The sequence below is a fragment of the Pseudarthrobacter sp. MOO13 genome (assembly GCF_058267655.1).
The window spans coordinates 3,136,543-3,192,431 of the sequence record NZ_CM177848.1; the positions used below are offsets into that span (position 1 = coordinate 3,136,543).

Sequence of the window (55,889 nt, forward strand, 5' to 3'; positions counted from 1 at the left end):
CGGCCAGGACCAGCAGGTACGGCAGCCACACCTGCAGGGCCTGGCCGGCATTCATCCGGTAGCCGCGGATGAAGTCCTGGTACACCTGTCCCTCATGCCCCGTGAGCATCCGGTTGAACGCATAGATGCACGCCACCAGCGCCGGACCGGCCGGAATGAGCGCCGGCAGGACCAGCCAGGCCCCTGCGAACGGGGCCGCCACCAGTGCCGCCGGCAGCAGTACGTTGGCCAGCACCAGCAGGGCCGAGCCCGTCATCACGCCCGCCACGGTGCCGGCCGCCCTGAAGAGGGGGCCGGCACCGTACTCCGCTTTCTTCTGAACCACCAACTGCCTTTCGGTTGCCGCGGCAGGCAGGCTGCCGCCGTCGTCCGCCTACTTCTTGTCCGCGTAGGCCTTGTACGCCTTGTTGGCCAAATCTACATACTTGCCCATGCCCTTGCTGTCCAGCTCCTTGACGTAGGCGTCGAACTCGGAGAGGGGCCGCTGGCCGGTAATGAACTTCAAGGTGTTCTGCTTGACGTGGTCCTTGAGCGGCGTGAGCACCAGCGTGGCCTGTTCGCGGTCCGTGTCGCTGAACGGCACGGGCGGCGCCACTGGCTTGGGCGTCTTGCTCTTCATGGCCTTTTGGAACGCCAGCTCCTCGTCGTTGAAGGTGGACTGCAGCAAGTCCGTGGTGCCGCCATAGGAGAAATTGCCACCGGAGAAGCCGTAGTCCACGCGCAGGTCCTTGGTACCTGCCGGGTTCAGGCCCTGGAAGTTGATGTCCTTGGCCAGGACGCGCTTGCTGCCTTCCTTGGTGTAGGTGGTACCCTGGACGCCCCACTTGGAGAATTCCTGGCCGGCGTCGCTGTAGAACAGCCAGTCGATGTACTGCATCAGCGCCACGAAGCTGTCTTTGTCCTTCACCGAAGAGTTAAGCATGATGCCGTTCTCCAGCCGCGAACCACCGATCAGGTCACCGGCCGGGCCGCCGGGGACGGTGATCTTGCGGACCGCGAAGTTGCCCTTGCCCAGTGACTGCTCCATGGACGTGCGGTAGGTGATGATGTTCTGCGAGTTGGCGCTGATCACGAACGACTTGCCGGACGTGAACTTCTGGATGGCGGAATCGTCGGTCTGGGTGAAGCTTTCCGGGTCCATCAGGCCCTCGGACACCAGCGAGTTGAAGTAGGTGACCAGGTCCTTGAACTGGCTGCTGGCCGAGCCGAAGGCGAATTGCTTCTTGCCGTCGTCGAACGTCAAGCCGTCCACCAGGCCCCAGCCTGCCACCGTGCCGAACGCGGTGCCGGCAATGTTCAGCACGCTGTTGCCATTGAACCGGTCGGAGAAGGGCACGACGTCGGGATGGGACTTCTTGAGCTTGCGGAGCACCTCGCGGAACTCGTCCCAGCTCTTGGGCTCGGCAATGCCTTCCTTTTCCAGCACGTCGGTGCGGAACGCCAGCGTGTAGTCCGGCCAGAGCTCCTCGTGCAGGCCAGGCAGGACGTAGTACTTCCCGTCCTCCTGGGTGAGTCCAGCGATTTCAGGTTCCAGCTTCCATTTCTTGATTTTGTCCTGGTAGTGGGGCATGAGATCCACGTAGTCGCTGACCGGGAGAACCGCACCGGAGGACACATACGCGCTCTCCTGGCCCGGGTAGGTCTTGGCGATGATCTCGGGTGCGCTGCCGGAGCTGATCAGGAGGCTCCGCTTTTGCTCGTAGTCGCTGCTGGGGACGATGGTGGGCTGCAGCGTGACGTTGTTGTCGCTGGCCATCTTGGTGAAGAGCAGCCAGTCCTTCTTGTACGGGTAGGTGGGTTGGTCGCTGAAGAGGAACGTGAAGCTCAGCGGCGTCGTCGCCTTGAACGTGTCCCCCACCCCGAAGCTGTCCATCGCACCGTTGCGGGCCTTGGAGGTGTCCACCTTGCTGCCGGAATCCGAGTCGCACCCGGCCATCACCAGGCCGAAGGCTGCGAGCGCGGACAGGCCGAGGAAATCTCGTCTGCGGATCATGGGTTTTCCTTTCATAACGGGTTATTCCTTGACGGAGCCGAGCATGACGCCCGAAAAGAAGTACTTCTGGACGAACGGGTAGACGCACAGGATGGGGATGATGGTGAGCACGATGGTCACCGACTGGATGTTGGCGGCGATCTGGCCCACGTTCTCTGCCGTGCCGCCGGCCGAACCCGCGGTGGTGACGCCGGCAATCATGTTGCGGAGGTAGATGGTTACCGGGAACAGGTCCGGGTTGTCCAGGTAAAGGAACGCCTGGAACCAGGAGTTCCAGTTGGCCACGGCGTAGAAGAGCACCATGGTGGCCACGATGGCCTTACTCAGCGGCAGCACCACCTTGAACAGGACGCCGTACTGGGTGAGGCCGTCGATGGCGGCCGCCTCCTCCAGTTCCCGGGGCATGTTTTCGAAGAACGACTTCATGATCAGCAGGTTGAAGACACTGATGGCGTTGGGCAGCACCACGGCCCACAGGGTGTCCCGCATGCCCAGCGACGTGATGAGCACGTAGTTGGGGATCAGGCCGCCGTTGAAGAACATGGTGAACACGGCGATGCCGATGAACACGCTGCGTCCCTTGAGGTCCTTCTTGGCGATCGCGTACGCGAAGCTGGTGGTCAGGACCATCGAGATCGCGGTGGCCACCACCGTGTACAGGACGGTGTTGCCGTAATTCCGCCAGAACACCGAGTCCGCCAGGATAAGCTGGTAGGTCTGGGTGTTGAACCCCAGCGGGAAAAGGTTGACCTGCCCGGCGTTGATGAACCCTTCGCTGGAGAAGCTCTGCGCCAGGATGTTCAGGAACGGGTACATGGTCAGGAAGACCACCACCAGCAGGAACACCAGGTTGGCCACGCGGAACACCCGCATGCTGCGGGAGACCTTCATGTCCTTGACCAGCACACCGGTGTCCGCCGTGGGCTTTTGCACTGCGGTTTCCTTCACGGTTGTCCCTTTCACGATGGCCCCTTTCACCACAGGCTCGTTCCGGCGAGCCGTTTGGAGATGGCGTTCGCGGATAGGATCAGCGTGAGGCCGATGACGGATTCGAACATGCCGATCGCGGCCGCGTAGCTGAAGTTGGACGATTCCAGGCCCACCCGGTACAGGTAGGTGGAGATGACGTCCGAGGTCTGGTAGTTGAGCGGGTTGTAAATCAGCAGGATCTTCTCGAAGCCCACGGCCATGAACGTGCCGATGTTCAGGATCAGCAGCGTGATGATGGTGGGCCGGATGGCCGGGAGGGTCACATGCCAGGTCTGTTGCCACCGGTTGGCGCCGTCGATCCGGGCGGCCTCATACAGCGACTCGTCGACCCTGGTGAGGGCGGCCAGGTACAGGATGGCGCCCCAGCCCATGGTCTGCCACACCTCGGAGCTGATGTACATGGGCCGGAACCAGGCGGCGTCCTGGGTGAAGTTCACCGTGCTTCCGAAGACCGCACTGGCGATCTGGTTCACCGTACCGGTCATGGAGAAGTTCTGCAGGATCATGCCGGCGATGATCACCACTGACATGAAGTGCGGCAGGTACGCCACCGTCTGGACGAATTTCTTGAACTTCTGCGAGCGCAGCTCGTTCAGCATCAGCGCGAAGATGATGGGCATGGGGAAGCAGAACAGGAGGGTCAGCACGCCCAGGATGATGGTGTTCTGGAAGGCCTGCCAGAAACTGGGATCGTTGATGAACAGGGTGACGTACTTCAGTCCCACCCATTTCTCGCCGAAGATGCTGCCGCCGGGCTGGAATTGCCGGAACGCGATGACGTTGCCGGCCATGGGCAGGTAGCGGAAGATGGCGAAGTAGGCCAGCGGCAGCAGCACCAGCGTGTAGAGCCGCCAGTCGCGCTTGATGGCAAGCTTCCAGCCGCCGGGCTTGTTCCGTGGTTTGTCCTTGCGGCCGGGCGGCTGTGTGGTGACCGCTCCGGGAGGTACTTCCAATTGCGTGGCCATGTTGCCTCCTACCGGCCGGCTTCTGCGTATGTGCGGGCGTGTTCGCCAGTTGCCTCTTCCAGGACCAGGACCCCGTTGGCGGCCAGTTCCACTGCACCCGTGATTCGGGTGCCGGTGAGCACGTCCGTGCCGCCCGCCCCAACATCCACCCGGGCCGGTGCGTCGTTGTGGTTGAGGACCAGCAGGTAGCTGCGTCCGTTGCCGGCACGACGGCGGACCTGCACTCCCAGCGGTGCGTCCAGTTCGGGGCGGATCCCCGCAGCGGTCCGTTCGGCGTCGAGCAGTTCCTCCAGGTAGGTGCCGTCCACCCTCGCCGAGAGGTAGACGGCGGTGCCGCGGCCGAAACTGTTGCGGGTGACGGCCGGCGACCCGGCCAGCCTGCCCGAGGCGTAGCTGGCCAGCACCTCCGCCGAGGTGGCGTGCAGGTGTTCGGTCCAGTAATCCGCTGAGGCCGTGCCGCCGTCGGCCGTTGAAAGCTTGACGGCCTCGCCCTCCCCGGCCAGCGGGTGCATCTCCTCGCTCCACGCGCCCAGGACGTTGCGGAGGGCGCCAGGGTAGCCGCCGAGCCGGATCGTGTTGTCCTGGTCCACAATGCCGGAGAGGTAGCTGGCCACCAGCCGGCCGCCGCCGGCGACGTAGTCCTCGTAGCGCTGTGCGGCGTCGTCGGTAAGCAGGTAGGTGGCGGGAAGGACCACCAAGCTGTACTGGTGAAGGTCGCTGGTGGTGTCCACGAAGTCCACGGTGATGTTGGCGTCAAAGAAGGGCCGGTAAAGGCGGAGGACTTCCTGCGCGTAGCTCAGGTCCGAGCGGGGCGAGTTGCCCAGTTCCAGGGCCCACCAGCAGTCCCAGTCAAAGACCAGCGCCACCTTGGCGGTGGAGCGGGTGCCGGTGATTCCGGAGAGGTTCTTGAGCTCCCGGCCCAGTTCGCAGACCTCCCGGAACACCCGCGTGTTGGGGCCGGCATGGTTGACCATGCCGGAGTGGAAGCGTTCGGTGCCTCCCCTGGCCTGGCGCCACTGGAAAAAGAGGATGGAATCGGCTCCCTGGGCAATCGCCTGGTAGGAGCCTAAACGCATCTTGCCGGGCAGTTTGGAGACGTTGACGGACCATTGGCTGACGGCTGCGGTGGCTTGTTCCATGACCAGCCAGGGCTGGCCCTTCCGCAGTGAGCGCATGAGGTCGAAGTTGAGGGCGGCGGCAACGTGCGCGTCGGATTCGCGAGGGTCCGGATAGATGTCCAGTGCGGCGGCATCTTCCTCGGCGGCCCAGGCCCAGTAGTCGTTGTTCTTGTAGAAGCGCATGAAGTTGGTGACAACGGGCAGTTCCGGCGTGTGGCGGCGCAGGATGTCCCGTTCGGCCTTGTAGTGCGCCAGCATGCTGTCCGAGGTGAACCGGTGGTAATCGAGCCGGCGGGACGGGTTGGACCAGGTGCGGGGCTGGGCAGGTGCATTGACCTGGGCCCAGTCGGAGTAGACCTGGCCCCACACGTCGGTGCTCCAGGCCCGGTTCAGTTCCTCCAGGCTGCCGTACTTGTCCTGGAGCCATTCCCGGAAGGCGCGGTCGGCGTGCGGGCCGTAGGAGACGGGGCCGTACTCGTTGTTGACGTGCCACATGCACAGGGCGGGGTGGGCGGCGTACCGCTCCCCCATCTTTTCCGCCATCGCCAGGGACTTTTCCCGGTAGGCGGGGTGGGAGACGTCGAAGTGCTGGCGGGAGCCGAAGCCGAAGGTGCTGCCGTCAGCCAGGACCGGAAGGATGTCCGGGTGCCGGGCGATCAGCCAGGCCGGCGGGACAGCGTCCGGAGTGGCCAGGTCCACGCCGATGCCGTTGGCGTGCAGCAGGTCCATGATCTCGTCCAGCCAGCTGAAGTCGTAGATGCCGTCCGCCGTTTCGAGTCTGCTCCAGGAGAAAACGGCCAGGGTAACCAGGTTGACCCCTGCTTCCTTCATGAGGCGGACGTCCTCGTCCCACACCTCGCGCGGCCACTGCTCGGGGTTGTAATCCCCTCCGTAGGCGATGCCGCCAAGCCGGTCATGCAGGCGCTTAAGCCGGTGTTCGGGTGTATGGGTGCGTTGCTCGCTGGTCATCATTGTCCTTTGGTTGGCATGTTGGCCGCGGGTTCCCCACCAGTGCGACCTGCATCACACAGAGAAACTATCGTAAACTTTCAGCAATAACAACAGGTACGTGAAAGTAGGAGCGCACTCCATTCTCCGCATTGCCGCGGATGCGAACGCTAACATGGATGCATACAGAAGGCCCCCGTCCGGAAAAAGTCGGTCCAGGCGCAGGCCAAGTTCCGTATTTTCCAGGGTTGGAAGAAACTATCGGAGCTGCTTGTACGACCGGCGTGGCAGGTTTCGCAGCGCCAACGCCAGTATCAACAGCCAGCCTGGGACCGCACGATCCAGGCCGGCCACCCCCCGGTGGGCGCGAACGCCCTCCTCCGCCAGCGGCAGGCAGTGGTCCGGCGCCCGCTATCCTGGCTCTTTGATGTCCTGCAGCACTTCATTGCGTCGCAGGAACCAGGGCTTGAAGGGCGGGTCGAAGCGCGCGTATCGCGGAGCGCCGACCGGCGTCAGCCCGGCAACTTTCAGTGCCGCTTGGAGCCCCGCGGTATGCCGCTCGAAGGAAGAAGCGGAGCCGCCGCCCGTGAAGCTGAGGGCAGCGGAAAGGGAGGCCGGAACGGCGCGCACCGTCACCCTGGGGTCGGCGGGAGCCGGGGCCGTGTCGGCCGTGACGCCGGCCGGGAGCACGAATCCCACCACGAACTCCGCCGGCCCACGGGCTCCCGGCAACGGCCCCTGCTGCAGCACGGGAGCCGTCATGGCCAGCTTCTGCGGGGAACCAGGCTCCTGGATGACGGGCGCAGTCATGGCCAGCTTGCGGCGGGCGGAGTTGTTGCCGCTGATGTAATTGAACAGGTAGCGGAACGCCGCGTTTCCGGCCCGGTCAAAGTCCGCCCTGACCTTGACCTCAGCCACGACGTAAGCCGGATACCAACGGAGCTCGAAATGTGGATACCGGCGGATCAGTTCATAGGGCTGATGTTCAGTCATGGTGCGTCAGAGCCTACGCCCGTGGCGCCTGGGCGGCCAGACCTGCGCCCCGGCTCACACCACGCGCCGTGTGGCGCGCCTCCGAAGGAAGCCGCGCAGGGCCCCCACTCCCATCAGGACGACGGCCAGGGTTCCAATTCCACCGAAGAGCGCTGTCAGGACCACGCCGGCACCACGGAACCACTCTCCGCCACTTTCATAGCCCGGAACGATCGCCCGGCCAGGATCATCTTCGGCATAGATCACAGGAACATCGGTTCCCACCACAGGGTGCTGGTCGTGGTCCACGGCCGCGAACGTCCGGTGGGCCGATCCGTCCGGCGTCGTGAAGTCAACCCGGATCCTGCGCTGGGATGCCTTGGTGACATCGTCAAAGTGGAGGACGTTCCGGTTGCCCGCGCTCCAGTGCGCGCGAGTTCTTCGTCCGCGTTGATCATGAAGCTGCCCGCACCGATCATGATGGGCCCCAGGCAAAGGACCAGGACGGTGACCGCCAGGTTCAGCCTTATCTTCCACGGCCGCGCGGGTTTGCGGTTCTTGTCGGTTCTGCGCCCAGTCACGGCTCCCATTCTGCCCGAGCCTGTCAGCAAAACCACACACTGGACCGTTGCCATGGGCAACCATGAGCGGCATACTAGTTAGCAGAACTAATTAGCAGTGCTAAATAACCGCAGCAGGAGGCGCACCCGCTTACATGTCACCCGCCCACACCAAACCCCAGGCCACAGCAGACCCCACCGCCCCGGACACCCTCGCCATCGACCTGCGCACCGCCGTGATGCGCACGTCCCGCCGGCTCCGCGTCGAAGCAACCGGCGACATCATCACCCCTGGCCAGTACACCGTCCTGGCCCTGCTCAACGGCAGCGGTCCCAGCACGCTGCGCGCACTGGCAGAGAGCGAACACGTCCAGGCCCCGTCCATGACCAGGATCGTCAACGCCCTCGCCGACCAAGGATTCGTCACCAGGTCCGCCCATCCCGACGACGGCCGCCAGGTTCGCGTGGACATCACCGACGCCGGCAGGACGGTCCTCGAGGAAGCACGCCGGCAGCGGACCGCTTGGCTGGCCCGGCGCGTGGCAGGACTCAGCGAGGATGACCGGCTCACACTGAGCCGCGCGGCCCGCATCATGCAGGAAATGAGCGCCAAATGAGTGCCATGTTCCGGGCCCTCGAAAACCCCAACTACCGCATCTGGGCCGGCGGCGCGATCGTGTCCAACATCGGCACCTGGATGCAGCGGGTGGCACAGGACTGGCTGGTCCTGACCGTCCTTACGGACCACTCCGGTGCCGCGGTGGGCCTCACCACCGGCCTGCAGTTCCTGCCCATGCTGCTGTTCGGCCCGTACGGCGGAGTGCTGGCGGACCGGTACCGCAAGCGCATCATCCTGATGTGGACGCAGCTGGCCATGGGCTTCACCGGCTTGGCCATCGGCCTGCTCGTGGTCACCGGCACCGCCCAGTTGTGGCACGCCTACGTGGCTGCGTTCTGCCTGGGAGTTGCCAGCGCCGTGGATGCCCCCGCCCGCCAGGCCTTCGTGTCCGAACTGGTTGGCCAGGACAACATCTCCAATGCAGTGGCCTTGAACTCGGCGTCCTTCAATACCGCCCGGCTTACCGGCCCCGCAATCGCCGGCGTCCTCATCGCGTGGGTGGGCACCGGCCCGGTGTTCCTGCTCAACGCTGCCAGCTTCGCCGCCGTCCTGGTCTCGCTGTTCCGGATCCGCATCACCCAGCCGGCCCCCGTGGCAGGCCAACGCAACAAGCACCAGGTGGTGGAGGGCATCCGGTATGTGCGCCGCCGTCCGGATCTGATGTTGATCATGGTCCTGGTGGGTATCCTGGGCGCGTTCGGCATGAACTTCCCGGTCATCAACTCGCTGATGGCCACCACCGAGTTCAGCATGGGGCCCAGTGAATTCGGGCTCCTCGGCTCGATCATGGCGGTAGGTACGCTCGCCGGCGCCCTCCTGGCCGCGCGCCGGTCCGGCCCCCGGCTGCGCTTCCTCCTGGGCGGCGCGTTGGGGCTGGGCTTCTTCACGATCCTCGGCAGCCTGGCGCCATCGTTCTGGACGTACGCAGCCATCCTGGTTCCGGTGGGCCTGGCGTCCATCACTTTCCTGAACAGCTGCAACACCAGCATCCAGCTCTCCGTGGAAGCCCCGTTCCGTGGCCGCGTCCTGGCGCTGTACCTGGCAGTGCTGCAAGGCGGCACCGCGCTGGGTTCGCCCCTGGTGGGGTGGATAGGCAGCCAGTACGGTGCACGCTGGTCGGTCGCCTCCGGCGGCATCGTGGTGCTCCTGGCCGGAATCGCGGCGGTGGTGGCGGTGAGCAGGCGGAACCGGATTACTTTCCGCGGCGCGCTCCGGATGGCGCTGGGCAGGCGGGAACCGGCCGTCTGAGAGTCGGGTGGGCGGGTACGGCCGATCCCGGCACCTGCGGCAAAGCCCGGACAAGCTTTACGGCATGGGCGCGCCGATGATATCCACCGAGATTTCGACCGCCGGCACCACTCCCCGGTTCTCCAGCCAGTGCAGGGTGTTCCGGTCCTCCGGCCAGCCCACGCCCGGCCCGTACTCCGTGGCAACCCCGTCCCGGTGGTCGGTGATGATCCCCGAGAGGACATAGACAGTGCCAGGCCGGCCTGCATGGTCATGGAGGGGGCCGAACACTCCACCGGGCTCGATGGTCACCATCCGCATCCGCAACTGGCGCCCTTCCATCCCGTCGATCTCGCCGGCAAGGTCGACCGCAGCCAGCAACTCCACCGAGACGCCAGCGGTCTTCGGTGCCACCTCCTCGACGCTCATCGCGCCCCTTCCCACAACCTCAATCTGCGGCGGCGCCGGCCCTGCCCCTGCCGGGGCACCCGGGTGCAGGTGCTTCCGGCGGCGGGTGCCGGCGTCGTCCTTAATGTGCCGGGCCTGCGACAGCGGGCCGCGGCGTTCAACGGGGCAGCGATGAAATGTTCAGGATGTTGCCCTCACTGTCCAGGAACCAGGCGGCGTCGCCCATTCCCTCCATCGAGGCGATGCCGTTCTCTGTCTTCAGTCCGGGCATGTCGTACTCCTCGAAAACGACGCCCCGGCCGCGCAACTCCTCGACGTCGCGCCGTACGTCATCGGTTCCCCACCCTATCTGCGTGTTCTTGGCCGAGCCGGCGTTGTCCGTTTGGTAAATCAGGAACGCGGTACCCTTCCCGCACCGGTACACGAGCCCGCCGTCACTCATGGTCCGCTCGGGCTCCAAACCCAGCTTGTCCCGGTAGAACTCCCGTGCCCGGTCAATGTCCTTTGCCGGCAATACAGCCATGACTTCCAGATCTTTGAGCATGACAACAACTCTCCTTGCCACTTTTCCTGATGGCGATGCTCTCCCCCGAATCGGTCCGGCCGTCCCCCGCCGGGCCTCGTGGCCGTCCTTCCCGCCGAATGCCGGGGCGGCCACCTGGAGCTCCCTGATCCGCGGCGGCAGAAGCCATCGGTACGGGGTTCCCGAAGTCTACGAGGCCATTATGGAACTGTTCGTCCCCGCATGGAATAGGGGTTTTTATTGCGGGTGGGGCAGCGGCAGTGCAGCTATTTCCGGGCCGCCGAGATGGCCCTGCGGGCCGCCCTGCCTGCCACGGCCACCAGGGGAACCAGGCATGCCAGGACGGCGATGGTGTTGGGGCGGAACGCCGCCCTGCCATTGACTGTCCGGTACACCCCCAAGGGCAGGACGAACCCGCCGCCGCCTCCACCTGACGCACCTTTCTCCGATTCCATGCCGCCACCGAAGCCGAAGGAGACCAGCGCCACGGGCACGATCTCCTCCCCGCCGAGAGTGACCGTCGTGCCGTAGGCGCGGGCCACGCCCATGTTCTTGAAGGTGTCCACCAGGGATGCGAAGGTGTCAGGCATGGGTTCAGGATAGGCGCCGCCGTGGACGGGCCGGCAGGTCCTTTGGTCCTGCCACAGCGTTCCTCACCGCTTCGCAGGCGTTCCTGCCCGCCGAAGCTTGGAGAAGGCTCCGAGGCTGTAGGCAAGCAGGACCAGCGCCATGGCCACTCCGGCGGTCGCCGCCGCCGACGCCGCGCCCGGTTCCGTCCCGCTCAGCAGCCCAATACCGCCAATCGCTGCGAGCAGTCCGCCCAGAAGGTAGAACATGGGCTCCTTGAAGGCCCACGCGAACGGCACGAAATGGAGGCCGACCACCAGTGCGATCAGCGCCGGACGCAGCACCAGCGCACCTCGGGCGTCAAGCAATGAACTACCGGCCGCTATCAGCGCGAATTCAGCCACCACGCACAGGACATAGACCGCAATGTGTCTGCCGCGGGGTGGCACGAAGGGTCCCAGGAAACGTGGCCTGGCGAAGAGGAACCACAGGCTGGCGCCCACCGCCCCGAGGACCAGGACGCGCGCGGCGCCGGACAATAGGTCCGCAAACCCTGACGTGTAGGAGAACACGAAGAGGCATGCACCCCCAAGGCCAAGCAGGGCTCCCGTACGGCGGGGGTCAGCAAACCGCGGAGGTCCATCAGCCGGCAAAGAGGTTGTCCGCTTAAGTAAAGTCACTGGATAATTTTCGCAGAGACCCTCCCGTTGCGGAACCAACCGACGTCCTCAACTGCAGGGTTTCACTTCCGGATTTCCGCCAGCCGCAGCCTGACGATGTCCGCTACGACGTCGTCCGGCACCGGCCTGGCTGCGCTGAAGCGGATGGTTCCCTTGGACAGCGAGTAGCCCTCCAGGCGTCCGGCCACCGCCTCCACCACGGCCGAGGAGAATGGAAAGATCGAAAGGTGCTCGGCCGCGGCCACGGCAGCCACCAGCGGCTTGCCGTCGACCTTGAGGGCCGGCATCCCGTAGCTCATGCCCTCGGTGGCGTCCGGGGCCACGGACCGGGCAATCTCCACCACATGCCGGAGGCAGCAGCGGCCCGGTTCATCCGTCGCGGCCAGGGCATCATCCACGACGCCCATGGAGCGATCAGCTCTTCCGGGCGGCGACCGTGGCTGCGAGCGCCGCGAGGCCGCGCTCAAAGTCGCCGCCCACCAGCTTGTCCATGTTCATGAACAGGGCAAAGACCTTACCGAGCCCTTTGTTCTCCCCGGTCATCAGCCACGTCACCTCGGTGCCGCCAGGAGCCGGGCTGAACGTGAACGTCGTGGGGTTCAGGGCCTTGAACGGCTTGGTGAATTGCAGCCGGATCCCTAGGCGGCTCGGAGGCACCGACTCCACGATCTCCATGGTTCCGCTGCCGGCCTTGCGGTTCCCGTTCCACTCATAGCCTGCGCCGGCCCCTGATTCGCTGCCGAAGTAGCGGCGGCTCATGCCCGGATCGACCGCCTCCCAGGGGGACCAGGCGGTCCATTCGTGGAAGTTGTTCACCAGCGGAAAGATCTCCTCGGCGGAGGCAGGGATGACCGCGCTGCGGCGGACTTCGAAAGTAGACATGGGCCAAGCATAGGGCCGCAGGCCGCCGGCGTTAAGGGAGGACCACGTTGACGGGTTCGCGGCCCTCGAGCAGCAGTCCGATCTGCTTCCTGACCAGGCGAACCATGCGGGGGAACATGGCCGAGCTGGCGCCGCCCACGTGCGGAGTGATGAGCACTCCGGGGGTGGTCCACAGCGGGTGGCCGGCGGGCAGCGGTTCCGGATCCGTGACGTCCAGGGCGGCGCGGAGCCTGCCGGTTGCAGTCTCGGCCAGCAGCGCGTCGGTGTTGGCCACGGGGCCGCGGGCCACGTTCACCAGCAGGGCGCCGTCCGGCATGGCGGCGAGGAACTTGGCGTCCACAAGGTGCTCTGTTTGCCCGTTGAGGGGAACACTGACCACTACGATCTCGTGCAGCGGCAGCTGTTCGTAGAGAGAGTCGATCCCGTGGATGGTTCCGCCACCGTCCTCGCGTGAACGGCTGGCCATCCGGGTGACCTCGGCTTCGAACGGGAGGAGCCGGGCCTCGATGGCCTTGCCGACTCCCCCGTAACCCACCAGCAGGACGCGCCGGTCCGCCAGGCTGGGGCGCTGGCTGTTGTCCCATGTGCCGTTGTCCTGGTTCCGGACAAAGTCCGGGATGCCTCGCTGGGACGCGATCATCATGCCCACGGCGAGCTCCGCCGTCGAGGTCTCATGGACTCCGGCCGCGTTGGCAAAGGTGACACCGCCGGGCAGGATGCCCGCTACGCCGTCGTACCCGATGGACTGGCTCTGCACCAGGCCTACGTCCACGCCTTCCAGCGCGGCGAGCGCGGACGGCTTGCCCATGTAGGGCGGCACCAGGAGGTCCAGCCGGCCCTCGGGGGCCGGGCCCGCGAGGTCCCAGAGCACAAACTCGACGCCGTCCACCGGGGCGAGTGCGTCCAGCAGGTCTTGGGCGGGCAGGCAGACGCGCAGGCGGGCGCTCATGCGGCGACCATCAGCTTGACGTTGGCGGCGCCCAGGGCATCCTCGATTTCCTGCGGCGGTGGGGCATCCGTCACCAGGATGTCCACCGCATCAAATGCTGCCAGCCGCGCCAGCGCATACCTGAGCATCTTCTGGTGCGTTGCCACCACCACTACCTGTTCCGCCGAATTCATAAGGGCGATCTTAGTGGCGCGCTCCACGTCGCGTTCGATGTAGAAGGCCTCATCGTGGATGCCGGTCACCCCGATGAACGCCGTTTTGGCGCGCAAACCGGCAGCCGCGCTCACGGTCATGGGACCGTTGAACGCCTGGCTGTCCAGCAGCAGCTCCCCGCCGAGGCAGATGGTGCGCGCCTCGGTCAACTGCAGGCAGCGCTGGATGGCCGGGGCCGAGTGCGTGATGATGGTCCCCCTGAAGGACGTGGGCAGTTCCTGGGCGATCTGGTACGTGGTGGTACCGGCGTCAAGGATGATGGCGTCCCGTTCGCTGATCATCGACACACAGGCCCGTGCGACCCGGAGCTTGGCGTCTGCGTCCTCCCGGACCCGGGCGGCGAAGTCGGCGTTCTGGCCGTGCCCGTCCACGGCACTGACCCCGCCGTGGACCACCCGGGCCAGGCCCCGCTTGGCCAGCACCCGGGTGTCCCGCCGTACGGTCATGTCGGAGACTGCGAACGTCCCCGCGAGGTCGTTCGTGGAAATGAAGCCTTTCCGTCCCAACTCATCGAGGATGGTGCGCTGGCGCGGCGTCAGCGGCGCCTCTCCATGTGCTGTGCTCATAAGCTGCTTATCCCTCCCCAATGCGCCGGGCAGAGCCTGGCGGCGTGTTGGACTTCCAACACAAATCTTCTTATGAACGTACCCCGGAAGCCGCATTCGCGAGCTCCACGGGGCGTCCTTCCGTAATAGAACGTTCCGCTGCCAGGCCCATCCGCACGGACTGCAGGCCGTCGGCAACAGTCACCTCTACGGGGCCTTCGCCCAGGATTGCCTTCCGGTATCCAAGGTGCTCGTAGTACGTGGAGCCGTGGTGGGCGCCGGCGGCGAGGACCGCCTCATCCACCGGCACGTCATGCTTCAGGGGGCCCAGCGGGGACCGGGGGCTGAATTCCACGGTCGCCTCGGCTTCGTCGCCGGGGATCCAGTGGTTGGCCGCCACCGGGATGAGGGTTTCGATCTTGGCGGCGTCGCCCACGATGGAGATCCGCTCCTGGAACTTGGACCCTTCGGCGAACATGGACAGCTCCAGCATGGCCCGCCGGCCTCCCTTGAAATCGACGATGACGTAGGCGTTGTCCACCATGTCCGGGACCTTGCCGTCGTACACCTCGTCCATATGGTTGACGTCGTGGCCGCCGCTGGCGTAAATCCGGACGGGCTCGTCCTGGAGGATCAGGCGCATCAGGTCGAAGAAGTGGCAGCACTTCTCCACCAGGGTGCCGCCCGTCCGCTCGGCGAAGCGGTTCCAGGAATCCACCTTGTGCAGGAACGGGAAGCGGTGTTCCACGATGGAAAGCATGTAGATGTTCCCAAGCTTTCCGGTGTGTGCCGCCTGGATAACCTCCTGGACCGGCGGCATGTACCGGTACTCCATGGCAACCCACACCGGTGCCGGGTAGCCCGCGGCGAGGACTTCGAGCTCGTCCGCCTGTTCTGCGCTGGTGCATACGGGCTTTTCGACCAGGACCGGGAGGTTGGTGCCGCTGGCGAAGATGTCCTTCAGGATGCCCAAGTGGGTGTCGTTGGGGCTGGCAATCACCAGCGCGTCAACCGTTCCCGAGGCCAGCAGTTCCTGGTGCGAGGTGAAGAGTTGCACGTCGTAGCCGATTTCCTTGGCAGTCTCGTCGAGGGATGACGGCGTGGGGTCTGACACTGCGGTGATCCGGCTCCCGGGGATCAAGGCGAGGTTCCTGACATGTTCGCGGGCCATGTGGCCTGCCCCGATGAGTCCGTACCGGATGGTCCGGACAGATTCCGCAGTAGGCAATGACATGAGCTGCTCCGTTTCTCTACGTTGAGTGGGGGGTGCGGCGTTGCATCCCAAACACAACTATACAGAAAGTGTTGTTTTTCCAACATAGCATGTGTATATTTCTTCAATACCAGCCGGAACTACAACGAGGTGGAACGTGCCCCAACCGTCAACTGGACCCCTGCTCTTCGTAGGCTGCGCCACTCTTGACTCCATTGCCCTGGTGCAGGATTACCCCGCTGCGGACAGCCGGACCGTGGCCACGGATTTCGCGACGGCGGGCGGCGGCCCTGCAGCCACGGCAGCCGTCGCAGCAGCACGGGCGGGGGCGGATACCGCCTTCGCCGGCGTCCTCGGCACCGACGAAGAAGGCGACCGCATCATTTCCGGGCTGCAAGCCGAAGGCGTGGACACCTCCGCCGTGATCCGCGATCGCGGCGTCAAGACCGGCGCCAGCGTGATCATCGTCAGCAAGGCAACCGAGAGCCGGGCCATCGTCACCAGGCCCGTGCCGCCGGTCAGGTTCCCTGCGGGCAGCCGCTTCTTCGACCTGCTGGCATCCGCCGCCTGGGTCCATGCCGACCACTTGGGATGGAATGCCGTCGCAGGTGCCCGCTCCGGATCGCTGAACATCAGCGTGGACGCCGGCAATCCCATCGCCTCCTTCAGCCCCGGCGGCATCGCACTCTACGTACCTACCGTGGAAAGGCTCCAGGCAGAGTACGGCGCCGGGCACTCCCCCGGAGCCCTCCTGCGCAAAGCGCTCGACGACGGCGCCGCGGCCGTCGTGGCCACCGCCGGCTCAGACGGCGCCTGGGTCCTGGAACGCGGCGGCGATCCCGTCCACGTACCGGCCACGCCGGCGGACATCGTTTCCACCCTCGGCGCCGGCGATGTCTACCACGGCGCGCTCCTCGCAGCCGTTGCCGCAGGCCTGCCGCTGGTGGACGCCGCCGCATTCGCCGGCCGCACCGCCGCAGCATCCTGTGCCGGGCTGGACGGCCGCTCTGCCATCCCCCGCCAGGCCATCACCACCGAATTCGCCTCCAACCACCATTCCTGACCCAACCCGCCCAGCTGAAAGTAGCCAGCCCATGAACCATGCAGACCTCTCCCCGCTCCAACGGCCCTCAGGCGCCTTTGCGATGCTCGCCGTTGACCAGCGCGAAGCCATGCGCAACATGTTCGCAGAGCACACCGACCAGCCCGTCACGGACCAGGACCTCCGGGACTTCAAGCTCGAGGCGGCCCGGATCCTGACCCCTTATGCCTCCGGCGTCCTCATCGACCGCCAGTTCGCCCTGGACCACGCAATCGAGGAAGGCGTGGTGGACCCCGGCTGCGGGCTGATCGCCTCCGCCGATCACTTTGAACCCGCCCACGGCGAACTGGTGGGCGAAGTGACCATCGACCGCCTGGTGGATCCGCACAAATACGCCGCCCTCGGCGTCAAGGCCCTGAAGCTGCTGGTGCTCTACCGCCCGGACGAACCCGCCGAGGGCCGCGTGGCCATGGTCCGCGAGTTCGTGGACAGCTGCCGGTCCGCGGGGCTGATAAGCATCATCGAACCCGTCTCCCGCAAGCCCCTGGCCGGCGGCGACTTTGACTGGAACGCGGGCATCCTGGCCGCCGCCAAGGAACTGGGCAGCCTGGGTGCCGACCTGTACAAGGCCGAGGTCCCGTTCCACGGCCAGGCTTCGGAAGCTGACGTCCGCGACGCCTGCGCCGAGCTCACCAAAGCCATCGACGGCCCGTGGGTGGTCCTCTCCTCCGGTGTTCCCGAAGACGTCTTCCCGGACGCCGTCCGGTGGGCCTGCCTCGAAGGTGCCAGCGGCTTCCTCTCCGGACGCGCAGTCTGGGCTTCCTGCATCGGCGCTCCCGACGTCGTCGAATCCCTCTCCACCGACGCCGTCCGCAGGCTGCAGCGCCTTTGCGCCGTGGTGGACGACGTCGTGTCCGCCCAGAGGACCAACGCCTAGGCAGTTCTCCCGCACCACAAGCACCGTCACGGGGCCCGGCCCCTCTCAGCAGCAAGCAAACAAGGCACAGCAAACACTCAACGAGGAGATTATTGTGAGTCAGATTTCACGCCGGCAGGCAGTCGCCCTTCTCGGGGCCCTGGGCTTCGGCGCCGCTGCGGCAGCGTGCGCCGGGCCCGGCGGTTCCACCAAGCCGGGAGGGGCAACCGGTCCGTCGGCACCCGCCACCGGAGCCGTCACCGGCAAGGTGTCCTTCGCCCACTGGCGCGGCGAGGACAAGGCCGTATTCGACGAACTCATCAAGCGCTTCGTGGCACAACACGACGGCGTGGAAATTGCCCAGGACATCTCGACCTCCAACGACTACAACGCCCAGGCACTGCAGAAGCTTCGCGGCGGCTCCATCGGCGACGCGTTCGCCACCTTCCGCGGCTCCCAGTTTAAGAACTTCACCGAGGCCGGGGTGTACACCGACCTCAAGGGCAGCAAAGCCGTAGGCAACTACCAAAAGGGACTCCTGTCCGCCGGGCAGAGCGGCGACAACCAGCTCGGCCTGCCCTACCAGGTGGTCTTCCCCATGCCCATGGCCAACCTGGACCTCTTCGACAAGGCCGGTGCAGAAACCTCGCCCAAGAACTGGGACGCCTTCCTGGGCATGTGCGAAAAACTCGCCGCCTCCGGGGTCATTCCCATTTCCTGGCCGGGCGGCGACGTCGGAAACGGCGGCCAGCTGTTCAACTGCATGATCGCCAACAACGCCCCCGTGGACGACATGTGCGCCCAGATCGAGCAGGGCAAGCTCAAGTGCACGGACGACTGGTTCCTCAAGATGCTGGGCCAGTACAAGGACCTGAAGCCCTTCGTGCAGCCCAACGCCACCGGCACCGCCGTTGAACCGGCCCAGAACCTGTTCTCCCAGGGCAAGGCCGCCATGCTCGCCACCGGCTCCTACCACCTCGCCGCGGTCCGCGGACTCGGTGCCAAGTTCCCGATCGACCTGGTGTTCCCCAACACCACCTCCGACGGCAACGGCAAATACGAGGGCGCCTACAACGCCACCTTCATCCTGGGCGTCAACTCCGCCAGCAAGAACCAGGCGGCCGCGGCGGCATGGATCGATTTCCTCTCCGAGCCCGAGAACGCCGGCTACTACGCCAACCAGACTGCCCAGCACGTCTCCGTGGACAAGGTGGAGTACACCAACCCGGACCTGAAGCGCCTCAGTCCCTGGCTGCAGAAGAAGACGGCACTCGCCGCCCGCTTCCAGTTCAATAACCTCGATGTCCGCAACGCGGTGGAGGCCAGCGCCACGGCCGTCATTTCCGGCACCAGCCCGGAGCAGGCAGCCGCTGCCGCCCAGAAGATTGTTGACGAACGGCTATGAGCATCCATCCGGGAACGGCTGCCCGGCGGAAGGCCCCGGACAGCCACACCCCCGACAACCCTGCCAAGGTGCGCCGCCGCTCTCCCACACGGGTGAATCCGGCCCTGTACCTTTTCCCGCTGCCCGCAGTCGCCGTCGTCGCCTTCTTCCTGGTGATGCCGACGCTGCAGGCGTTCCAGTACGCCATCACGGACTGGAACGGATTCTCCGCGGCGTTCAATTATGTGGGCGTGGACAACTTCGTCCGGGCGTTCACCAAGGACTCGCTGTTTACGAACGCGCTGACGAACAACCTGAAGTTCGTGCTGCTGGTGGTGATCGCCCAGACAGCGTTCTCGCTGGTCCTGGCCCTGCTGCTGACCAAGAACTCGCGGGGCAGCATCCTGCTGCGGGCACTGTTCTTCTTCCCCACCATCCTGTCCTCCGTCTCGGTGGCCTTCATCTGGAAGTTCATCTACGACCCCAACTTCGGCCTGGCCAACTCCGTCCTCCGAACCGTCGGGGTGGACGGTGGAGCCTACCTCGGCAACGACGCCCAAGCTTTGTACTGGGTGGCCGTCACCCAGGTCTGGTTCCATTCGGGCCAGATGATGGTGGTCTACATCGCCGGGCTGCAGGCCATCCCCAAGGAACTCTACGAAGCGGCGGAGATGGACGGCGCCAGCAAATGGCAGCAGTTCAAATCCATCACCTGGCCGTTCGTGGCCCCGGCCACCTCCATCGTGGTGGCTTACACCACCGTGCAGTCCTTCAAGGCCTTCGACCTGATCCTTGGCATCGCCGGCAACCCGCCCAAGGCAGCCCTGGATATCCTTTCCACCCGCATATACAGCACCTTTGCCAACTCGGAGTTCGGCTACGCCGCCGCCCAGTCGATTATCTTCATGGCGATGATCGCCCTGGTCACCTGGCTGCAGCGCCGGTTGCTCCGGCTCACCCCGAAGGGGGACTAGCAGCATGCTCGCAACACTAAGCCGCCGCGCCATCCTGGCCATCTACGCGGTCATCATCATCATTCCGCTGACAGTGGTGGCGTTCGGCAGTTTCAAGTCCACCCAGGAACTGTTCGCCGGCCCGTTCAGCCTTCCGCATTCACTCGCCCCGGATAACTTCGTCGAGGTGGTGGGCGGCCAGAACCTGGGTTCGTCCTTCATGAACAGCGTGATCGTTACCGGCGTTTCGGTGCCGTTGACCTTGTTCGTGGCCAGCCTGGCCGGCTACGCAGTGTCCCGGTTGAAGGGGTTCATGTCCTGGGCAATCTTCGGATTCCTGGTCCTGGGCATGGCCATCCCGGCACAGGCCAACATGGTGCCGCTCTACGTCCTCTTTGGCAGGCTGGGCTTGCTGGACAACCTGGCCGGCCTGATCCTGGCCAACGTCGTGTCCACGTTGCCCATTGCCGTCTTCATCCTGGGCGGGTTTATGCGGACCTTGCCCAAGGAACTCTATGAAGCTTCCTCCATCGACGGCAGCGGGCCGTGGAAGACCTACGCATCCATCGCCCTGCCGCTCTCCGCACCGTCGATCGCCGCGGCCGCCATCTTCCTGTTCGTCATCCACTGGAACGAGCTCCTCTACCCGCTGTTGTTCATCCAGTCCCCCGGCAACCGGACACTGCCGCTGGCATTGCTCAGCTTCCAAGGTGAGTTCCAGACCAATTACCCGCTGCTGTTCGCCGGCGTGATCCTGGCTTCCCTGCCGGTGGTGGTGGCCTACGTCTTCCTGCAGCGCTACTTCGTTGCCGGCATCACGGCAGGGGCAAGCAAGGGATGAGTACAACGACGACGCGCGGCTCCGGCGGTGCCCTCACGGCCCAACGAAAGGCTCCTTCCATGAACCTCACATCAGCCCGGCACCTTGTCAACGGCACCTGGCACACTGCCGGAACCGCAAGGGACGTTACTGATCCGGGCAACGGCAGCACCGTGGGCGAGGTCGCCTGGGGCTCGGCCGGGGACGCCACCAAGGCCGCCGACGCCGCCGCCGAAGCCTTCGGCAGCTGGTCCCGCACCACCGCCCGCCACCGGGCAGACCTGCTCCGCAACGCGGCGGAGCTGTTGGCGGAACGCCGCGACGAAATCGCGCACACGCTGGCACTCGAGGCAGGCAAGAGGCTTCCCGAAGCGCAGGGCGAGGTGGACTTCTCGGTGGAGTACTTCCGCTGGTTCGCCGAGGAGGTCCGCCGCGCCACCGGCACCATCAGCCCACCTGAACTCCGGGGGCGCCGCCACCTCAGCAACCGCAAGCCCGTCGGTGTGGCCCTCAGCCTCACCCCGTGGAACTTCCCCGTCTCCATCCAGGCCCGCAAGCTCGCCGCGATGCTCGCCGCCGGGTGCACCGTGGTGGGCAGGGTTTCCGAGAAGGCCCCGTTGGCTGCGACCGGCCTGTTCGAAGTCCTGAATGACGCCGGTTTTCCCGCCGGCGTGGTGAATCTGGTCCATGGCCCTTCCCGCGAAATCACCGCGGCGCTGATGGCCCACCCGGCGGTCCGTGCCGTAAGTTTCACCGGTTCCACGGGCGTGGGCCGGCAGGTCATGGCGTCGGCCTCCGAGCGCGTGGTCCGGCCCCTGCTGGAACTCGGCGGCAACGCACCGTTCATCGTCTTCGAGGACGCGGACCTTGACGCGGCCGTTGACGGCGCCGTCCTGGGCAGGCTCCGCAACACCGGCCAGTCCTGCGTGGCCGCCAACAGGTTCCTGGTCCAGGACAGCGTCGCCGACGAGTTCGCAAGGAAGCTGGGCGCCCGCTTTGACGCGATGACCATCGGTCATGGCGTTCCCGACGGCGGCGCGCGGGTCCCGGACCTGGGCCCGGTCATCGATGCCGACAGGGTGTCCGCCGTACAGGCGCTGGTGGACGACGCCCTGGGCCGGGGCGCCCGCCGCGTCACCCAGCGCACGGCGGTCCCTGGCGGGGGTGCGTTCATGGCGCCCACCCTGCTTGCCGATGTTCCGGACGACGCACTGTTGGTGACCGAAGAGGTGTTCGGCCCGGCCGCCGGCGTCGTCACCTTCTCCTCGGAGGAGGACGCCATCCGGAAGGCGAACGCCACCGAGATGGGCCTGGCCGCTTACGTGTGGAGCGGCAGCCCGAAGCGCAGCTGGGAGATCCCGGAGCAGCTTGAGGCCGGCATCGTCGGCGTGAACGACCCCCTGCCGTCCGTTGCCTTCGCCCCGATGGGCGGCGCCAAACAGTCAGGGCTGGGACGGGAAGGATCGAGCTTGGGCCTCGAAGAGTTCGAAGAGGTCCAGTACGTGGCCTGGAGACCGTAAATGCTGACCACCGGGCTGGTCCTCGGGGCCGTCGTCATGGGTGCCGGGATGCAGCGGATCACCGGGATGGGCTTCGCGCTGGTGGCGGCCCCGTTCCTGGTCCTGCTCCTGGGCCCGGTGGAAGGCGTGGTGCTGGTGAATGTGTGCGGTGCGGTGACGGCAGGAGCCATTATCTTCCGGGTGCTGCGCGACATCGACTGGAAGCGCTACGTGTTTCTTGCTGCCTCTGCCCTGCTCGGCATCATTCCGGCGGCCTTCCTGATCCGCCTGATTCCAGCGCCGGTGCTGGAGATCTCCATCGGGGTGCTCCTCGCGGCCGGGCTGACTGTCCTGCTGGCACTGAAGTCCGCCACGCTGCCGTCGCGCCGGCGCTACCTGCTGGCCGCCGGCGGCCTCAGCGGATTCATGAACACTGCCGCCGGAGTGGGCGGGCCCGCCGTCAGCATGTACTCGATCGCCACCAATTGGCAGCATAAGTCGTTCGCTGCCACCATGCAGCCGTACTTCTTCACGATCGGTACGTTCTCACTCATCTCCAAGGCCATCACTGCCCCCGCGACCTTCCCCGTGATGCCATTGGGCATGTGGGGTGCCGTTGCCGTCTCCTGCCTGGCCGGGCTGGTGCTCGGCGACGTCGCCTCGAAATTTGTTCCGGCCCGGGCAGCACAGAAACTCCTGGTGGTCCTGGCCTATCTGGGAGCGGCTGCCACGATTGTCCGCGGCGTTCTTGAAGCCGCCGGCTGACGCAATATTTTCTACCTACCACGCAACTGAGAGAACTGAGAGGACATGACATGACGTGGCTGAACAGCGCCGCCCACGCACGATGGCTTGAGGCGGAAACCGACCGGTTGGTCCGTTTCGCCGAGGCCTCCAAGGTCGCCACCGGATTCGGCTGGCTCGACAACTACGGCAAGGTATTCGCCGACAAGCCAACCCACCTGTGGATCACCGCGCGGATGACGCACAGTTTCGCCGTCGCCGCCCTGATGGGACGGCCGGGAGCGGCCACGCTCGTGGACCACGGAATTGCCGCCCTCAACGGCGTCCTCCACGACGACGAGTTTGGCGGTTGGTACGCGGAGGTGGACCAGGACGGTCCGGTGGACGACACCAAGTCCGGCTACCAGCACTCCTTCGTACTCCTGGCCGCGGCAAGCGCCGTCGCGGCCGGTCGACCCGGAGCGCGGGAGCTGCTGGATGAAGCGCTGCAGGTCGCCGACACGAAGTTCTGGGACCACGAGGCCAACATGTGCTTCGACTCGTGGAACCGGGACTTCACGGAAACCGAGGCATACCGCGGCGGCAACGCCAGCATGCACTCGGTGGAGGCCTACCTCATCGTGGCTGATGTGACCGGGGAGAACAGGTGGCTCGAACGGGCCCTGCACATCGCCGAGGTGCTCATCCACCGGTTTGCGCGCAACAACAATTACCGGGTGTTCGAGCACTTCGACCCGGACTGGAACCCCATGCCCGAGTACAACACCGATGACCGCGCCAGCCAGTTCCGCGCCTACGGTGGAACCCCTGGCCACTGGGTGGAGTGGGCGCGGCTGCTCCTCCACCTCCGTGCCGGGCTTGAGGCCCGCGGCCTGGACGTCCCGGAGTGGCTCCTCGAGGATGCACGGGGCTTGTTCGATGCCGCCATCCGTGACGCCTGGCAACCGGACGGCCATCCGGGCTTTGTCTACACAGTCGACTGGGAAGGCAAACCCGTTGTCACCACCCGCATCCGGTGGGTACCAGCGGAAGCGATCGGCGGTGCGGCCGCCCTGTACATTGCCACGGGCGAGCAACAGTACGCGGACTGGTATGAGCGGATCTGGGACCACGCCCGCGACTGGTTCATCGACTACGAGCACGGTTCCTGGAAGCAGGAACTCGACGAGAACGGCAATGTCACCTCGACGGTGTGGTCCGGCAAGGCGGATATCTACCACCTGTGGCACTGCCTCGTAGTCCCGCGCCTCCCGCTGGCGCCCGGACTGGCTCCAGCGGTCGCGGCCGGCTTGCTGGACGCACGCCTGAACACGCCGTAACCGGCGCGGAGCAGGGGGTTCGATCCTGTAAATTTAAGGGAGGAATTTGTCCGGCCAGCGAGCCGCTTTCCAACCCCACCCCTTGAATGGACGCACCCCCATGCCTTCCGCGATTTCCGCGCCGTCCCCTGCCCGTTTTCCCTATGCCGCCATGGCGGTGCTGGCCACCATAGCCTTCACTGCCATCACCACGGAGCTGCTGCCGTCAGGGCTTCTTCCGCAGATCAGCTCCGGCCTCGGCGTGTCCGAGCCCGTGGCCGGCTACCTCGCCGCCGCGTACGCCGCCGTCATTGTTGTCACCGTGGTTCCGGCGGCGCGGCTCCTGGGGAAAATTCCACGGCATGCGCTGCTCGTCGCGTTGGTCCTGACGTTCGCGCTGAGCAACGCCATGGTGGGGATGGCGCCGGACTTCACCTCGGCGATGATCGCCAGGTTGGTGGGTGGACTGGCGCACGGGCTGCTCTGGACCACCATGGCGCCGTTCGTGGCCCGGGTGGTCCCGGCGGACAAGGTGGGCAAGGCCTTGGCCATCGTGTTCAGCGGCAACAGCCTGGGGTTGGCCATCGGGGCTCCGGTGGGCACCGCCCTGGGCGGGTTCCTGGGATGGCGGGCAGCGTTCCTGGTGCTGGCCGGCTTTGGGCTGGTCCTCACCGTCCTCGCGTTCTGGCTGCTCCCCCGGGTCCGCCGCATTACCGACGCAGCCCGGCCCTCGCTTCGGAAGGCTATTGGCCAGCCCGGAGTAAAGTCCGTGGCCGTCGCCTGGCCGCTGCTCGTGTTGGCCCACTTCGCTCTCTTTACCTACATCGCACCCTTCATCCGCGAGGCGCACCTGCCGGACTACGCCACCAGCCTCTCCCTGACCCTGCTGGGCGGCTCTGGCCTGCTGGGCATCTGGATTGCCGGGCTGACCGTGGATTCGCGCCCGCGCCGGTCCCTGATCGTGACGACGGCGGCCATCGCCGCGTCGATGTTTTTACTCCCCCTGGCGGTAGGAAACCTCCCCGTCACCCTGGTGCTGATGACGGTCTGGGGGGCCGGCCTCGGGGCAATCGGCATCTACAACCAGTCGGCGATCCTCCGGGCCGGCGGTGAATACAGCGAGGCCGCCAACGGGCTGACCGTGCTGACCATCCAGCTGGGCATCACCGTTGGTGCCCTGTACGGTTCGGCCGCCCTGGTGGTGGGCGGCGCGCTGCTGGTCCCCGCCGCGGCGGCGATCCCGGTGGTTGCCGCGTTGCTGATCACCTTTGCCGGGAAGAGGTACGCCTATCCGCCGGGCCCGCGGGAGCGGATCTGGCCGGAGCCACGGCCGGTGAAGGAAAGCGTCACCGACCGTTCCTGACAAACCTGCTTCGAGTGCTCCGTACCAGTCGTTTTCAGCGCCCGGAACGACAACTGCGGAGCAGTCGATGGGTCAGTCGCGGTGCTTGGCCACGGTGAAGAGGAAGGTGGAGTCCTCTTCGGCCGTCAGGCTGTGCAGGCCGGGCGGGACGATCAGCAGGTCCCCCGCCTTGCCCTGCCAGGAGTCTCCACCCGCGGTCAGCCGGATGCAGCCGCGGATCACGAACACCGTGGCGTCGCCGGGGTTCTTGTGTTCGCTCAACCGGGTTCCGGCCGCCATCGCCATCACGGATTGCCGGAGGATTTTCTCGTGGCCGCCGTAAACGGTATCGGCGGCACGACCGTTGGGGGATGCGAGCGCTGCCTCGAGCTGCTGGCGCGCCAAGGCGTCGACCGATATCTTCTGCATGCGCCCAAGGCTACCCAGTTGCCGTCAGCCTGGCGACCAGTTCCCCGCGGCTGCCCACCCCCACTTTGTCGAAGATGGATTTGAGGTGGTCGTGGACGGTGTGCGGCGAGATGAACAGATGCCGGGAGATATCAGCGTCCGGGCTGCCTGCGATGAGTTCCAGGCAGACTTCCTGTTCCCTCGGGGTGAAGCCGTAGGCAGCCAGGAGGAGGGTCAGCAACTGGCCGGTGGTGGCCGGCTCCACCGTGACCACCATCTGTCCGGGATCGTCCCCGGTGAGGAGCCGGCTGGCCTGAAGGACCACCCAACCGGCGTCGAGGTCCCGCATCCGGGTCCGCGCCGTCCCGGTGCGTGACGCCTTTGCCTGTTCCACCACGGCGTACAGCACCATGCTGAACCGGCCCGGAGCCGCGTCTTCGAGTGCCTGGAGCCACGTGGTGGCGGCCGGGGTGGCGGCCCGCAACTCACCACGATCGCCGGCGAGGACGATGATCGGGCCCCCATGCTGGTGCCAGACCGCGTGGTGGGCGCGGGTGGCGATGCGGGTTGCGGCGGCGAGCGTGCCAGTGACCGCTGCCAGGAATTCCACCTCCCGGTCGCTGAAGTCGACCGCCCCATTACGGAACAGGCTGCCCACTCCCCAGCACGACTGGTCCACGCGGAACGCGCCGCGCAGTTCATGCACCAGTCCCAGCGGGCGCAAGAGGTCATTGATCCGGATGCTGCCGGCCACCGCGGGGCCAGGCGCATCCGAAATCCGAGCCACCGGGCGCGGACGCCCCATCAACTGGGCAAAGGTATTCGGCTCGTTCCCTTGATACTCGGATTGGGCGAACCGGACGGCGTACTCGTCGGTGACGGGCCAGGGCCGCCAGTTGGTGACCGAATTCATCACCCTCGTGTCGGGGTCCACGCCGGCCCAGCAGGCTTGGTCGAACGGCACCGACTGCCGCACCAGTGCCAGGGCGGCGGCATAGAGGGCGGACAAGTCCAGTCCGTCTGTGGCCAGCGCGGCGATTTCCCGCCGGGCGCGCTCAGCGCGTTCCTCCCACATAGGTTCAGTATCCGGCTCCCCGGGTTCCCGTGGAATCCCCCAATCCGGGGATGGTGCTCTACAGTGCCGCGGCCCTACCCTTCCGGCATGAACATCATGTCCCAGGTCTTTGCGGTGATGGCCGTGGCCATCTACGTGGGCGTCTTCCCGGTGGAGAGTTTCCTGCTCTTGCGCAGCAGGTGGGCGCAGAAGTTCCTCAGCACGCCGCCGGAGAACGTGCCCGCGGTGATGATGTGGGCCATCCCCACCGGGTACAAGAACCTGGTGGTCGCGCTGGGCCTGGCGGCCGGGCTGGTGGCGGTCAACATCGGCGAAACCGTGGTGGGGTACACGTTGGTTGTGTATTGCTGCCTGAACATGGTCCTCACCGCCCCCACCATGCTGCTGGCCGACCTGCAGGGCCACTACCCGAAGCGGTGGGAGAGCGTCCCGGGGACCCTTGCCGCCACCCTTCCCGCCCTGCTCACCTTGCTCTTCCTCCCCCTGGGGCCCTAGTCCACCCGGCCGCCGGGGTTCCGCACGCGCGGCTGACGGCGAGGAACCGCCCACGCGGCTCCCGGCTCGAGCCAACTGCGTACAATCCTTGATAGGTGACCATTTAGTCACCTATCATTGGCGGTATGGACGACGTGTTCAAAGCACTCTCCGACCCCACCCGCCGGGACCTGCTTGATGAGCTGTTCCGCGAGGACGGCCAGACCCTGAGTGCGCTTGAGGCGCGGTTCAGCATGACCCGCTTCGGCATCGCCAAGCACCTGCGCATCCTGGAGGATGCAGGCCTGGTGGCCACCCGCCGTCGGGGCCGGGAAAAGCTGCACTTCCTCAACCCGGTGCCCATCCGCCTGGTCCACGACCGCTGGGTCAGCAAATACGCAGAACCATGGGCCGCTGCCCTCAGCGACCTCAAATCCAGATTGGAAACTCCCATGGAAAAGATCTTCGAGATTTACATCAAGACCACGCCGGAACGGCTCTGGGAAGCCATCACCGACAGTGACATCCGCAGCAAGTACCAATTCGGAAACACCATGGAGTCCGACTGGACACCCGGTGGCAAGTTCGTGATGGGCAACCCCAAGGCCGGGGAGGCCCTGGGCGAGGGCGAGAACCTGGAGGTGGATCCGCCGCGCCGCCTGGTCCAGACCATGCGGGCGCTCTGGGGCGAGGACGTCAAGGCCGAGGGCACCTCTAAAATCACCTGGGAGATCGAACCGGTAGGCGACGACTCCTGCCACCTCACCGTTACGCACAGCGACCTGCGCGAAGGGGCCAACGAACAGCTCTACGGCGGCTGGCCGATGATCCTCTCCGGCCTGAAGACCTGGCTGGAAACCGGTGAGAAGCTCACCACCCCCGGTTCGCTGATGTACACCTGATATGTAGGTCTCGTTTGTCAAGAGCGTGAGGAAGCGGTCCTCGGGCTGGATTGCCTGGGACCGCTTCCTTTTTGTGCCCTGGGAAGAGGTGTTGGGTGTGGCCAGCGTGTCGTTGGCGACTGGCGCGGTCAGACTGATATGCGCGGGTTGGTTACCGCAGGACGAAGTGTTCGGCTGGAGGTTACCGCTGGTCTAGCAATGACGGGCGTGGCCGTTGTTGGTTGCCCATAGGTGTATCGCGGATTTACTCCACGCGCTGCAAGGAACCACTTCCAACTGGGTTTCCCCGGGGGGCTTTCTGTCTCTGATCAGTGCACGGACGCGATCGATCTTGGGGAGCGGGCTGCCGGAGGTGTGCTTGTGGCCAGGGACCAGCACCAGCCGGAGAGTTCGCGGGCGATGGCGACGTTGGCGATGACCGGGCGCTTGCGGCGTTCGAGGTAGCTGAGCCAGCGTTCGTGCAGGCGCCGATTGCCGGCATGGCCGCGGGTTCGTGCTTCGGAGGTGGCTTCCTCCCACCTGGACCGCATGAGCCGGGACGGGTTGTTATAGGGCCTGCGGTGGTGCCATGCGGCCTCCACAAGCAGGCGGCGCGCGTGGCTGTTGCCTGTCTTCGTGATGGACCCCTGGGACCGGGACTGCCCGGAGGAATGCTCAGTCGGGACCAGGCCGAGGTAAGCGCCGATCGTGGAACCAGTAAACCGGTCCCAGTCGCCGATCTCCACGGCCAGTCCAAACGCGGTCAGCGTCGAGACGCCGCGCAGGCACTGCAGTGATCTGACCACCGGGGTGTACTCGCTCGCATACGCCATCTCTGTGATCGCTTGATCGAGGCGGTCCCGGCGGTCTGAGATCTCATGCATCGCTTCCAGGGAGGACTCGTAGGTCAGCTGCCGGACCGGGTTCTCGAAGTGCTGGCGTGCCAGCCAGAGTTCATGAGTGCCAGTCCAGGCTTGCCCGCCGGAATAGACGATGCCTTGGCGCAACAGCAGTTTGGAAATCCGGTGCCGGGAACGCATCAGATCGCCACGGACGTCTTCCCGGGAACGGACCAGATCCCGTGCAGCTTCTTGGTCCGCCGATGGAATTCTTACCCCGGTGACCTCACCCAGCTTCAGGAGCCGGGCCAAATGCAGCGCGTCCTTTGCGTCAGTTTTTACCCGGTCCCCGGACGGGCGCTGGAGCTTCGATGGTGCCGCGACGACTGTGTCGATCCCGGAGGCCAGCAGGAACCGTGCCAGGCCAAAGCCCGTTGGTCCTGCCTCGTAAACGACTCTGACCGGCGACGGCAGGGAAAGAATCCAGGCGAGAATCTCACCACGATCCGGAGTCATGCGGTGCAAAATGACTTCGCCGGTCTGCGCGTCCAGGGCGCATGAAACAACAGTGCGGGCATGGACATCCAAGCCGACGCTTGTACGCTCGAACATAGCTGGAACCTCCAAATTTCAAATGTGGCTCTACCTGTTCGCCAAGTGTGGCAGGCAACCCACGACTTGCTTTGAAAAGGAGGTTCCAGCCCCCTGGGCCACATATTCCGGACCCTTCTGACAGAGGGCCATCAGCGCCGGAACTAGATCCGGAGCGTCCACCGATCCGCATCGGCGACGGGAATCGGCACAAAGCAGGACGCTCCGGAAACGGTCCGGCGACAATGGACCTCCAGAAGGGTCCAGAGGCTCGACAGGTGGTCCTCCCAAGCCGGCCACCTCCTACTACATATCGTCTAGCGACGACAGCCGCCCGGCAGCCCGCACTGGAGCTCCGCGTCCACGCGGCCACCCGCGGGTCTAAGGTCAACTCATGGACAGCGGCACCCTGGTCAACATCGCTCTGGTTCTCAGTTTCGTTTTGCTGGGCGGAGTCTTTGCCGCAGCGGAAATGGCCCTGGTGTCCCTGCACGAGGGCCAGATCCGCCGCATCGAAAAGTCCGGCGAGTCCGGGGTCCGGACCGCCGCCCTGGCGCGGAATCCCAACCGGTTCCTCTCCACTGTCCAAATCGGGGTGACCCTGGCCGGGTTCTTCTCGGCAGCGTACGGCGCCTCGGCGATCGCGCCCGTCGTCGTGCCCCTCCTGGAAGCCCTTGGGCTCGGGGCCGCCGCCGGGCCGGCGTCGTTCGTTGGCATGACGCTGCTGGTGGCCTACCTGTCCTTGGTCCTGGGCGAGCTGGCACCCAAGAGGCTGGCCCTGCAAAACCCCGTCGCCCTGACCAGGATCCTGGCTCCGCCGCTGATCACCCTTTCCAGGGTTATGCGGCCGGTCATCTGGCTGCTGTCCGTCTCCACCGATGCGGTGGTACGGCTGTTCGGCGGCGACCCGCATGCCAAACGGGCAAGCATCACGTCGGAGGAGCTGTGGGACATGGTGGCGGAAAGCGAGGCCCTTGAGGAAAGCAACCGCCACATCCTGGCCGATGTGTTCGGCGCCGGCGACCGGACCCTGCAGGAGGTCATGCGTCCCCGCACGGAAGTGACCTTCATCAACGGGACCACAACGGTCGCTGCCGCCCGCGAAATGGTCAGGGACGGCCCCTACTCCCGGTTTCCGGTGATTGGCAGGACCCCCGACGACGTCCTGGGCTTCGTCCATATCCGCGACCTGATGCCCCGGGGCGAGGCGCAGGACCAAGCGCCGGTGAAGGATATTGCCCGGACCATGCTGGCCATGCCGGGAACCAACAGGGTCCTTCCGTCGCTGTCCCGGATGCGCAAGACAAACCAGCACATTGTCTTGGTGGTGGACGAATACGGCGGCACCGACGGTGTGGTCACGCTCGAAGACCTCGTGGAAGAACTCGTGGGCGAGATCTATGACGAGTACGACACCGGCGCTGAACACGAGGACCGTGTCACCGTTGCCAACGGGTCCATCGAGGTGGACGGCGGCCTGATCCTGCAGGAGTTCACGTCAGCCTCCGGAATCGAATTGCCCGAGGGACGCTATGAGACGGTGGCAGGCTTCATGATGTCCCGCTTGGGGCGGCTGGCGCAGGCCGGTGACCGGGTGCAGGTCCCGGGGTACGTGCTGACGGTCCTCAGCATGGACAAGCTGCGGATTGCACGGGTCCGGGTCACCCCGGTGACGCCGCCGTCGGGTGCCGGCGGGTAAGGCGGCTACGCCTTCTGCTGCCGCCAGAAAACAGAGATCCCGAGCGTCACGGCGCAGAGCACCAGCATGGCCAGGACCATCCGCATCCAGCTGTCCTGGTGCACGCCACCGGACGCGAACACACCGATCATCACGGTAGCGGTGATCGCGCCAACGTAGCGGCACGTCTGGTAGATCCCTGCCGCGACGCCGCGGTCCTGCGGCCGGGTGGAGACGAACATGCCTTGGTTGGTGGCGATACTGACGGTTCCGTAGGGAATCCCCATCAGCGCGGTCAGGACCGCCACGAAGGGGATGGCCAGTGTGCCGGTCAGCAGCCACATCAGTGCCGCCACAAGCGTCAGGAGCACGACGCCGGCGAGCAGCACCCGGCGCACACCGAACCTTCCCATCGCGGAGACGGCCCACGGGGTGGCCACCACCGACATCCCGGCAAGGGGCAGCATCAACAGGCCCACGACGCCGGGATCATAGCCGCCCGCCTCCTGCAAGAGCTGGGGCAGGCCGAAAAAGACGAAGTAGTAGACGCTGCTGAACACCGCGAACGCCAGGTAAACGAGCATGAGGGGCCTGTTCCGGCCCAGCAGCCGCAGGTCCAGGAACGGCTTGGCGAACCGCAGCTCCCGCCAGGCGAAGAGGGCTGCCACAACCGTGCCGGCGGCCAGCATCCACCAGCGGTAGTCAGGCGCCACATTGAGCGCCGCCATCATGACCAGCAGCAGGGCACCGATAAAGCCTGCGATGCCCGGAACATCCGAGTCCCGCACCAGCTGGGCCACGCTGCCGCGCTCGCGGACCTGGTCCGCAGGTGCGGCCTGCCGCACGATCAGCAGCGCCGCCACCGCCAGCGGAACGTTAATCAGGAACAGCGACTGCCAGCCCACGAAGCCCACGAGCAAACCGCCGACGACGGGCCCGACGGCAGCTGCCGACGTGTTCGCCATTTGGAGCCGGCCCAGCGGCCGGGCCGAGTCCACCTTGGCCCGGTGCGCAATCGCCCCCACCATCACCACGGCGCTGGGGTACGCGGTGGCCGTGCCCAGTGCCATGACCGCCCGGGCCACGCAGAGCAAGGCAAAGTTCGGGGCCAGCGGTGCCAGGGCGCAGGTAACGGCCACCAGCCCCATGCCCAGCATGAACATCCGTCGTGGCCCAAACCGGTCCGCCAACCTGCCCATCACCGGCTGGCCGGCCGCAGAAGCAAGGTAGAAGGATGTGACCACCCAGGTGACGGCCGCAACGTCGAGCCCGAAATCGGCGCGCAGCACCACCAGGGCCACGGCGATCATGGAGGAGTTGAGCGGGTTCAGTGCCGTGCCCAGGCTGAGGCCTGCGACGGCCAAGGCAGTCCGTGGGTTGTTGCTCACGGTAACAGTCTGGCCCAAAGCGCTCACTGAGGGCGAGTCGGCGGACCACGGCGCGGGCGTGGCGTTGGCTACCTGCCCGCCACCCCAACCGGGAACAATGCATCCTCAACGGCCCGGGTCAGGTCCCGGATCACCTCGGCCTGCCCGTCATCGGCCACGCCGTCCCGGTTTTCCGTGTAGATCACCAGGGCGAAGGTCGAGCCGCGGTAGCTCAGCAGTGCGGCGTCATGCAGTTCGCCGGAGAGCTCACCGTATTTGTGGTGGACGTCGATGCCTGCCCTGGAGCCGGCGGGAATGAGGTCTTCGTTGTTTGTGTCCTGCATGTAGCTGAGCAGTTGGGCGGTGTTGTCGGCGTTGAGCAGCTCCCCCGCGTACAGCTTTTTCAGGATCAGGGCCATGTCCGCCGCGGTCAACAGGTTCTTTTCGGGGTCGTAGGTAACACCGATGGAGGCCGCGTAGGCAATCAACTGGGGGTACCCGACGGCGTCCATCAGCAGCTGCCAGGAGTCGTTGTTGCTGTCGTTGACCATGGCTTTGAGCTGGAAAGCGGCGTCGTAGTCGCCCATGGGCTCATCCAGGGCCGCCTCCCCCTTTTCCACCAAGTGATAGTAGGCAGCAGCTGTCAGGATCTTCGCCGTGCTGGCCGCGGTGAAGGCGTCCGCATCGCCGAACGTGCGTTCCGCGCCGCCGGACACGTCCGCGAGCGCCAGCCCGATCCGGTACTGGTCCGCCTCGCTGAGGATGGTGTCCACGCTGTCCTGCAGGGACTCCGGGGCTGCCGCAACGGGTGCCGGCGCCGCCACAGGCTGGGTGGGGGCCACGGAACCGGTCGGCGGCTCGGACCGGGCTACGGCAAGGGCGATGGTTCCCGCGATGACCAGTATGACGGCAAGGGCCAGGATGACCAGCGTACGGATGCCCCGGCCCCTCCCGGGGGCCGGCTGGGCGGGCGGTGGCGGCGGAGCGGCGCGGCCTGGTGTGGGCACCTGGGGGTGCTCGGACATACAAGGGCTCCTGTCCCGCCTCGGCAATGACAAACAACGTCAGCGCGGCGTTGAGCCGCGCTGACAGATGCGATTAAATCACCGGAGTTTGGGAGCTTCCTGAAGACTTGCGGTGTGTTCCACCGGACCGCCCGGCCGGCCCACAATCAACGTTTGCGGCGCCCGGGGCTACGCCCGGGCCCTGGCCGAAAGGGCGGTTTCGAGGAATTCCAGGTGCGCCGGAGCCACGGCCACCACACTGTCCGAGTACTCCGGGTGCTTGGCCACGAACTTCTTGATGAACGGGCAGACCGGGACAATGCCCGTCCCGGCCTCCACCGTCGCGTCCAAGGCAGCCGCGGCGAGCTTCCCGGCCAGGCCCTGCCCGCCGTATTCCTCGTTGATCACCGTGTGGTAGAAAATCCGCTGTGGTGACGCGCCGCCGTCGTAATCCTGGTAGGCGGCCTTGCCGATCACGTTCCCGCGGTCGAGGATCTCGAAACGGCTGCGCTCGGCGTTGTGGCGGACGGTGATATCACTCAAGGGAAACTCCTTCGTTGCGGTCGTGCTGCCCGTGCAAAGCCTAACCCGGCCCGGGCAGCACTTATTTCCGCCTGAGAGGAGTCCCTCGTGGCATCACCGTCCGCCCACGGCTCAGCTGAGGTAGCCGTTCGGATTCAGGACGTACTTGGTGGCCGCGCCGGCGTCGAACTCGGCATAGCCCTTGGGCGCGTCTTCCAACGGAATCGCCTTGGCGTTGACGTTCTTGGCAATGTGCACCCGGTCGTTCAGGATGGCCATCATCAACTGCCGGTTGTACTTCATGACCGGGCACTGGCCCGTGGTGAAGCTCAAGGATTTGGCCCAGCCGGTGCCCAGGCTCAGCGACAAGGCACCCTTCTTGGCGGCCTCGTCGATGCCGCCCGGGTCGCCGGTGACGTACAGGCCGGGGATGCCAAGGGCCCCGCCGGCCGCCGTGAGCTCCATCAGGGAGTTCAGGACCGTCGCCGGTGCCTCCTTGGCGTCGTGGCCGTGCCCCTTCGCCTCGAAGCCGACGGCGTCCACACCGCAGTCCACCTCGGGGATGCCGAGGATCTGCTCGATCTGGTCCTTCGGATCACCCTTGGACAGGTCCACCGTCTCGCAACCGAAGCTGCGCGCCTGGGACAGCCTGCCCTCGTTCATATCGCCCACAATGACGACGGCGGCACCCAGCAGGTGCGCGCTGGTGGCGGCTGCGAGGCCCACCGGGCCGGCACCCGCAACATACACCGTGGATCCAACACCCACCCCCGCCGTGACCGCGCCGTGGAACCCGGTGGGGAAGATATCCGAAAGCATGGCCAGGTCCAGGATCTTCTCCATGGCCTTGTCCTTGTCCGGGAACTTCAACAGGTTCCAGTCGGCGTACGGCACCAGCACGTAGTTCGCCTGGCCCCCTACCCAGCCGCCCATGTCCACGTAACCGTAGGCGCTGCCGGGACGGTCCGGGTTCACGTTCAGGCAGATGCCGGTCTTGCGCTCCTTGCAGTTCCGGCAGCGGCCGCAGGCGATGTTGAACGGCACCGAGCAGAGATCGCCCACCTTGATGAATTCGACGTCGCGGCCTACCTCCACCACTTCGCCGGTAATCTCGTGGCCCAGGACCAGGTTCGGCGGAGCCGTGGTGCGGCCGCGGACCATGTGCTGGTCCGAACCACAAATATTGGTGGCGACTGTCTTGAGGATGACCCCGTGGTGGACGGGGCGCCCCACGTTGGCGGGGTTGACCCCCGGCCCGTCCTTGAGTTCGAACGTAGGGTAGTCAATATCAATTACTTCGACCTTGCCGGCTTCCTTGTAGGCAATGGCTTTGTTCCCTGTCATCTATCGCTCCTGTAGTCAGGTCCGTCCGGTGGGACGGCAGTGATCTGGGTAGGTTGAAAAACCCCGGACATGGGACCCGCCCTGCTCCACTGGCGATTCCTGATGAATATCAGGGGCAGGTTCCCGGCGTGGGGTCCGCCCAGTCTAGGCAGGCCCCCGGGAGCGGTCTAGGGGTAGGTGCCCCCTGTTTGCCGGGGCAACTGTCTATCGACGCGTCCCCAAGGGGAAGCGCCTATAGTGGCGTACGCGGCACCCACCGGCTTCCGCGCAAACAGGCGGGCCGGCTGCCCCTAAGGCAAGTTCTACCGTTGAGGAGAACGGCATGAAAACACGCACTATTGGACAATTGACTGTTTCCGCCCTGGGCCTTGGCTGCATGGGCATGAGCGAGTTCTACGGCGACGGCGACGAGCAGGAATCGATTGCCACGATCCACGAGTTCCTGGACGCCGGCGGGTCGCTGCTGGACACGGCGGACATGTACGGGCCCTTCACCAACGAACAGTTGGTGGGCCGCGCAATAGCGGGCCGGCGCGATGACGTGGTGCTCGCCACCAAGTTCGGCAACGAACGCCGCGAGGATGGTTCCTGGGTGGGCATCAACGGCCGCCCCGAGTACGTCAAGTCGGCCTGCGACGCCAGCCTCCGGCGGCTGGGCGTGGACCACATCGACCTCTACTACCAGCACAGGGTGGACAAGACGGTTCCTATCGAGGACACGGTGGGCGCCATGGCGGAACTGGTCCAGGCCGGAAAGGTCCGGCACCTCGGTTTGTCCGAGGCGTCGGCGGACACCATCCGCCGGGCGCACGCGGTGCACCCGATCACGGCGCTGCAGACCGAATATTCGCTGTGGGAGCGGGAGCCGGAAACCAAGGTGTTTCCCGTGCTCGACGAGCTGGGAATCGGGTTCGTGCCGTACAGTCCGCTGGGCCGCGGGTTCCTGACGGGTCAGATCCGCAGCGTGGACGACTTCGCCGACGACGACTTCCGCCGGCATTCGCCACGGTTCCAGGGCGAGAACTTCACCCGGAACCTTGAGCTCGTGGACCGGGTGAAGGAACTGGCCGACCACAAGCAGTGCACTCCCGGCCAGCTGGCACTCGCCTGGCTGCTGGCACAGGGTGAACATATTGTCCCGATCCCAGGCACCAAGAAGCGCGAGCGGCTGCGCGAGAACCTGGGCGCGGTGGAAGTGGAGCTCAGCGCCGATGAGCTGCGGCTGCTGGACGAATTGGCCCCCGCAGGGTCGACAGCGGGCGCCCGCTACCCGAACATGTCCACTATCGACACCTGAGACATCCGGTGTCAGCAAAGGAGAAACCATGACAGTCAACGACGACGAAGCCCAGGTGCTGGACCAGTGGACCCACCGGCTGGCGCAGGCACTGCAGATCCTGGACCTCGACGTGGACCAGGAGCTGTTGCTGGACCTCGCCCGCAAATCCGCCGACAACGTGATCCATGCGGCCGCGCCCATCACCACGTTCCTGGTGGGGTACGCAGCGGCGCTGGACGCGGGGACGGGCAGCGCCGGGAGCCGTGAGGCGGCGTCGGCTGCCGTGGCCAAGGCGGCCCGGGTCGCCCTGGGCCTGGTCGACGACGGCGCGCACGGCGGGCCCGCCGGCCGCGGCTGGGCGGACACGGGACAGTAGCCGGCAACGGCCCGCAGACTCCCCGCCATGTGGACACGTCCCCTTCGCGTGACGCAGGGAAAAGTCCAAACGGCGGGGAGTCGCTCGTTCGCGTGCCGCCGGGGCACGGTCAGCTGGGTTTCGACAGGCCCACAACCTGTCAGCCTGCGGCGGCGGGCTCCTCTTCAAGGACTTTCACAGGCTCAAGGCGGACGATGACGGCTTTGGACGCCGGGGTCTGGCTCCCCTCCGCGACGCTCTCCAACGGGACCAGAACGTTGGCCTCGGGGTAATACGCTGCGGCGCAGCCCTTGGCAGACGGGTAGGACACCACCCGGTAGTTGCGCAGGACCCGTGCCACGTTGTCCTTGTAGACGCCGTGGATGTCCACGTGTTGCCCGTCGGCGAGGCCCAGTTCGGCAAGGTCCACGGGGTTGACGAACACTACCTCGCGGCCTTTCTTGATGCCCCGGTAGCGGTCGTTGTTGCCGTAGATGGTGGTGTTGAACTGGTCGTGCGAGCGCATGGTCTGCAGGATGAGGGTTCCGGCCGGCCGGTCAACGTGTTCGAGTTCGTTGACGGTAAGCATGGCCTTCCCGGTTGGGGTGTTGAAGGTACGGGAATCCCGCGGACCGTTGGGCAGCACGAACCCGCCCTTTTGCCTGACTTTGGTGTTGTAGTCCTCACAGCCAACCACCACGCGGGCGATGTGGTCCCGGATGAGGTCGTAGTTCTTTTCGAACCCGGCCCAGTCCGCGGACGTCCGGTCCCCCACCGTGGCGGCGGCAAGCCGGCACACGATGGCAACTTCGGAGAGCAGCCCGGGGGCCACCGGCTCCACGACGCCATGGCTGGCATGGACGGCGCAGACAGTGTCCTCCACCGAGACGAATTGTGGGCCGGAGTCCTGCCGGTCGATCTCGGTCCGGCCCAGGGTGGGCAGGATCAGGGCTTCGGCCCCGGTCACGGCGTGGGAGTGGTTGAGCTTGGTGGAGATTTGGACGGAAAGTTCAGTGTTCTCCATGGCCGCTTCGGCGGCCTCGGTGTCTGAAATGGCGCCCACGAAGTTGCCGCCAAGCCCTACGAAGACCTTGACGCCGCCGTCGCGCATTCCACGGACGGTCTGGACCGCGTCCAGGCCGTGGTCGCGCGGCGGCTCAAACTGGAACTCCCGGCCAAGGGCGTCCAGGAAGGCCGGCGGCATCTGTTCCCAGATTCCCATGGTCCGGTCGCCCTGGACGTTGCTGTGGCCGCGGATGGGCGAGGCGCCGGCACCGGGCTTGCCGATGTTGCCGCGCAGCAGGAGCAGGTTGATGATCTCCTTGATGGTGGCAACGCCCTTTTTCTGCTGGGTAATGCCCATGGCCCAGGTGATGATCACCTTGTCCGCCGCCAGGTAGCGGGCCGCCAGTTCGTCGATTTCCTCAGACCGCAGGCCGGTGGCTTCCAGCACCGCGGCTTCGTCCAGGTGGGCCAGGTGCGCCCGCAGTTCCTCGAGACCGTCGCAGTGTTCGGCAAGGAATGCGTGGTCCAGGACTTTACCGGGGTTGGCGGCCTCGGCGTCGAGCACGCGCTTGGACACCGCCTGGAGCAGCGCCATGTCACCGCCGATGCGCACCTGCAGGAACTGGTCGGCGATTTGGGTGCCGTGGCCGATGATGCCCTTGACCTTCTGCGGGTTTTTGTAGCGCAGAAGTCCAGCCTCGGGCAGCGGGTTGACAGCGACGATATGGCCGCCGGCTTCCTTGGCTTCTTCCAACGCCGTCAGCATCCGCGGGTGGTTGGTGCCCGGGTTCTGGCCCATGACGATGATCAAATCCGCCTTGCCGAAGTCATCGTAGGACACGGTGGCCTTGCCCACGCCAATGGTCTGCCCCATGCCCCACCCCGAGGATTCGTGGCACATGTTGGAGCAGTCGGGGAGGTTGTTGGTGCCGTAGGCGCGGATGAACAGCTGGTACAGGAAGGCTGCTTCGTTCGAGGTGCGGCCGCTGGTGTAGAACGTGGCCTGGTTGGGGTCCGGGAGGGACTTGAGCTTGTCAGCCAGGATCTGGAAGGCGCGCTCCCACGTCACCGGGCGGTAGTGGTCCTCCCCCGCAGCCTTGTAGACGGGCTCGGTGAGCCGGCCCTGCATGCCCAACCAGTATTCGGACCGCTTCCGCAGTTCGCTGACCGGATGCTCTGCCCAGAATTCGCTGCCGACCACCACCGGGGTCGCCTCCCAAGTGACGGCTTTGGCACCGTTTTCGCAGAACTCGAACGTCTTGCGGTGGCCGGGATCAGGCCACGCGCAGCTCATGCAGTCGAAGCCGTCCTTCTGGTTGAGGGCCAACAGGGTTTTCCGCGACCGTTCCACACCCATGTGCTGGACCGCCGGCTGCATCGAGTGGTAGACGCCCGGAACTCCCGCGGCCCAGGTCTTGGGGTGGCCGGTCACCTCGAGATCGGACTCTTCCGGTTCTTCGACCTTCGGGTTCTCGCGCGCCACAACATGCTCCTTGTTCGCCGGCTCCCGGAAGGACCGGCTGGATTGGCGGATATGTCACTCCACAGTTGTTGAGCATTCCCGTGAAGTCAAGCACCAGGGCCCTGGCGTAGGCTGGTTCCCACGGCTGAAGCAGGCGGCCATTGTTTCCTTCCGTGCGGAGCCCTTTTTTCATGTCCGACGAACCTGCCCTTCGCGCCCTTGCGGCCTCGTCCTTCTCCCTGGACAACCTTCGGGAAGGCCAACTGGCCGGCATGGCCGCCCTCACCGGGGGCCGCGACGTCCTGGCCGTCATGCCCACGGGGTACGGAAAGTCCGCCATCTACCAGGTCGCAGCCCTGCACCTTCACAACCTCACCGGGCGTCCCGCCGTCGTGGTTTCGCCGCTGATCGCCTTGCAGGAGGACCAGCGTGAATCGCTGGTTGCGGATCTGGGGCCGGATGCCGCCGTCGCCATCAATTCCGCACACAGCGACGCCGACGTCCACGCCGCCTGGCAGTCGGTTGCGGACGGCAGGGCCGTGTTCGTGTTCCTGGCCCCGGAGCAGCTGGCGCGGCCGTCAACGGTGGACCGGCTCAAGGCTTTGGATGTGTCCCTGTTCGTGGTGGACGAGGCCCACTGCGTCTCCTCCTGGGGCCATGACTTCCGCCCGGACTACCTGGGCCTGGGCACGGTCCGGGAGCAACTGGGCAACCCGCCCGTGGCCGCGCTGACCGCCACGGCTTCCCCGCCGGTGCGCGATGAGATCGTGGAGCGGCTGGCCATGAAGGACCCGCTGGTCCTGGTCCACGGCTTCGACCGGCCCAATATCAGCCTGGCTGTGGTCCGGCACCACAAGGACAAGGACAAACGCAAGGCGGTGATGGGGCAGGTGGCGGACCTGGCCCGGACGGGAAAGGGCCTCCTGTACGCCGCCACCCGGAAAGACACCGAAGAGTACGCGGCGCGGCTGGCGGCAAAGGGGCTGCGCGCCGAGGCTTACCACGCCGGCCGGCGCGCCGCGGACCGGGAACACATCCACGAGCTGTTCCTGCATGACCAATTGGATGTGGTGGTGGCCACGACTGCCTTTGGCATGGGCATCGACACGCCGAATGTCCGCTTCGTGGTCCATGCCGACATTCCGGAATCACTCGACGCCTACTACCAGGAGATAGGCCGCGCCGGCCGCGACGGAAACTCCGCCGCCGCCGTGCTGCATTACCGATCGGAAGACCTGGGGCTGCGCAAATTCTTCAGCAGCCGCTCGCCCAATCCCGGTTCGCTGCTGGCGGTCCTGAAGGTCCTCAAAGCCGCCAAGGCTCCCGCGCCGAAGTCATCCCTGGCGGAACTGACGGGCCTCCCGGCCCGTCGCATCACGGCGCTGGTCAACCTGCTGGAAGAGATCGGTGCCGCAAGCAGCGGGAAACGGGGAGTCCGCCTGACCTCCAAGGCCAAACCGGCAGCGCTGGTGCAGGACGCCGTGGAGCTCGCCGAAGCCCGGCAACGCGTAGACCAGTCCCGGCTGGGCATGATGCGCGCCTACGCCGAGGCGGACGGCTGCCGGCGGCAGTTCCTGCTGGGCTACTTCGGCGAGGACATGCCTGAACCGTGCGAAAACTGCGACGCGTGCACGGCGGAAGTCCACCGAGCAGCTGCGCCTCCGGCCGGCAAGGACACGGACGACGACGGCGGTCCGGCGTACAGCGCCGGTGCACCGTTCCCGCCACAGTCCACAGTGGTGCACAAGGAGTGGGGGCCGGGCCTGGTGATGCGGCAGGAGGGGGACGTCATCACAGTGCTGTTCGAACAGGAGGGGTACAAGACGCTGTCGCGGTCCGCCGTCGTGGAGCACCATCTCCTGAAGCCCGCTTAGGTAGGCTGGGGTAACCTCCGACGAAAGGCCCGCCGCGTGGAAACCCCTGCCTACGCCTGGATCCTGACCATTGTGGTTATCGCAGGGCTGCTGGCCTTCGATTTCTTCTTCCATGTCCGGAAGGCCCACACCCCGTCCCTGAAGGAATCGGCCGTCTGGTCCGCCATCTACGTGAGCATCGCGGTGCTGTTCGGGCTGGCTGTCCTCATCTTCGGCGGGCCGGACATGGGCACCGAATACTTCGCGGGCTATGTCACGGAAAAGGCCTTGTCCGTTGACAACCTCTTCGTATTCCTCATCATCATGGCCAGCTTCAAGGTGCCGCGCGCGGACCAGCAGAAGGTGCTCCTGTTCGGCATCATTTTCTCCCTGATCGCCCGCACCGCGTTCATCTTCCTGGGCGCCGCGCTGATCAACAGTTTCGCCTGGGTCTTCTACATTTTCGGGCTGATCCTGCTGGTCACCGCGGGCCACCTGCTCAAACCGGATGACCACGACGACGACTCCGACGGCGTTGTGGTGCGGCTCGCCAAGAAATTCCTGCCGGCCTCCGAACACTACGACGGTGACAAGCTGTTCACCGTGGAGAACGGCAAGCGGGTGCTGACCCCCATGCTGCTGGTGATGGTGGCGATCGGCGGCACGGACATCCTGTTCGCCCTGGATTCCATTCCGGCGATCTTCGGCCTGACCCAGAACGTGTTCATCGTCTTCACGGCCACGGCGTTCTCGCTGATGGGCCTGCGCCAGCTGTTCTTCCTCATCGACGGCCTGTTGGACCGGCTGATCTTCCTCTCGTACGGGCTGGCCGTCATCCTCGGTTTCATCGGCGTGAAGCTGGTCCTGCACGCCCTGCACGAGAACACCCTGCCGTTCATCAACGACGGCGAGCACGTCAACGTGGTGGAAGTCAGCACCGGGGTTTCCCTGGGCGTGATCCTCGGCGTGCTGCTGCTGACGATCCTGGCGTCGGTCTTCAGCCCCAAGGGCAAAGCCAAGAACGCTGTCTCCGGGGCCAGGCGGCACGCCGTCGAGTACCTTGACCTCAACTACGAGACCGACATGGCGGAACGGGACAAGATCTTCGCCAAGATGTGCCGCGAAGAAGACCAGATCCGCAAGCTTCCGGAAAAGTACAAGCGGCTTGTCCGGCACGAAACGGAGTTCCTGGAACTGCTGCGCAGCGCCCATGAGGAGCACGACAAGGCCCAGGTCAGGGCGGCCGCGGCCGAAAGCTGAACCAGGGCCGCCGCTGCGGGGCGGATTACCGGCCCAGCGCAGCCGCGCCGCCTGCCAGGCTGGTGATCCGGCCCCAGTCCTTGGCCGCGACGGCGTCTGCCGGGGTGAGCCAGCTGCCGCCGACGCAGGCCACGTTGGGCAGCTTGAGGTAGTCCGGCGCGGTGCCCGGGCTGATGCCGCCGGTGGGGCAGAACCGGACGTGCGGGATGGGCGCCCCGATGGCGGCCAGGTAGGACGGCCCGCCTGCAGGCCCGGCGGGGAAGAACTTCATCGCATCCAAACCGGCCTCCAGGACGGCCATTACCTCCCCGACAGTGGCGACGCCGGGCAGCACCGGGACGTCCAGGGACAGCATGTGGGTGAGCAGCGCGGGGGTGACACCCGGGCTTACCAGGAACGTGGCCCCCGCCTGGACTGCGGCGTCCGCCTGCCCCGGCGTGAGGATGGTGCCAGCGCCCACCAGGATGTCCGGCACCTCCTGGGCGATCAGCTTCAGCGAGGTCAGTGCGGAGTCCGTGCGCAGGGTCAGCTCAATGATCTTCACGCCGCCGTCCACCAGGGCACGGGCCAGGGGCACCGCATCCTGGGGGTCGTCGATGGTGACCACCGGGATGACAGGTGACACGCGGAGGACGCCTGATGCGTCAGCCATGGTGGATCTCATTTCCCAGGCCGTCCGGCCCGTTGGTGTCGATGGTGCGGCAGTCCTCAGGGAAGGTGGCTGCGGCGTGGGCAGAGGTCTGCTCGAACGTGGGGATGAGGCCTGTGCCGCCCTTGCCTCCGACCACCAGCGAGGAAGCCGCCGCACCATACCGGACCGCCGTCGGGAAGTCGTCGCCCAGCACCAGGCGTGCGGTGAGCGTGCCCACAAACGCGTCCCCGGCGCCGGTCTGGTCCACTACCGCGGGCGCCGGAATGGCGGTACCCACGCGGACTGCACGCCGGTTTCGCCGGACCATTCGAGCTGGACGCCCTTGGCGCCGCAGGTGACAGCTACGTTGGCGGCCCCCATCGAGCGCAGCTTCGCAGCCGATGCTTCGGGCGAGGAAACTCCCAGCAGGGCTGCCGTCTCGCCCGGGAAGGAGGGCGTCACCAGGAAGGCCTGTGTGGCAAGTTCGGTCAGTGCCGCCGCCGCGTCCACAGCGGTGGTGAGCCGGGGCCGGTAGTTGGGGTCGTAGACAAAGCGTTTGGCTGCGGACGCGGCCTTGACGACGGCGGCGCGCGCCGTCGTCGAAATGGCGCAGGTGATGCCGCCCGCCACCACCGCGCCGGCCGCGCCGAAGACGTCCGGGTCGACATCGTCCGGCCCAAGGGTGGACCCGACGCTGCCGCTGCGGGCGTAGGTGAATTCGCGTTCGCCGTCGGGGTCGCTGTGCACCAGGTAGACGCCCTGCTGCCCGCGACGGAACGTCAACTGGTCGGTGACGATCCCCAGCTCGGCGATCCGGGCCGCGATGGCCTGACCCAGGTCGTCGTCCGTGAGCACGGACAGCAGGCCCACGCGGGCACCCGCTGCTGCGGCGGCTGCAGCGACATTGAGGGCGTCTCCGGAGATGCCCAGCCGTGCTGGTACGCCATGGCCGAAGGGCTGGTCGGTGGCGACTTCGATGAGGATCTCCCCCATCACCACCACGTCAAAGGATTCAAAGGCTGCAGTGTTCACCAGTCGTACACCGATCCGTCCAGGCGCCGGTTGACTGGCGCGTTCTTGGGGTCGAAGGGAAACCGCGCGGCGGCGCCCCCGTTGCACTCTACGCCCAGCCCGGCGGGCCGCGCCCGGGTCCATGCACCTGTCTGTCAAGGTGCTGGAAAGCGCGCAGCCCTTTTGTCGGCCCTCCTTGCTAGGTTTGATTCCAGGCCAGGGAAACCGTCTCCGGGCCCGCAAACAGTTGGGGAGGCCCCGTGTTTCTGCTGGACGCTGCCGGTCATCATGCCGGATCCGCTGCGCCGCCGGACCTGGTCTTCTCCGCCAGCGACCTTGTGGCAGCTTCCGAGTGTGAGTACCGCACGCTGCGAATCCTGGACGAAAAGCTGGGGCGTACTCCCAAGGCAGAGTTCCCGGTCGATGAGATGCAGAAGCGCGCCGGCGAACTGGGCGACCGGCATGAACAGACCGTGCTGGCCAGCCTGGTGGCCAAGTACGGCCAATGGGACGCGGGCCGCGGGTCCGGCGTCTACTCACTGGACCGCGGCCAAAACCTCCGCGGCGAGCTTCAGGCGAAACACGCAGAGACCGAACTTGCCCTGCGGTCCGGGGCGGACGTCGTGTTCCAGGCCACCTTCTTCGACGGCGAGTTCCTTGGTTACGCGGATTTCCTGGTCAATGAGGCGGCAGGCACCGGGAACCCCGGCCGGTACGAGGTCTGGGACACCAAACTTGCCCGGCACGCCAAGGTGGGGGCCCTGCTGCAGCTGGCTGCCTACGGCGACCAGCTCCTCGGGATGGGGCTGGATCCCTCCCCCGCCGTCACGCTGGTCCTCGGCACCCGCGTCGGCGACGATTGGCTGCGGAGCAGCCATTCCCTGCCGGACCTGCTGCCCGTTTTCCGTGAACGACGGCGGCGCTTCCGCCAACTCACAGCCACCCACCGGGCGGCCGATGGTCCCGTCCAGTGGCAGCAGCCCGGCGTCGTGCATTGCGGGCGCTGCGACTACTGCGCCGAGCAGGTGAAGTTGCACAGGGATCTGCTGATGGTGGCGGGCATGTCCGTGGTCCAGCGACGGAAACTTCATGCTGCGAAGATCACCAGCATCGATGAACTGGCAGCCATGCCGGCCGGCGAAGCCAGGAACTCCGTGGCCCGGCTCCGCGCCCAGGCGAGGATGCAGCTGGGCCTGGACCAGCCCGCAGGCTCGAGGACATTTACCAAGGATGGCCAGCCGCACACGGTCTCCTACACGGTCCTTCCGGACAACACCATCGGATCGCTGCCCGCCCCCAGTGCCGGGGACATCTTCTTCGACTTCGAGGGCGATCCGCTGTGGCAGGACCCGGCCACCGGCGCGTGGGGCATTGAATACCTCTTTGGCGTCATCGAGGCCCCGGTGCCTGGTGCGGAAGGCGATCCCGTCTTCCGCCCGTTCTGGGCGCACTCCCGTTCCGGGGAGCGCCGCGCCTTCCTGGACTTCCTGGACTACGTGGAGAAGCGGCGCGCCCGGTACCCGGACATGCACGTTTACCACTACGCCCCGTACGAAAAGACCGCGCTGCGGAACCTTTCGCTTGCGCACCAGGCGGGCGAGGACACGGTGGATGACTGGCTCCGGCAGGGGCTGCTGGTGGACCTGTACGCCACGGTGCGGCATTCCCTTCGGATCTCGGAGGCGTCGTACTCCATCAAGAAGCTTGAACCGCTGTACATGGGAGACAACCTCCGGTCCGGGGACGTCAAGGACGCCGGCGCCTCCGTGGTGGCATATGCCGCTTACTGTGCCGCCCGTGATGCCGGCCGCCGGGACGAAGCCGTTGCCGTCCTGGCGTCCATTTCGGACTACAACCGATACGACTGCCTTTCCACCCTGCGGCTCCGGGACTGGCTGCTGGAGATCGCCCCGACGGCGGTCCCAGACACCCGGTCCGCCCGGCTGCCGGTGAACACCGCGGAACCGGCACGGGCCGGTGGGCCGCCGGCCGCCACCACGCCTATCGGAAATCCCCCGCCCGACGACCTCCCGGACGCGCCGGACGAAACCCCCGAGGAACTGCAGCTGCGCGGGTACCTCTCGGCCCTTCCCGATGACCGGCCCTGGACCGATGATGAGCGGGCCGTCGCCATGGTGGCAGCGGCCACCGGCTACCACCGGCGCGAGCGGAAACAGTTTTGGTGGCAGCATTTCGACCGCGTCGAAGCGCCTGTGGAGAACTGGGCGGACCAGCGGAACGTGTTCACAGTGTCATCGGCGGAGGTCATTTCGGACTGGGCCCTCGCCAAACCACGGGAACGGATGCGGACCAGGGTCTTGCAGCTCCGCGGCACCATGACGGAAGGTTCAGATTTCCGGGTCGATTCCAACTGGTGCCGGCTCTATGAAGCCCCCGGGCCCGAGGGCATGGCTGCCCCGAATGCAACACCACAGGCCAAGGCCTATGCCTTCAAGACCCGCATCCACGACCTCGCGGCGGCGCCGGACAACCCGGAGCACACCATCATCACCATCTCGGAGCGGGAATCCGGAAGGGTGGCCGCGTACCCGCACCTTCCCATAGCGCTGACCGAGGACACCCCCATCCCAACAGACAACATTGAGGCCGCCATCGCGGAACTTGCCAGGACTGTCGGCTCCACCGTGCCCGGACTGCCCGCACAGCCGGGCCTGGACATCCTGCGCAAGGTGCCTCCGCGGTTCCGCAGCATGGGCGCCCCGGCCGGGGTCCGGCACCTACCGGACGGCACCGTCGACTACGCCGGAGCCATTGCCGCATCCCTGCGGGACCTCGATACCTCATACCTGGCCGTTCAAGGACCCCCGGGAACGGGCAAGACCCACATCGGCGCGCATGTGATCGGCGAGCTGGTGCGGGCGGGCTGGAAGGTGGGGGTGGTTGCGCAGTCGCACAATGTGGTGGAAAACCTCCTCTGCCGTGCCGTCGAGGCGGGCCGCGTGGACCCTTCGCTTGTGGCCAAAAAGCTCGCCGCGCCCCACTCTGTCCCGTGGACGGCAACGGATGAGCGTGATGTGGGACGCATGCTGGCCGCACCCGGCGGCTGCCTGGTGGGCGGCACCGCATGGACCATGACCGGCAAGGAAGTCCCCGCCGGGTCCCTGGACCTGCTGGTGATCGACGAAGCCGGCCAGTTCTCGCTGGCCAACACCCTGGCGGTCTCCCGCGCGGCGAAACGCCTCCTCTTGTTGGGCGATCCGCAGCAGCTCCCCCAGGTCACCCAAGGGGCACATCCGGAACCTGTGGACGAATCAGCCCTGGGCTGGCTCGCCGCGGGGCATGCGACCCTCCCCGCAAGCCTGGGCTACTTCCTCGCCGATACCTGGCGGATGCACCCGGAGCTGTGCAGGGCAGTTTCGAACCTCAGCTACGACGGCAAGCTGCAGTCCGCACCAGCCGCGGGCCAGCGCGAACTCGATGGGCTGCCGCCCGGGGTGGAGACGGTGTTCGTCAACCACAGTGGCAATGCCACAGCGTCCAAGGAAGAGGCGGAGGAAGTGGTGCGGCAGGCGCGCCGCCACCTCGGCCTGAAGTGGACCTCCGGCCCGGACGCGGGGTCACGCCCGCTGGAGCAGCAGGACCTGATGGTGGTGGCCGCCTACAACGCCCAGGTGCATTTGGTCCGGAGGGCGTTGGCCGAAGCCGGGCTGCCGGAGGTGAAGGTGGGCACGGTGGACAAGTTCCAGGGCCAGGAAGCCCCGGTAGTGTTCGTCTCCATGGCGTGTTCGGCGGTAGCGGAGGCTCCGCGCGGCGCGGAATTCCTGCTCAACCGGAACCGCATCAATGTGGCAGTCTCGCGCGGGCAGTGGCGGGCCGTCATCATCCGCTCCCCCGAACTCACCAGCTATATGCCGCACAAACCGGCGGCACTGGAGGAACTCGGCGCCTTCATCGGCCTCAGCCCGCGGGAGTAGTCGCGGCGGGCGCCGGGGCGCAAGCTTGGGACGGGGCGGTCAGTGCGCCCGGAAACCGCGGAAGTGGCCCCCGGCCCGGGACGTTGACCCGTCCACCCGTTCCACCCGGCCCGGGGTGCTGCCGGAGTTGAGCCACTCCAGGAACTGCCGGACCTTGGGCTCGGGTCCTTCGGCCACGACTGACACCGATCCGTCGTCGCGGTTGGCCACCTCACCGGACAATCCCAGTTCCTCCGCTTTGGCCATGGTCCAGTACCGGAAGCCCACACCTTGGACCATGCCGAGCACCCGGGCATCCAGCCGCACGGCATCCCCAGCCGAACCGTCCTTCGGTGTCCCTGCGTGCCTGCCCATGGTGTTCCTCCTCGGGACCGGCCAACTTCCTCCCGGCCGCGGCACCTAACGCACTGAAGGCGCGGCTTCCTGCCAGGGCCGGGAGGAGATACCGGCTAGTTGATGGTGATGTCGCGGGTGGCGTGGTTGTAGCGGATGGTCACCGTGCCGCCGGCGTGGTGCAATTCGTGGTTGGGGCCGTCAAACGCACCGAAAGCACCATAGTTTTCGTCCCACGAGCGGTTCAGGGCGATCTTGAAGGTGTAGTAACCGGCAGGAAGCTCGGCGCTCTTCTTCCAGAGCTGGTCCAGGAAGTCGAACTCCATCTGCGCTTCGTCGTACTGCGGCGCCCAGTTCTCCGGTGCGCCCAGGATGGTGTTGAAGTCGCCGGCCAGTGCCACGGCCTCCGGCTGCGGGTGGGTTTCGACATCCGGACCCTCGAACGGTTCGGTTGCGGGCACCGCGGTTTCGGCCTTGGCCTTCGCCGGCGCCTTCTTCCGGACAGCCTTCACCACAGGTTCCACGGCGTCTTCGATGGCCTTGGCGGCCTTGCCCACAGCGGCGGCCGCCTTCTTGGCCGGCGCTTTCCTGGCGGGAGCCTTCTTCGCCGCTTTGGCGTCATCCTTGGCGGGAACTTCCAGGACGGAAGCAGCTGCGGAGACCGGGCGGACAAAGCCTTCGGGAGCGGTGGGGACCGGCGTGTCGGCAGGGACGGGCGTGCCGGCGTCGAGCGCTGACGCGAAGGAAACCGCGTCAGGGAAGGCAACCGTGGCGCGCATCCCGTCCTCGGTGATGGTCCAGCCGGTACGGCCCTTGACCAGCCAGCCGGCCTTGACCAGTTTGGCGGTCGCCGAGGTGAGGGTCTTGTGGCCGCGGGGAATTCCGCCGCTGAGGAGTTCGGCTTCGTGCTCGTTGAAAGGCACGCGGGCCGTTGCTTCCGCCAGGACCTGGCCAGCATTCAGTGCATCGCCGGACCACACGCCTTCGGTCAGGACATCCAGGACGGTCTTGAGACGAAGATAGGTGTTTTCTGCGGTGGACTTGGCCATGATTCCCCTTATATAAAAGCGATCGGTCTTAGGCATCTTGCCAACTGCCTATTAAATCGCGCGACTTTAATTGGTTAACTCTGCGTGTCGTGACCGACTATGAAGCGGATAGTCCCGCAAGTGAGGCGGAGGTCTCGGGTAAGGGCCGGCTGCATAACCCTCAAGCGCTGACATGGGTGCTGCCTTGCACTCCCCAGACACGCCTGCGGCTCCCAGTTTACCGGCCCGGGAGCCGCACTGTTGCCCGCGGCACAGCGGGTGCTCAGGCGGTGGCTTCCCGGCTGTTCAATTCCTCCAGCAGCTCCGCTTTCCGCTCCTCCGAGGCGAAGGAAGAGTGGATGGAATTCGCCGCCAGGCGGGCCCTGTCAAAGTCGGACAGCTCAAACACCGCGGTCAGTTGGGCGAAGTTGTCATCCACGTAACCGCCGAAGTACGCAGGATCGTCCGAATTGACCGAGACGTTCAGGCCCGCGGCCAGCATGGCGGGCAAGGGATGGTCAGCGAGCGTGTCCACTGCCCTCAACCGCACGTTGGACAGTGGGCAGACGGTGAGGGGAACCCGGGCATCAACCAGGCGCTCCACCAGGTCGGCGTCATCCATGCAGCGGATACCGTGGTCGATGCGTTCCACGCCCAGGAGGTCCAGGGCCTCAATGATGTACGACGCCGGGCCTTCCTCCCCTGCGTGCGCCGTCAGCCGGAGGCCGGCCGCGCGGGCCTTTGCATAAAGCCGCTCGAACTTGGAAGGCGGGTTTCCGACCTCGGCCGAGTCCAGGCCGATGGCTCCGATGGGAGCGTCCATGGCCAGCAGGCGCTCCAGGACTTCCAACGCCGAGTCTTCCGGAAGGTCCCGGAGGAAAGCGGCAATGAGCATGGTGGAGATGCCGTAGTCCTCCCGGGACGTGGCCAGGACCGAGGCCACGCCGTTGACGCATGCTTCCAGCGGGACGCCGCGGGACAGGTGTGCCTGGGGGTCCATCATGATTTCGGCGTGCCGGACACCGGCGGCGGCCGCCCGCTCAAGGTAGGCACGGGTCATGTCCGCGAAGTCCTGCTCGGTACGCAGCACGGCCATGTTGGCGTAGTAGAGGTCCAGGAATGACTGCAGGTCCGTGAACTCGTACTTTTCGCGGAGTTCTTCCAACCCGGAGTAAGGCAGGACAATGCCGTTGCGCCCGGCCAGGGCAAAGATGAGCTCGGGCTGAAGCGTACCTTCGATATGCAGGTGCAGTTCGGCCACCGGGAGGGGCTTGGTGGGGACCGCGGGTTCCGCGGGGACCGCTTCGGATTCGGGCATGGTGCTGCCGCCGGCGTAGGTTTCCATCCGGACAGGATAATGCCCGGCGGCCGAATCACCACTAGAGTCAAACCAATGCAGAACGCCAAGCACACTGATGACCTGCAGGACCCGGCTCCCAGCCCCGCCGCGGACGGGTTTGTCCGGGTCCGGGGAGCTCGCGAGAACAACCTCCGGAACGTCGACGTGGATGTCCCCCGTGACGCGATCGTGGCGTTCACCGGCGTCTCGGGCTCGGGCAAGTCGTCCCTGGCGTTTGGCACCATCTACGCCGAGGCGCAGCGGCGCTACTTCGAATCCGTCGCCCCGTATGCCCGCCGCCTCATCCAGCAGGGCCACAACCCCAAGGTGGAGCTGATCAGCGGGTTGCCGCCCGCCGTCGCACTCCAGCAACGCCGCGGCGTCCCCAGCAGCAGGTCCACGGTGGGGACCGTCACTACGCTCTCCAACTCGGTGCGGATGCTCTTCTCGCGCGCCGGCACCTACCCGGAGGGCAGCCCACAGCTGGACTCGGATGCCTTCTCCCCCAATACGGCCGCGGGTGCCTGCAGGGAGTGCCACGGCCTGGGTGTGGCGCACACCGTCACCGAAGCCTCGCTGGTCCCGGACCCGTCGCTGAGCATCCGCGAGGGTGCCATCGCCGCGTGGCCCGGCGCCTGGCAGGGAAAGAACCTGCGGGATATCCTCACCCACCTGGGCTACGACGTCGACATTCCCTGGCGGAAGCTGCCCAAGAAGCACCGGGACTGGATCCTCTTTACGGAGGAGCAGCCGGTGGTGGAAGTCACTCCGCAGCGCGACCGCGTGGCCAAACCGTACAAGGGCCGGTTCTGGAGCGCCAGGAGCTACGTCCTCCACACCCTGGCCGATTCGCAGAGCGCGTCCATGCGCGAACGCGTGCTTGCATACATGGAATCCGGTCCGTGCCCCCTGTGCGGTGGCAGCGGCCTGCGGCCTGAGGCCTTGGCAGTGACGTTCGCGGGGCGGACGATCGCCGAGCTCAACGCGGTACCACTGACAGAGCTGGCGGGCATCATCCGCCCCACCACCGAGCTGGCCTCAGCCGGGACGGCGTCCAGGAAGCAGTCTTCCGGCGAAACCAACGACGTGGCCGTCGCCATCACCCGCGACCTGCTCCAGCGCGTCACCGTTTTGCTGGACCTGGGGCTGGGCTACCTGGCCCTGGGCCGCTCCACGCCCACGCTCTCCCCCGGCGAGATGCAGCGGCTGCGGATCGCCACCCAGCTGCGCTCCGGGCTGTTCGGCGTGGTCTATGTGCTCGATGAGCCCTCTGCAGGGCTCCATCCTGCCGATGCAGAGCCCCTTTTGGAGGTGCTGGAGCAACTGAAATCTTCCGGCAATTCGGTGTTCGTGGTGGAGCACAACATGGACGTTGTCCGCCACGCCGATTGGCTGGTGGACGTGGGTCCGCGCGCCGGCGAGGGCGGCGGCGAGGTGCTCTACAGCGGTCCGGTGGACGGGCTGGCCGGAGTGGAGGATTCGGTCACCAGGCCGTACCTGTTCCCGGATCTCTCCGGTCAGGAAGCAGACGACGACGCCCCGGGCCGTGACCGCGAACCGGCAGGCTGGCTGGAGCTGCGGGACATCAGCCGCCACAACCTGCAAGGCCTCGACGCTGAGTTCCCCCTGGGTGTCCTGACCGCTGTCACAGGCGTCTCCGGGTCCGGCAAATCCACGCTTGTCAGCCAGGTCCTGGCCGAGGTGGCAGGCGGCTGGCTGCGTCCCGACGGGCCGGGCGCCGTTTCCACGGGCGCAGCCGACGGCGGAGTGGACGAAGGGGAGCTCAGCGCCCCGCTCAGCGTCGGCCCGGTGTCCGGACTGGAACACATCGACCGGCTGGTAAAAGTTGACCAGAAACCGATCGGACGGACCCCGCGTTCCAACCTGGCCACCTACACCGGACTCTTCGACGCGGTCCGGAAAGTCTTCGCCGCCACGGACGAAGCCAAGGCCCGCGGCTACGGCGCCGGGCGGTTCTCCTTCAACGTGGCCGGCGGACGCTGCGAGACCTGCCAGGGCGAGGGGTTCGTGGCGGTGGAACTGCTGTTCCTGCCCGGCAGCTACGGCCCATGCCCGGAGTGCGGCGGGTCCCGCTACAACCCCGAAACCCTTGAGGTGGAATATCACGGCCAGAACGTGGCCCAGGTCCTGGCCATGACCGTGGACGCCGCCTCCGAGTTCCTGGCGGACGTTCCTGCCGCGGCGAGGAGCCTTACCAGCCTGCGCGACGTCGGCTTGGGCTACCTGCGGCTGGGACAGCCCGCCACGGAGCTTTCCGGCGGCGAGGCGCAGCGGATCAAGCTCGCCACAGAACTGCAGCGGGCGCAGCGCGGACACACCCTCTACCTGCTCGATGAGCCCACCACCGGGCTGCACCCTGCGGACGTGCAGCTGCTGATGGCACAGCTCCACGGCCTGGTGGACGCCGGAAACTCCGTGGTGGTGGTTGAACACGATATGGCCGTTGTGGCCGGTGCTGACTGGGTCATTGATCTTGGGCCGTCCGGAGGGGACAAAGGCGGCAGCATCATGGCCGCGGGCACACCTGCGGCTGTCGCGCAGTCCGTGGAAAGCCGGACCGCTCCCTACCTGGCAACCGCACTCGGCCAGGAAACTGCCAGCCAACACCCGGCTTAGTCCCGATTTGATAACGCCAAGGCTATGTCTTAGCGTGAAATGCATGCCCGTTTGGCGGGCTTTTTGATTGCCCGGTGCTGCCTCCACCAGAACTGCCCAGCGGCAGCCACCGACGTTGACCTCTATTTGTCAGGGGTGGGCAGTAGCGCGACGATCTCCGGGGACGGAACCAGCGCTGGTGGCCCTCGGGAGCATCACATCATGAACAACACCAAATTCCGTACTGCCGCACGCCGTGGAATCACCCTTGCCGCCGTCTCAGCGGCAGGCCTGGCCCTCTCCGCCACCGCCGCCAACGCGGCAACCCCCACCTCCACCTGGGACTCGCTGGCCCAGTGCGAGAGCGGTGGCAACTGGTCCACCAACACCGGCAACGGCTTCTCCGGCGGTTTGCAGTTCACCTCAAGCACGTGGGCTGCCTACGGCGGCACCGGCTCGCCGGCGGACGCCAGCCGCGAACAGCAGATCGCGGTGGCCGAACGGGTCCAGGCTTCCCAGGGCTGGGGCGCATGGCCCTCCTGCGCGTCGCAGCTCGGCCTGAGCGGCGGGGGCGGTGCACCGGTGCAGAGCGCGCCCGTCCAGAGCGCCCCGGTCAAGCAGGCCACGCAGGTGCAGAGCGCACCTGTGCAGCAGGCACCGCGGCACGCAACGTCCGTTCCGCTCAGCGGTGAAACCTACACCCTGCAGGCCGGCGACACCCTGAGCATCGTTGCCCAGAAGCTGGGGATCCAGGGCGGCTGGCAGCACCTTGCCGACGCCAACCTGGATACCATTTCCGATCCGAACCTGGTGTTCGAAGGACAGGTCATCCAGCTCCCCGCGTAACGGCAGCGGCCTTGGCCGCACCGCCTCCCAAGGCGCCACAGACAGGTCGGCGATAGACAAATTCCGTTGACCAAAGACGACGCCGGCACGCCCCCACAAGGGGTGTGCCGGCGTCGTTCTTTTTAAGCCGGTGTCCGCTGCCGCGGCGGGGACGCGCCGGTCAGTCAGGCGGCGGGCAGTTCGCGGACGATCCGCACCTTCCAGGCGGACTCGTCGCTGGTATCCAACAGCGCTACCGTTCCGTGCGCCAGGTTCAATGCCACCCGCTTGACGGCCAGCAGTTCCAGGTAGAGGTGCTCGTTCATGCGGCTGGGGGTGTCGATCATGTACTTCACGGCGTCGCGAACCTTGCGGTAGTTGGCGCTGCGTTCGCGATGCATGTGCAGTTCCAGCGCGGAGCGCTGCTTGAGCCGGGGCTCGTGCCGGTTCAGCAGTGTCACGGCGCTGTGTACCGCGACGACGAGGGTGAGCGAGACGGCGTAGATCCACCATCCGCTCGAGAGCAGGAACAGGGGCAGGTTTCCGATGGCGACCAGCGCGATCACCACGCGCAGGGCGGCTATCCGGCGGACGGTCCGGGCGACGGCGGCCATGCCGTCGCGGAAACGGTGTTGGTCCTTCCGGGCGGCTGCGGGATCGATGGTGAACTCGTCGAGGACCAGGATGCCCTGGGCTTCGGGGCCGAGCATCTGTCCGTAGCGGGGCAGCGCCGGGCGGGCGGCGGCTGTGGACTTTTCAGGTGTAGATGTCATGAGTGAGCTTCCAAAACGCTGGGGTGGTTGCCGAGATCTTAGTGGTTTAACCTGGGAGCCGTATGTATGCGTCCATTATCTGGACAAGCTTGGTGGCGGAGACCGCGCCACGGGCCGGCCAGGGGGTGTGGCCGCCGGCACAGCAATTGGCACTTCCGCCGGCTGCCGTCAGACTGAATGGATGCAAACTTTCCTCCCGTACCCTGACTTCCGCCAAAGCGCCGCAGCCCTGGACACCGCGCGGCTGGGCAAGCAGCGGGTTGAAGCGCTGCAAACCCTCCGTGCCCTGGTGATCCCCGAATACGGCTGGCAGACCCACCCGGCGATCCGGATGTGGATGGGCCACGTTCCTGCCCTCGCCATGTATGGGCTCGCGATGGTAGACGAGTGGATGGAACGGGGCCACCCGGATAACACACGGGCCAACATCGCCGAGTTCGCGCCGCAGGCAGCCCACCCGGACTACGCCGCCAGGATCATCATGCCGCCGTGGCTCGGGGAGCCCGACTTCCACCTGAGCCACCGGTCCAAGCTGGTGCACAAGGAACCCAAGTTCTACGCCTCCATTTTCCCGGACGCCATTCCGGCAATGGACTACGTCTGGCCGGAGCCGCGGCACGAGTTCCTGCCG

Annotated in this window: 53 protein-coding genes (2 of these 53 only partly in view); 22 read left to right on the top strand and 31 right to left on the bottom strand. The window is 66.2% G+C overall.

Features of this window, described 5'->3' with window-relative positions:
- The 7 genes from AC4EEO_RS14300 to AC4EEO_RS14330 all read right to left on the bottom strand — a co-directional run.
- Positions 1 to 325 carry the 5' end (the start) of a DUF624 domain-containing protein gene (locus tag AC4EEO_RS14300; protein ID WP_491339136.1) on the bottom strand. The gene continues 353 nt to the left of window position 1, outside the view, so the window shows 325 of its 678 coding nt (coding positions 1-325); its start codon is at positions 323 to 325; its stop codon lies off the left edge, out of view.
- A 48-nt stretch (positions 326 to 373) separates the two neighbouring features.
- Positions 374 to 2,008 carry an ABC transporter substrate-binding protein gene (locus AC4EEO_RS14305; RefSeq protein ID WP_018762284.1) on the bottom strand — a complete coding sequence of 545 codons (1,635 nt, stop codon included), beginning with the start codon at positions 2,006 to 2,008 and terminating at the stop codon, positions 374 to 376.
- Positions 2,009 to 2,014: 6 nt separating this feature from the next.
- Positions 2,015 to 2,884 carry a carbohydrate ABC transporter permease gene (locus AC4EEO_RS14310; protein WP_026264722.1) on the bottom strand — a complete coding sequence of 290 codons (870 nt, stop codon included), beginning with the start codon at positions 2,882 to 2,884 and terminating at the stop codon, positions 2,015 to 2,017.
- A gap of 83 nt (positions 2,885 to 2,967) precedes the next feature.
- Entirely contained in the window at positions 2,968 to 3,948 is a 981-nt protein-coding gene (locus tag AC4EEO_RS14315) for an ABC transporter permease (protein WP_109863980.1), read from the bottom strand.
- A gap of 8 nt (positions 3,949 to 3,956) precedes the next feature.
- Complete coding sequence (locus AC4EEO_RS14320; RefSeq protein ID WP_491339137.1) at positions 3,957 to 6,038, bottom strand: beta-galactosidase; 2,082 nt, start codon at positions 6,036 to 6,038, stop codon at positions 3,957 to 3,959.
- A gap of 387 nt (positions 6,039 to 6,425) precedes the next feature.
- Positions 6,426 to 7,007, bottom strand: a complete 582-nt coding sequence (locus tag AC4EEO_RS14325) for an SOUL family heme-binding protein (RefSeq protein WP_109863978.1) — start codon at positions 7,005 to 7,007, stop codon at positions 6,426 to 6,428.
- A 54-nt stretch (positions 7,008 to 7,061) separates the two neighbouring features.
- A complete protein-coding gene (locus tag AC4EEO_RS14330) occupies positions 7,062 to 7,295 on the bottom strand; it encodes a hypothetical protein (RefSeq protein WP_491339138.1) in 234 nt (77 codons plus the stop codon).
- A gap of 406 nt (positions 7,296 to 7,701) precedes the next feature.
- On the opposite strand from AC4EEO_RS14330, the gene AC4EEO_RS14335 reads away from it, so the two are divergent.
- Complete coding sequence (locus AC4EEO_RS14335; RefSeq protein ID WP_018762278.1) at positions 7,702 to 8,163, top strand: MarR family winged helix-turn-helix transcriptional regulator; 462 nt, start codon at positions 7,702 to 7,704, stop codon at positions 8,161 to 8,163.
- Positions 8,160 to 9,413 carry an MFS transporter gene (locus tag AC4EEO_RS14340; RefSeq protein ID WP_491329415.1) on the top strand — a complete coding sequence of 418 codons (1,254 nt, stop codon included), beginning with the start codon at positions 8,160 to 8,162 and terminating at the stop codon, positions 9,411 to 9,413. The genes AC4EEO_RS14335 and AC4EEO_RS14340 overlap by 4 nt, the downstream gene beginning before the upstream one ends.
- Before the next feature lie 57 nt (positions 9,414 to 9,470).
- Here AC4EEO_RS14340 and AC4EEO_RS14345 read toward each other — a convergent pair whose 3' ends face one another.
- The 9 genes from AC4EEO_RS14345 to AC4EEO_RS14385 form a co-directional block, all read right to left on the bottom strand.
- Complete coding sequence (locus tag AC4EEO_RS14345) at positions 9,471 to 9,821, bottom strand: cupin domain-containing protein (RefSeq protein WP_285318545.1); 351 nt, start codon at positions 9,819 to 9,821, stop codon at positions 9,471 to 9,473.
- A 136-nt stretch (positions 9,822 to 9,957) separates the two neighbouring features.
- Entirely contained in the window at positions 9,958 to 10,344 is a 387-nt protein-coding gene (locus AC4EEO_RS14350) for a VOC family protein (protein WP_018762275.1), read from the bottom strand.
- 245 nt (positions 10,345 to 10,589) lie between these two features.
- On the bottom strand, positions 10,590 to 10,913 hold the full coding sequence (locus AC4EEO_RS14355; RefSeq protein ID WP_018762274.1) for a hypothetical protein: 324 nt from the start codon (positions 10,911 to 10,913) through the stop codon (positions 10,590 to 10,592).
- Between the two features lie 63 nt (positions 10,914 to 10,976).
- Positions 10,977 to 11,570, bottom strand: coding sequence for a hypothetical protein (locus AC4EEO_RS14360; RefSeq protein ID WP_133247109.1), 594 nt, complete (start codon positions 11,568 to 11,570; stop codon positions 10,977 to 10,979).
- A 62-nt stretch (positions 11,571 to 11,632) separates the two neighbouring features.
- Positions 11,633 to 11,977 carry an iron chaperone gene (locus tag AC4EEO_RS14365; protein ID WP_491339139.1) on the bottom strand — a complete coding sequence of 115 codons (345 nt, stop codon included), beginning with the start codon at positions 11,975 to 11,977 and terminating at the stop codon, positions 11,633 to 11,635.
- A 7-nt stretch (positions 11,978 to 11,984) separates the two neighbouring features.
- Positions 11,985 to 12,452, bottom strand: a complete 468-nt coding sequence (locus tag AC4EEO_RS14370; protein WP_491339140.1) for an SRPBCC family protein — start codon at positions 12,450 to 12,452, stop codon at positions 11,985 to 11,987.
- A 31-nt stretch (positions 12,453 to 12,483) separates the two neighbouring features.
- Complete coding sequence (locus AC4EEO_RS14375; protein WP_018762270.1) at positions 12,484 to 13,401, bottom strand: 2-hydroxyacid dehydrogenase; 918 nt, start codon at positions 13,399 to 13,401, stop codon at positions 12,484 to 12,486.
- Complete coding sequence (locus tag AC4EEO_RS14380) at positions 13,398 to 14,180, bottom strand: DeoR/GlpR family DNA-binding transcription regulator (RefSeq protein ID WP_109863974.1); 783 nt, start codon at positions 14,178 to 14,180, stop codon at positions 13,398 to 13,400. Before AC4EEO_RS14380 ends, AC4EEO_RS14375 begins: the two co-directional genes overlap by 4 nt.
- Positions 14,181 to 14,250: 70 nt before the next feature.
- Positions 14,251 to 15,393 (bottom strand): Gfo/Idh/MocA family protein, encoded by a 1,143-nt coding sequence (locus tag AC4EEO_RS14385; protein WP_491339141.1) that lies wholly within the window; start codon positions 15,391 to 15,393, stop codon positions 14,251 to 14,253.
- Between the two features lie 136 nt (positions 15,394 to 15,529).
- Here AC4EEO_RS14385 and AC4EEO_RS14390 point away from each other — a divergent pair, with 136 nt between their 5' ends.
- From AC4EEO_RS14390 to AC4EEO_RS14430, 9 genes are all read left to right on the top strand, one after another.
- Positions 15,530 to 16,435, top strand: a complete 906-nt coding sequence (locus tag AC4EEO_RS14390) for a carbohydrate kinase family protein (RefSeq protein WP_491339142.1) — start codon at positions 15,530 to 15,532, stop codon at positions 16,433 to 16,435.
- 31 nt (positions 16,436 to 16,466) lie between these two features.
- Complete coding sequence (locus AC4EEO_RS14395; protein ID WP_018762266.1) at positions 16,467 to 17,351, top strand: aldolase; 885 nt, start codon at positions 16,467 to 16,469, stop codon at positions 17,349 to 17,351.
- A 94-nt stretch (positions 17,352 to 17,445) separates the two neighbouring features.
- Positions 17,446 to 18,735, top strand: coding sequence for an ABC transporter substrate-binding protein (locus tag AC4EEO_RS14400; protein WP_018762265.1), 1,290 nt, complete (start codon positions 17,446 to 17,448; stop codon positions 18,733 to 18,735).
- Entirely contained in the window at positions 18,732 to 19,688 is a 957-nt protein-coding gene (locus tag AC4EEO_RS14405) for a carbohydrate ABC transporter permease (RefSeq protein ID WP_018762264.1), read from the top strand. Before AC4EEO_RS14400 ends, AC4EEO_RS14405 begins: the two co-directional genes overlap by 4 nt.
- 4 nt (positions 19,689 to 19,692) lie before the next feature.
- Positions 19,693 to 20,508 (top strand): carbohydrate ABC transporter permease, encoded by an 816-nt coding sequence (locus AC4EEO_RS14410; protein ID WP_018762263.1) that lies wholly within the window; start codon positions 19,693 to 19,695, stop codon positions 20,506 to 20,508.
- Positions 20,509 to 20,567: 59 nt separating this feature from the next.
- Positions 20,568 to 22,007 (top strand): NAD-dependent succinate-semialdehyde dehydrogenase, encoded by a 1,440-nt coding sequence (locus AC4EEO_RS14415; RefSeq protein ID WP_491339143.1) that lies wholly within the window; start codon positions 20,568 to 20,570, stop codon positions 22,005 to 22,007.
- Entirely contained in the window at positions 22,008 to 22,751 is a 744-nt protein-coding gene (locus AC4EEO_RS14420) for a sulfite exporter TauE/SafE family protein (protein WP_018762261.1), read from the top strand. It abuts the gene before it with no gap.
- Positions 22,752 to 22,801: 50 nt separating this feature from the next.
- A complete protein-coding gene (locus AC4EEO_RS14425; protein WP_018762260.1) occupies positions 22,802 to 24,049 on the top strand; it encodes an AGE family epimerase/isomerase in 1,248 nt (415 codons plus the stop codon).
- Between the two features lie 100 nt (positions 24,050 to 24,149).
- Positions 24,150 to 25,391 carry an MFS transporter gene (locus AC4EEO_RS14430; RefSeq protein WP_491339144.1) on the top strand — a complete coding sequence of 414 codons (1,242 nt, stop codon included), beginning with the start codon at positions 24,150 to 24,152 and terminating at the stop codon, positions 25,389 to 25,391.
- A gap of 72 nt (positions 25,392 to 25,463) precedes the next feature.
- Here the strand turns inward: AC4EEO_RS14430 and AC4EEO_RS14435 are convergent, their stop codons facing one another.
- Positions 25,464 to 25,799 carry a cupin domain-containing protein gene (locus AC4EEO_RS14435; RefSeq protein ID WP_018762258.1) on the bottom strand — a complete coding sequence of 112 codons (336 nt, stop codon included), beginning with the start codon at positions 25,797 to 25,799 and terminating at the stop codon, positions 25,464 to 25,466.
- 10 nt (positions 25,800 to 25,809) lie between these two features.
- Positions 25,810 to 26,853: a helix-turn-helix transcriptional regulator gene (locus AC4EEO_RS14440; protein WP_491339145.1), complete on the bottom strand. Its 1,044-nt coding sequence runs from the start codon at positions 26,851 to 26,853 to the stop codon at positions 25,810 to 25,812.
- 87 nt (positions 26,854 to 26,940) lie between these two features.
- Here AC4EEO_RS14440 and AC4EEO_RS14445 point away from each other — a divergent pair, with 87 nt between their 5' ends.
- A complete protein-coding gene (locus tag AC4EEO_RS14445; protein WP_026264716.1) occupies positions 26,941 to 27,348 on the top strand; it encodes a DUF1304 family protein in 408 nt (135 codons plus the stop codon).
- A 125-nt stretch (positions 27,349 to 27,473) separates the two neighbouring features.
- Positions 27,474 to 28,229 carry an ArsR/SmtB family transcription factor gene (locus AC4EEO_RS14450; protein WP_018762255.1) on the top strand — a complete coding sequence of 252 codons (756 nt, stop codon included), beginning with the start codon at positions 27,474 to 27,476 and terminating at the stop codon, positions 28,227 to 28,229.
- Positions 28,230 to 28,537: 308 nt separating this feature from the next.
- Here the strand turns inward: AC4EEO_RS14450 and AC4EEO_RS14455 are convergent, their stop codons facing one another.
- Entirely contained in the window at positions 28,538 to 29,659 is a 1,122-nt protein-coding gene (locus AC4EEO_RS14455) for an IS110 family RNA-guided transposase (protein WP_491329093.1), read from the bottom strand.
- A gap of 373 nt (positions 29,660 to 30,032) precedes the next feature.
- On the opposite strand from AC4EEO_RS14455, the gene AC4EEO_RS14460 reads away from it, so the two are divergent.
- On the top strand, positions 30,033 to 31,337 hold the full coding sequence (locus tag AC4EEO_RS14460; protein ID WP_018762254.1) for a hemolysin family protein: 1,305 nt from the start codon (positions 30,033 to 30,035) through the stop codon (positions 31,335 to 31,337).
- Between the two features lie 5 nt (positions 31,338 to 31,342).
- On the opposite strand, the gene AC4EEO_RS14465 is transcribed toward AC4EEO_RS14460, so the two are convergent.
- The 4 genes from AC4EEO_RS14465 to fdhA all read right to left on the bottom strand — a co-directional run bounded on the left by AC4EEO_RS14465 (position 31,343) and on the right by fdhA (position 35,553).
- Positions 31,343 to 32,704: an MFS transporter gene (locus AC4EEO_RS14465; RefSeq protein ID WP_026264715.1), complete on the bottom strand. Its 1,362-nt coding sequence runs from the start codon at positions 32,702 to 32,704 to the stop codon at positions 31,343 to 31,345.
- 68 nt (positions 32,705 to 32,772) lie between these two features.
- Positions 32,773 to 33,708, bottom strand: a complete 936-nt coding sequence (locus tag AC4EEO_RS14470) for a serine hydrolase (protein WP_491329406.1) — start codon at positions 33,706 to 33,708, stop codon at positions 32,773 to 32,775.
- 168 nt (positions 33,709 to 33,876) lie between these two features.
- Positions 33,877 to 34,230 (bottom strand): GNAT family N-acetyltransferase, encoded by a 354-nt coding sequence (locus AC4EEO_RS14475; protein ID WP_018762251.1) that lies wholly within the window; start codon positions 34,228 to 34,230, stop codon positions 33,877 to 33,879.
- 111 nt (positions 34,231 to 34,341) lie between these two features.
- Positions 34,342 to 35,553, bottom strand: coding sequence for a formaldehyde dehydrogenase, glutathione-independent (fdhA, locus tag AC4EEO_RS14480; protein ID WP_491339146.1), 1,212 nt, complete (start codon positions 35,551 to 35,553; stop codon positions 34,342 to 34,344).
- 322 nt (positions 35,554 to 35,875) lie between these two features.
- Between fdhA and AC4EEO_RS14485 the strand changes: the two genes are divergently transcribed.
- Positions 35,876 to 36,850 (top strand): aldo/keto reductase, encoded by a 975-nt coding sequence (locus tag AC4EEO_RS14485; protein WP_491339147.1) that lies wholly within the window; start codon positions 35,876 to 35,878, stop codon positions 36,848 to 36,850.
- Between the two features lie 28 nt (positions 36,851 to 36,878).
- Positions 36,879 to 37,208 carry a DUF6457 domain-containing protein gene (locus tag AC4EEO_RS14490; RefSeq protein ID WP_018762248.1) on the top strand — a complete coding sequence of 110 codons (330 nt, stop codon included), beginning with the start codon at positions 36,879 to 36,881 and terminating at the stop codon, positions 37,206 to 37,208.
- Between the two features lie 139 nt (positions 37,209 to 37,347).
- On the opposite strand, the gene AC4EEO_RS14495 is transcribed toward AC4EEO_RS14490, so the two are convergent.
- Positions 37,348 to 39,675, bottom strand: coding sequence for an FdhF/YdeP family oxidoreductase (locus AC4EEO_RS14495; RefSeq protein ID WP_491339148.1), 2,328 nt, complete (start codon positions 39,673 to 39,675; stop codon positions 37,348 to 37,350).
- Between the two features lie 170 nt (positions 39,676 to 39,845).
- Between AC4EEO_RS14495 and AC4EEO_RS14500 the strand changes: the two genes are divergently transcribed.
- Together AC4EEO_RS14500 and AC4EEO_RS14505 are read left to right on the top strand one after the other, a co-directional pair.
- Entirely contained in the window at positions 39,846 to 41,528 is a 1,683-nt protein-coding gene (locus AC4EEO_RS14500) for a RecQ family ATP-dependent DNA helicase (RefSeq protein WP_491339149.1), read from the top strand.
- Positions 41,529 to 41,564: 36 nt separating this feature from the next.
- Positions 41,565 to 42,767: a TerC family protein gene (locus AC4EEO_RS14505; RefSeq protein WP_133832472.1), complete on the top strand. Its 1,203-nt coding sequence runs from the start codon at positions 41,565 to 41,567 to the stop codon at positions 42,765 to 42,767.
- A gap of 25 nt (positions 42,768 to 42,792) precedes the next feature.
- On the opposite strand, the gene eda is transcribed toward AC4EEO_RS14505, so the two are convergent.
- The 3 genes from eda to AC4EEO_RS14520 are packed head-to-tail and all read right to left on the bottom strand — an operon-like array spanning position 42,793 to position 44,430.
- Positions 42,793 to 43,419, bottom strand: a complete 627-nt coding sequence (gene eda / locus AC4EEO_RS14510) for a bifunctional 4-hydroxy-2-oxoglutarate aldolase/2-dehydro-3-deoxy-phosphogluconate aldolase (RefSeq protein ID WP_133832473.1) — start codon at positions 43,417 to 43,419, stop codon at positions 42,793 to 42,795.
- Positions 43,412 to 43,696 (bottom strand): PfkB family carbohydrate kinase, encoded by a 285-nt coding sequence (locus AC4EEO_RS14515; protein ID WP_491339150.1) that lies wholly within the window; start codon positions 43,694 to 43,696, stop codon positions 43,412 to 43,414. Before AC4EEO_RS14515 ends, eda begins: the two co-directional genes overlap by 8 nt.
- Positions 43,666 to 44,430: a PfkB family carbohydrate kinase gene (locus tag AC4EEO_RS14520; RefSeq protein WP_491339151.1), complete on the bottom strand. Its 765-nt coding sequence runs from the start codon at positions 44,428 to 44,430 to the stop codon at positions 43,666 to 43,668. Before AC4EEO_RS14520 ends, AC4EEO_RS14515 begins: the two co-directional genes overlap by 31 nt.
- Before the next feature lie 239 nt (positions 44,431 to 44,669).
- Here AC4EEO_RS14520 and AC4EEO_RS14525 point away from each other — a divergent pair, with 239 nt between their 5' ends.
- Complete coding sequence (locus tag AC4EEO_RS14525; protein WP_491339152.1) at positions 44,670 to 48,344, top strand: TM0106 family RecB-like putative nuclease; 3,675 nt, start codon at positions 44,670 to 44,672, stop codon at positions 48,342 to 48,344.
- A 39-nt stretch (positions 48,345 to 48,383) separates the two neighbouring features.
- On the opposite strand, the gene AC4EEO_RS14530 is transcribed toward AC4EEO_RS14525, so the two are convergent.
- The 3 genes from AC4EEO_RS14530 to AC4EEO_RS14540 all read right to left on the bottom strand — a co-directional run bounded on the left by AC4EEO_RS14530 (position 48,384) and on the right by AC4EEO_RS14540 (position 51,050).
- Positions 48,384 to 48,698 carry an acylphosphatase gene (locus AC4EEO_RS14530; RefSeq protein ID WP_285318507.1) on the bottom strand — a complete coding sequence of 105 codons (315 nt, stop codon included), beginning with the start codon at positions 48,696 to 48,698 and terminating at the stop codon, positions 48,384 to 48,386.
- Between the two features lie 95 nt (positions 48,699 to 48,793).
- Positions 48,794 to 49,726 (bottom strand): pullulanase X25 domain-containing protein, encoded by a 933-nt coding sequence (locus AC4EEO_RS14535; protein WP_285318505.1) that lies wholly within the window; start codon positions 49,724 to 49,726, stop codon positions 48,794 to 48,796.
- Positions 49,727 to 49,988: 262 nt separating this feature from the next.
- Positions 49,989 to 51,050: an adenosine deaminase gene (locus tag AC4EEO_RS14540; RefSeq protein WP_491339153.1), complete on the bottom strand. Its 1,062-nt coding sequence runs from the start codon at positions 51,048 to 51,050 to the stop codon at positions 49,989 to 49,991.
- A 48-nt stretch (positions 51,051 to 51,098) separates the two neighbouring features.
- Between AC4EEO_RS14540 and AC4EEO_RS14545 the strand changes: the two genes are divergently transcribed.
- On the top strand, positions 51,099 to 53,681 hold the full coding sequence (locus AC4EEO_RS14545) for an excinuclease ABC subunit UvrA (RefSeq protein ID WP_491339154.1): 2,583 nt from the start codon (positions 51,099 to 51,101) through the stop codon (positions 53,679 to 53,681).
- 201 nt (positions 53,682 to 53,882) lie between these two features.
- Complete coding sequence (locus AC4EEO_RS14550; RefSeq protein ID WP_018762237.1) at positions 53,883 to 54,506, top strand: LysM peptidoglycan-binding domain-containing protein; 624 nt, start codon at positions 53,883 to 53,885, stop codon at positions 54,504 to 54,506.
- Between the two features lie 164 nt (positions 54,507 to 54,670).
- On the opposite strand, the gene AC4EEO_RS14555 is transcribed toward AC4EEO_RS14550, so the two are convergent.
- On the bottom strand, positions 54,671 to 55,258 hold the full coding sequence (locus AC4EEO_RS14555; protein ID WP_133832479.1) for a hypothetical protein: 588 nt from the start codon (positions 55,256 to 55,258) through the stop codon (positions 54,671 to 54,673).
- A gap of 181 nt (positions 55,259 to 55,439) precedes the next feature.
- On the opposite strand from AC4EEO_RS14555, the gene AC4EEO_RS14560 reads away from it, so the two are divergent.
- Positions 55,440 to 55,889: the beginning of an MSMEG_6728 family protein gene (locus AC4EEO_RS14560; RefSeq protein WP_491339155.1), read on the top strand. The gene runs 465 nt beyond the window's last position; 450 of the gene's 915 nt are visible here — the first part of the coding sequence; its start codon is at positions 55,440 to 55,442; the stop codon falls past the right edge of the window.

What these genes read in the sequence shown, in the direction of transcription:
- AC4EEO_RS14535 (WP_285318505.1), bottom strand. Translation starts at nt 49,726, where the DNA reads ATGGCCAAGTCCACCGCAGAAAACACCTATCTTCGTCTCAAGACCGTC.
- AC4EEO_RS14420 (WP_018762261.1), top strand. Translation starts at nt 22,008, where the DNA reads ATGCTGACCACCGGGCTGGTCCTCGGGGCCGTCGTCATGGGTGCCGGG.
- AC4EEO_RS14430 (WP_491339144.1), top strand. Translation starts at nt 24,150, where the DNA reads ATGCCTTCCGCGATTTCCGCGCCGTCCCCTGCCCGTTTTCCCTATGCC.
- AC4EEO_RS14550 (WP_018762237.1), top strand. Translation starts at nt 53,883, where the DNA reads ATGAACAACACCAAATTCCGTACTGCCGCACGCCGTGGAATCACCCTT.
- AC4EEO_RS14355 (WP_018762274.1), bottom strand. Translation starts at nt 10,913, where the DNA reads ATGCCTGACACCTTCGCATCCCTGGTGGACACCTTCAAGAACATGGGC.
- AC4EEO_RS14335 (WP_018762278.1), top strand. Translation starts at nt 7,702, where the DNA reads ATGTCACCCGCCCACACCAAACCCCAGGCCACAGCAGACCCCACCGCC.
- AC4EEO_RS14485 (WP_491339147.1), top strand. Translation starts at nt 35,876, where the DNA reads ATGAAAACACGCACTATTGGACAATTGACTGTTTCCGCCCTGGGCCTT.
- AC4EEO_RS14305 (WP_018762284.1), bottom strand. Translation starts at nt 2,008, where the DNA reads ATGAAAGGAAAACCCATGATCCGCAGACGAGATTTCCTCGGCCTGTCC.
- AC4EEO_RS14445 (WP_026264716.1), top strand. Translation starts at nt 26,941, where the DNA reads ATGAACATCATGTCCCAGGTCTTTGCGGTGATGGCCGTGGCCATCTAC.
- AC4EEO_RS14345 (WP_285318545.1), bottom strand. Translation starts at nt 9,821, where the DNA reads ATGAGCGTCGAGGAGGTGGCACCGAAGACCGCTGGCGTCTCGGTGGAG.
- AC4EEO_RS14455 (WP_491329093.1), bottom strand. Translation starts at nt 29,659, where the DNA reads ATGTTCGAGCGTACAAGCGTCGGCTTGGATGTCCATGCCCGCACTGTT.
- AC4EEO_RS14470 (WP_491329406.1), bottom strand. Translation starts at nt 33,708, where the DNA reads ATGTCCGAGCACCCCCAGGTGCCCACACCAGGCCGCGCCGCTCCGCCG.
- AC4EEO_RS14415 (WP_491339143.1), top strand. Translation starts at nt 20,568, where the DNA reads ATGAACCTCACATCAGCCCGGCACCTTGTCAACGGCACCTGGCACACT.
- AC4EEO_RS14395 (WP_018762266.1), top strand. Translation starts at nt 16,467, where the DNA reads ATGAACCATGCAGACCTCTCCCCGCTCCAACGGCCCTCAGGCGCCTTT.
- AC4EEO_RS14545 (WP_491339154.1), top strand. Translation starts at nt 51,099, where the DNA reads ATGCAGAACGCCAAGCACACTGATGACCTGCAGGACCCGGCTCCCAGC.
- AC4EEO_RS14350 (WP_018762275.1), bottom strand. Translation starts at nt 10,344, where the DNA reads ATGCTCAAAGATCTGGAAGTCATGGCTGTATTGCCGGCAAAGGACATT.
- AC4EEO_RS14440 (WP_491339145.1), bottom strand. Translation starts at nt 26,853, where the DNA reads ATGTGGGAGGAACGCGCTGAGCGCGCCCGGCGGGAAATCGCCGCGCTG.
- AC4EEO_RS14435 (WP_018762258.1), bottom strand. Translation starts at nt 25,799, where the DNA reads ATGCAGAAGATATCGGTCGACGCCTTGGCGCGCCAGCAGCTCGAGGCA.
- AC4EEO_RS14340 (WP_491329415.1), top strand. Translation starts at nt 8,160, where the DNA reads ATGAGTGCCATGTTCCGGGCCCTCGAAAACCCCAACTACCGCATCTGG.
- AC4EEO_RS14310 (WP_026264722.1), bottom strand. Translation starts at nt 2,884, where the DNA reads ATGAAGGTCTCCCGCAGCATGCGGGTGTTCCGCGTGGCCAACCTGGTG.
- AC4EEO_RS14365 (WP_491339139.1), bottom strand. Translation starts at nt 11,977, where the DNA reads ATGGGCGTCGTGGATGATGCCCTGGCCGCGACGGATGAACCGGGCCGC.
- AC4EEO_RS14530 (WP_285318507.1), bottom strand. Translation starts at nt 48,698, where the DNA reads ATGGGCAGGCACGCAGGGACACCGAAGGACGGTTCGGCTGGGGATGCC.
- AC4EEO_RS14315 (WP_109863980.1), bottom strand. Translation starts at nt 3,948, where the DNA reads ATGGCCACGCAATTGGAAGTACCTCCCGGAGCGGTCACCACACAGCCG.
- AC4EEO_RS14555 (WP_133832479.1), bottom strand. Translation starts at nt 55,258, where the DNA reads ATGACATCTACACCTGAAAAGTCCACAGCCGCCGCCCGCCCGGCGCTG.
- fdhA (WP_491339146.1), bottom strand. Translation starts at nt 35,553, where the DNA reads ATGACAGGGAACAAAGCCATTGCCTACAAGGAAGCCGGCAAGGTCGAA.
- AC4EEO_RS14385 (WP_491339141.1), bottom strand. Translation starts at nt 15,393, where the DNA reads ATGTCATTGCCTACTGCGGAATCTGTCCGGACCATCCGGTACGGACTC.
- AC4EEO_RS14460 (WP_018762254.1), top strand. Translation starts at nt 30,033, where the DNA reads ATGGACAGCGGCACCCTGGTCAACATCGCTCTGGTTCTCAGTTTCGTT.
- AC4EEO_RS14375 (WP_018762270.1), bottom strand. Translation starts at nt 13,401, where the DNA reads ATGAGCGCCCGCCTGCGCGTCTGCCTGCCCGCCCAAGACCTGCTGGAC.
- eda (WP_133832473.1), bottom strand. Translation starts at nt 43,419, where the DNA reads ATGGCTGACGCATCAGGCGTCCTCCGCGTGTCACCTGTCATCCCGGTG.
- AC4EEO_RS14490 (WP_018762248.1), top strand. Translation starts at nt 36,879, where the DNA reads ATGACAGTCAACGACGACGAAGCCCAGGTGCTGGACCAGTGGACCCAC.
- AC4EEO_RS14450 (WP_018762255.1), top strand. Translation starts at nt 27,474, where the DNA reads ATGGACGACGTGTTCAAAGCACTCTCCGACCCCACCCGCCGGGACCTG.
- AC4EEO_RS14500 (WP_491339149.1), top strand. Translation starts at nt 39,846, where the DNA reads ATGTCCGACGAACCTGCCCTTCGCGCCCTTGCGGCCTCGTCCTTCTCC.
- AC4EEO_RS14325 (WP_109863978.1), bottom strand. Translation starts at nt 7,007, where the DNA reads ATGACTGAACATCAGCCCTATGAACTGATCCGCCGGTATCCACATTTC.
- AC4EEO_RS14425 (WP_018762260.1), top strand. Translation starts at nt 22,802, where the DNA reads ATGACGTGGCTGAACAGCGCCGCCCACGCACGATGGCTTGAGGCGGAA.
- AC4EEO_RS14540 (WP_491339153.1), bottom strand. Translation starts at nt 51,050, where the DNA reads ATGGAAACCTACGCCGGCGGCAGCACCATGCCCGAATCCGAAGCGGTC.
- AC4EEO_RS14410 (WP_018762263.1), top strand. Translation starts at nt 19,693, where the DNA reads ATGCTCGCAACACTAAGCCGCCGCGCCATCCTGGCCATCTACGCGGTC.
- AC4EEO_RS14370 (WP_491339140.1), bottom strand. Translation starts at nt 12,452, where the DNA reads ATGTCTACTTTCGAAGTCCGCCGCAGCGCGGTCATCCCTGCCTCCGCC.
- AC4EEO_RS14405 (WP_018762264.1), top strand. Translation starts at nt 18,732, where the DNA reads ATGAGCATCCATCCGGGAACGGCTGCCCGGCGGAAGGCCCCGGACAGC.
- AC4EEO_RS14380 (WP_109863974.1), bottom strand. Translation starts at nt 14,180, where the DNA reads ATGAGCACAGCACATGGAGAGGCGCCGCTGACGCCGCGCCAGCGCACC.
- AC4EEO_RS14320 (WP_491339137.1), bottom strand. Translation starts at nt 6,038, where the DNA reads ATGATGACCAGCGAGCAACGCACCCATACACCCGAACACCGGCTTAAG.